Annotated in this window: 73 protein-coding genes and 1 tRNA gene (1 of these 74 cut by a window edge); 58 read left to right on the forward strand and 16 right to left on the reverse strand. The window is 72.7% G+C overall.

The annotated features are described in order from the left end of the window. The 4 genes from ACFWU6_RS01120 to ACFWU6_RS01135 all read left to right on the forward strand — a co-directional run. Positions 1-999, forward strand: a 999-nt coding sequence (locus ACFWU6_RS01120) for a tetratricopeptide repeat protein (protein WP_383977274.1), incomplete at its 5' end; no start/stop codon positions are given. A 3-nt stretch (positions 1,000-1,002) separates the two neighbouring features. Then, on the forward strand, positions 1,003-2,649 hold the full coding sequence (locus tag ACFWU6_RS01125; RefSeq protein WP_383808476.1) for a protein phosphatase 2C domain-containing protein: 1,647 nt from the start codon (positions 1,003-1,005) through the stop codon (positions 2,647-2,649). 33 nt (positions 2,650-2,682) lie between these two features. Further along, the gene (locus ACFWU6_RS01130; RefSeq protein ID WP_383808479.1) at positions 2,683-4,005 is read left to right on the forward strand and encodes a VWA domain-containing protein; all 1,323 of its coding nucleotides are present in this window, start codon (positions 2,683-2,685) and stop codon (positions 4,003-4,005) included. Between the two features lie 47 nt (positions 4,006-4,052). Next, positions 4,053-5,081 (forward strand): FHA domain-containing protein, encoded by a 1,029-nt coding sequence (locus ACFWU6_RS01135; RefSeq protein WP_383977277.1) that lies wholly within the window; start codon positions 4,053-4,055, stop codon positions 5,079-5,081. Here the strand turns inward: ACFWU6_RS01135 and ACFWU6_RS01140 are convergent. Further along, positions 5,078-6,085, reverse strand: a complete 1,008-nt coding sequence (locus tag ACFWU6_RS01140; protein ID WP_383808483.1) for a methyltransferase domain-containing protein — start codon at positions 6,083-6,085, stop codon at positions 5,078-5,080. The two genes, ACFWU6_RS01135 and ACFWU6_RS01140, sit on opposite strands and share 4 nt — an antisense overlap. Before the next feature lie 90 nt (positions 6,086-6,175). Between ACFWU6_RS01140 and ACFWU6_RS01145 the strand changes: the two genes are divergently transcribed. Then, on the forward strand, positions 6,176-6,580 hold the full coding sequence (locus ACFWU6_RS01145; protein ID WP_383808486.1) for a globin: 405 nt from the start codon (positions 6,176-6,178) through the stop codon (positions 6,578-6,580). Between the two features lie 53 nt (positions 6,581-6,633). Here the strand turns inward: ACFWU6_RS01145 and ACFWU6_RS01150 are convergent, their stop codons facing one another. From ACFWU6_RS01150 to ACFWU6_RS01190, 9 genes are all read right to left on the reverse strand, one after another. Then, entirely contained in the window at positions 6,634-7,434 is an 801-nt protein-coding gene (locus tag ACFWU6_RS01150) for a hypothetical protein (RefSeq protein WP_383977280.1), read from the reverse strand. Continuing rightward, the gene (locus ACFWU6_RS01155; protein WP_383808491.1) at positions 7,431-7,895 is read right to left on the reverse strand and encodes an acyl-CoA thioesterase; all 465 of its coding nucleotides are present in this window, start codon (positions 7,893-7,895) and stop codon (positions 7,431-7,433) included. The genes ACFWU6_RS01150 and ACFWU6_RS01155 overlap by 4 nt, the downstream gene beginning before the upstream one ends. A gap of 9 nt (positions 7,896-7,904) precedes the next feature. Then, the gene (gene ettA, locus ACFWU6_RS01160; RefSeq protein ID WP_383808494.1) at positions 7,905-9,569 is read right to left on the reverse strand and encodes an energy-dependent translational throttle protein EttA; all 1,665 of its coding nucleotides are present in this window, start codon (positions 9,567-9,569) and stop codon (positions 7,905-7,907) included. A 304-nt stretch (positions 9,570-9,873) separates the two neighbouring features. Continuing rightward, positions 9,874-11,157 carry an ALF repeat-containing protein gene (locus ACFWU6_RS01165; protein WP_383977284.1) on the reverse strand — a complete coding sequence of 428 codons (1,284 nt, stop codon included), beginning with the start codon at positions 11,155-11,157 and terminating at the stop codon, positions 9,874-9,876. A 106-nt stretch (positions 11,158-11,263) separates the two neighbouring features. Beyond that, the gene (locus tag ACFWU6_RS01170) at positions 11,264-12,742 is read right to left on the reverse strand and encodes a bifunctional phosphatase PAP2/diacylglycerol kinase family protein (RefSeq protein ID WP_383808500.1); all 1,479 of its coding nucleotides are present in this window, start codon (positions 12,740-12,742) and stop codon (positions 11,264-11,266) included. 155 nt (positions 12,743-12,897) lie between these two features. Further along, on the reverse strand, positions 12,898-14,157 hold the full coding sequence (locus ACFWU6_RS01175; protein WP_383977287.1) for a thioester domain-containing protein: 1,260 nt from the start codon (positions 14,155-14,157) through the stop codon (positions 12,898-12,900). 251 nt (positions 14,158-14,408) lie between these two features. Continuing rightward, positions 14,409-14,816, reverse strand: coding sequence for a single-stranded DNA-binding protein (locus ACFWU6_RS01180; RefSeq protein WP_383977290.1), 408 nt, complete (start codon positions 14,814-14,816; stop codon positions 14,409-14,411). A gap of 96 nt (positions 14,817-14,912) precedes the next feature. Continuing rightward, positions 14,913-16,754 (reverse strand): GTPase, encoded by a 1,842-nt coding sequence (locus ACFWU6_RS01185; RefSeq protein ID WP_383977722.1) that lies wholly within the window; start codon positions 16,752-16,754, stop codon positions 14,913-14,915. Between the two features lie 13 nt (positions 16,755-16,767). Then, positions 16,768-18,384: a dynamin family protein gene (locus ACFWU6_RS01190; protein WP_383808508.1), complete on the reverse strand. Its 1,617-nt coding sequence runs from the start codon at positions 18,382-18,384 to the stop codon at positions 16,768-16,770. A gap of 333 nt (positions 18,385-18,717) precedes the next feature. Here ACFWU6_RS01190 and ACFWU6_RS01195 point away from each other — a divergent pair. Next, a tRNA-Arg gene (locus ACFWU6_RS01195) sits at positions 18,718-18,790 on the forward strand. Positions 18,791-18,902: 112 nt separating this feature from the next. Then, the gene (locus ACFWU6_RS01200) at positions 18,903-19,859 is read left to right on the forward strand and encodes a tyrosine-type recombinase/integrase (RefSeq protein ID WP_383977293.1); all 957 of its coding nucleotides are present in this window, start codon (positions 18,903-18,905) and stop codon (positions 19,857-19,859) included. A 20-nt stretch (positions 19,860-19,879) separates the two neighbouring features. Here ACFWU6_RS01200 and ACFWU6_RS01205 read toward each other — a convergent pair whose 3' ends face one another. Together ACFWU6_RS01205 and ACFWU6_RS01210 are read right to left on the reverse strand one after the other, a co-directional pair. Then, positions 19,880-20,011: a hypothetical protein gene (locus tag ACFWU6_RS01205; protein ID WP_383977297.1), complete on the reverse strand. Its 132-nt coding sequence runs from the start codon at positions 20,009-20,011 to the stop codon at positions 19,880-19,882. A gap of 206 nt (positions 20,012-20,217) precedes the next feature. After that, positions 20,218-20,592, reverse strand: a complete 375-nt coding sequence (locus ACFWU6_RS01210) for a hypothetical protein (RefSeq protein WP_383977300.1) — start codon at positions 20,590-20,592, stop codon at positions 20,218-20,220. A 567-nt stretch (positions 20,593-21,159) separates the two neighbouring features. Here ACFWU6_RS01210 and ACFWU6_RS01215 point away from each other — a divergent pair. The 36 genes from ACFWU6_RS01215 to ACFWU6_RS01390 all read left to right on the forward strand — a co-directional run bounded on the left by ACFWU6_RS01215 (position 21,160) and on the right by ACFWU6_RS01390 (position 40,551). Continuing rightward, entirely contained in the window at positions 21,160-21,453 is a 294-nt protein-coding gene (locus ACFWU6_RS01215; protein ID WP_383977303.1) for a hypothetical protein, read from the forward strand. A gap of 83 nt (positions 21,454-21,536) precedes the next feature. Further along, the gene (locus ACFWU6_RS01220) at positions 21,537-21,983 is read left to right on the forward strand and encodes a hypothetical protein (RefSeq protein WP_383977306.1); all 447 of its coding nucleotides are present in this window, start codon (positions 21,537-21,539) and stop codon (positions 21,981-21,983) included. After that, a complete protein-coding gene (locus tag ACFWU6_RS01225) occupies positions 21,980-22,453 on the forward strand; it encodes a hypothetical protein (protein ID WP_383977309.1) in 474 nt (157 codons plus the stop codon). Before ACFWU6_RS01220 ends, ACFWU6_RS01225 begins: the two co-directional genes overlap by 4 nt. Next, positions 22,450-23,301, forward strand: a complete 852-nt coding sequence (locus tag ACFWU6_RS01230) for a hypothetical protein (RefSeq protein ID WP_383977312.1) — start codon at positions 22,450-22,452, stop codon at positions 23,299-23,301. Before ACFWU6_RS01225 ends, ACFWU6_RS01230 begins: the two co-directional genes overlap by 4 nt. Then, positions 23,294-23,506: a hypothetical protein gene (locus tag ACFWU6_RS01235; protein WP_383977315.1), complete on the forward strand. Its 213-nt coding sequence runs from the start codon at positions 23,294-23,296 to the stop codon at positions 23,504-23,506. The genes ACFWU6_RS01230 and ACFWU6_RS01235 overlap by 8 nt, the downstream gene beginning before the upstream one ends. Then, a complete protein-coding gene (locus ACFWU6_RS01240; RefSeq protein WP_383977318.1) occupies positions 23,496-23,858 on the forward strand; it encodes a hypothetical protein in 363 nt (120 codons plus the stop codon). Before ACFWU6_RS01235 ends, ACFWU6_RS01240 begins: the two co-directional genes overlap by 11 nt. Further along, positions 23,855-24,079: a hypothetical protein gene (locus tag ACFWU6_RS01245; protein WP_383977321.1), complete on the forward strand. Its 225-nt coding sequence runs from the start codon at positions 23,855-23,857 to the stop codon at positions 24,077-24,079. The genes ACFWU6_RS01240 and ACFWU6_RS01245 overlap by 4 nt, the downstream gene beginning before the upstream one ends. Then, positions 24,076-24,270, forward strand: coding sequence for a hypothetical protein (locus ACFWU6_RS01250; protein ID WP_383977323.1), 195 nt, complete (start codon positions 24,076-24,078; stop codon positions 24,268-24,270). Before ACFWU6_RS01245 ends, ACFWU6_RS01250 begins: the two co-directional genes overlap by 4 nt. After that, positions 24,267-25,316, forward strand: coding sequence for a YqaJ viral recombinase family protein (locus ACFWU6_RS01255; protein WP_383977326.1), 1,050 nt, complete (start codon positions 24,267-24,269; stop codon positions 25,314-25,316). Before ACFWU6_RS01250 ends, ACFWU6_RS01255 begins: the two co-directional genes overlap by 4 nt. Next, a complete protein-coding gene (locus tag ACFWU6_RS01260; protein WP_383977330.1) occupies positions 25,313-26,092 on the forward strand; it encodes an ERF family protein in 780 nt (259 codons plus the stop codon). The genes ACFWU6_RS01255 and ACFWU6_RS01260 overlap by 4 nt, the downstream gene beginning before the upstream one ends. Then, the gene (locus ACFWU6_RS01265; RefSeq protein ID WP_383977333.1) at positions 26,089-26,793 is read left to right on the forward strand and encodes a 3'-5' exonuclease; all 705 of its coding nucleotides are present in this window, start codon (positions 26,089-26,091) and stop codon (positions 26,791-26,793) included. Before ACFWU6_RS01260 ends, ACFWU6_RS01265 begins: the two co-directional genes overlap by 4 nt. Beyond that, positions 26,793-27,116: a hypothetical protein gene (locus tag ACFWU6_RS01270; RefSeq protein WP_383977336.1), complete on the forward strand. Its 324-nt coding sequence runs from the start codon at positions 26,793-26,795 to the stop codon at positions 27,114-27,116. The genes ACFWU6_RS01265 and ACFWU6_RS01270 overlap by 1 nt, the downstream gene beginning before the upstream one ends. Then, positions 27,113-27,325: a hypothetical protein gene (locus tag ACFWU6_RS01275; protein WP_383977339.1), complete on the forward strand. Its 213-nt coding sequence runs from the start codon at positions 27,113-27,115 to the stop codon at positions 27,323-27,325. The genes ACFWU6_RS01270 and ACFWU6_RS01275 overlap by 4 nt, the downstream gene beginning before the upstream one ends. Further along, positions 27,322-27,924, forward strand: coding sequence for a hypothetical protein (locus tag ACFWU6_RS01280; RefSeq protein ID WP_383977342.1), 603 nt, complete (start codon positions 27,322-27,324; stop codon positions 27,922-27,924). The genes ACFWU6_RS01275 and ACFWU6_RS01280 overlap by 4 nt, the downstream gene beginning before the upstream one ends. A gap of 8 nt (positions 27,925-27,932) precedes the next feature. Beyond that, positions 27,933-28,172, forward strand: a complete 240-nt coding sequence (locus ACFWU6_RS01285) for a WhiB family transcriptional regulator (protein ID WP_383977345.1) — start codon at positions 27,933-27,935, stop codon at positions 28,170-28,172. Beyond that, the gene (locus tag ACFWU6_RS01290; RefSeq protein ID WP_383977348.1) at positions 28,169-28,771 is read left to right on the forward strand and encodes a WhiB family transcriptional regulator; all 603 of its coding nucleotides are present in this window, start codon (positions 28,169-28,171) and stop codon (positions 28,769-28,771) included. The genes ACFWU6_RS01285 and ACFWU6_RS01290 overlap by 4 nt, the downstream gene beginning before the upstream one ends. Next, positions 28,768-29,166, forward strand: coding sequence for a hypothetical protein (locus tag ACFWU6_RS01295; protein WP_383977351.1), 399 nt, complete (start codon positions 28,768-28,770; stop codon positions 29,164-29,166). Before ACFWU6_RS01290 ends, ACFWU6_RS01295 begins: the two co-directional genes overlap by 4 nt. Then, positions 29,163-29,525 (forward strand): hypothetical protein, encoded by a 363-nt coding sequence (locus tag ACFWU6_RS01300; RefSeq protein WP_383977354.1) that lies wholly within the window; start codon positions 29,163-29,165, stop codon positions 29,523-29,525. The genes ACFWU6_RS01295 and ACFWU6_RS01300 overlap by 4 nt, the downstream gene beginning before the upstream one ends. A 2-nt stretch (positions 29,526-29,527) precedes the next feature. Then, entirely contained in the window at positions 29,528-30,364 is an 837-nt protein-coding gene (locus tag ACFWU6_RS01305) for a DUF2303 family protein (protein ID WP_383977356.1), read from the forward strand. After that, positions 30,364-30,663, forward strand: coding sequence for a hypothetical protein (locus ACFWU6_RS01310; RefSeq protein ID WP_383977359.1), 300 nt, complete (start codon positions 30,364-30,366; stop codon positions 30,661-30,663). Before ACFWU6_RS01305 ends, ACFWU6_RS01310 begins: the two co-directional genes overlap by 1 nt. Positions 30,664-30,671: 8 nt before the next feature. Continuing rightward, positions 30,672-31,007 carry a hypothetical protein gene (locus ACFWU6_RS01315; RefSeq protein WP_383977362.1) on the forward strand — a complete coding sequence of 112 codons (336 nt, stop codon included), beginning with the start codon at positions 30,672-30,674 and terminating at the stop codon, positions 31,005-31,007. Continuing rightward, positions 31,004-33,628, forward strand: a complete 2,625-nt coding sequence (locus ACFWU6_RS01320; protein ID WP_383977365.1) for a hypothetical protein — start codon at positions 31,004-31,006, stop codon at positions 33,626-33,628. Before ACFWU6_RS01315 ends, ACFWU6_RS01320 begins: the two co-directional genes overlap by 4 nt. Before the next feature lie 274 nt (positions 33,629-33,902). Next, a complete protein-coding gene (locus ACFWU6_RS01325) occupies positions 33,903-34,259 on the forward strand; it encodes a hypothetical protein (RefSeq protein ID WP_383977368.1) in 357 nt (118 codons plus the stop codon). 47 nt (positions 34,260-34,306) lie between these two features. Then, a complete protein-coding gene (locus ACFWU6_RS01330; protein WP_383977371.1) occupies positions 34,307-35,287 on the forward strand; it encodes a DNA cytosine methyltransferase in 981 nt (326 codons plus the stop codon). Between the two features lie 26 nt (positions 35,288-35,313). Continuing rightward, the gene (locus ACFWU6_RS01335; RefSeq protein WP_383977374.1) at positions 35,314-35,544 is read left to right on the forward strand and encodes a hypothetical protein; all 231 of its coding nucleotides are present in this window, start codon (positions 35,314-35,316) and stop codon (positions 35,542-35,544) included. A 71-nt stretch (positions 35,545-35,615) separates the two neighbouring features. Next, the gene (locus ACFWU6_RS01340) at positions 35,616-36,068 is read left to right on the forward strand and encodes a hypothetical protein (protein WP_383977376.1); all 453 of its coding nucleotides are present in this window, start codon (positions 35,616-35,618) and stop codon (positions 36,066-36,068) included. Then, the gene (locus ACFWU6_RS01345) at positions 36,065-36,514 is read left to right on the forward strand and encodes a hypothetical protein (RefSeq protein ID WP_383977378.1); all 450 of its coding nucleotides are present in this window, start codon (positions 36,065-36,067) and stop codon (positions 36,512-36,514) included. The genes ACFWU6_RS01340 and ACFWU6_RS01345 overlap by 4 nt, the downstream gene beginning before the upstream one ends. Beyond that, positions 36,493-37,038, forward strand: coding sequence for a hypothetical protein (locus tag ACFWU6_RS01350; protein WP_383977381.1), 546 nt, complete (start codon positions 36,493-36,495; stop codon positions 37,036-37,038). Before ACFWU6_RS01345 ends, ACFWU6_RS01350 begins: the two co-directional genes overlap by 22 nt. 666 nt (positions 37,039-37,704) lie before the next feature. Further along, positions 37,705-37,914, forward strand: coding sequence for a hypothetical protein (locus tag ACFWU6_RS01355; RefSeq protein ID WP_383977384.1), 210 nt, complete (start codon positions 37,705-37,707; stop codon positions 37,912-37,914). Beyond that, positions 37,911-38,288: a hypothetical protein gene (locus tag ACFWU6_RS01360; RefSeq protein WP_383977388.1), complete on the forward strand. Its 378-nt coding sequence runs from the start codon at positions 37,911-37,913 to the stop codon at positions 38,286-38,288. Before ACFWU6_RS01355 ends, ACFWU6_RS01360 begins: the two co-directional genes overlap by 4 nt. Beyond that, complete coding sequence (locus ACFWU6_RS01365) at positions 38,285-38,488, forward strand: hypothetical protein (RefSeq protein WP_383977391.1); 204 nt, start codon at positions 38,285-38,287, stop codon at positions 38,486-38,488. Before ACFWU6_RS01360 ends, ACFWU6_RS01365 begins: the two co-directional genes overlap by 4 nt. Then, positions 38,485-38,838 (forward strand): hypothetical protein, encoded by a 354-nt coding sequence (locus ACFWU6_RS01370; RefSeq protein WP_383977394.1) that lies wholly within the window; start codon positions 38,485-38,487, stop codon positions 38,836-38,838. Before ACFWU6_RS01365 ends, ACFWU6_RS01370 begins: the two co-directional genes overlap by 4 nt. Next, positions 38,835-39,197 (forward strand): hypothetical protein, encoded by a 363-nt coding sequence (locus ACFWU6_RS01375; protein WP_383977397.1) that lies wholly within the window; start codon positions 38,835-38,837, stop codon positions 39,195-39,197. The genes ACFWU6_RS01370 and ACFWU6_RS01375 overlap by 4 nt, the downstream gene beginning before the upstream one ends. 91 nt (positions 39,198-39,288) lie before the next feature. Continuing rightward, on the forward strand, positions 39,289-39,507 hold the full coding sequence (locus ACFWU6_RS01380) for a hypothetical protein (protein WP_383977400.1): 219 nt from the start codon (positions 39,289-39,291) through the stop codon (positions 39,505-39,507). Between the two features lie 2 nt (positions 39,508-39,509). Then, positions 39,510-39,740, forward strand: coding sequence for a hypothetical protein (locus ACFWU6_RS01385; protein ID WP_383977403.1), 231 nt, complete (start codon positions 39,510-39,512; stop codon positions 39,738-39,740). Between the two features lie 94 nt (positions 39,741-39,834). Then, the gene (locus tag ACFWU6_RS01390; protein WP_383977406.1) at positions 39,835-40,551 is read left to right on the forward strand and encodes a hypothetical protein; all 717 of its coding nucleotides are present in this window, start codon (positions 39,835-39,837) and stop codon (positions 40,549-40,551) included. A gap of 91 nt (positions 40,552-40,642) precedes the next feature. Here the strand turns inward: ACFWU6_RS01390 and ACFWU6_RS01395 are convergent, their stop codons facing one another. The 4 genes from ACFWU6_RS01395 to ACFWU6_RS01410 all read right to left on the reverse strand — a co-directional run bounded on the left by ACFWU6_RS01395 (position 40,643) and on the right by ACFWU6_RS01410 (position 42,551). After that, complete coding sequence (locus tag ACFWU6_RS01395) at positions 40,643-40,897, reverse strand: hypothetical protein (protein WP_383977409.1); 255 nt, start codon at positions 40,895-40,897, stop codon at positions 40,643-40,645. 722 nt (positions 40,898-41,619) lie between these two features. Beyond that, positions 41,620-41,934, reverse strand: a complete 315-nt coding sequence (locus tag ACFWU6_RS01400) for a hypothetical protein (protein ID WP_383977411.1) — start codon at positions 41,932-41,934, stop codon at positions 41,620-41,622. Positions 41,935-42,041: 107 nt separating this feature from the next. Further along, complete coding sequence (locus tag ACFWU6_RS01405) at positions 42,042-42,254, reverse strand: hypothetical protein (RefSeq protein ID WP_383977414.1); 213 nt, start codon at positions 42,252-42,254, stop codon at positions 42,042-42,044. Positions 42,255-42,257: 3 nt separating this feature from the next. Then, positions 42,258-42,551, reverse strand: a complete 294-nt coding sequence (locus ACFWU6_RS01410; protein ID WP_383977416.1) for a hypothetical protein — start codon at positions 42,549-42,551, stop codon at positions 42,258-42,260. 150 nt (positions 42,552-42,701) lie between these two features. Between ACFWU6_RS01410 and ACFWU6_RS01415 the strand changes: the two genes are divergently transcribed. The 15 genes from ACFWU6_RS01415 to ACFWU6_RS01485 all read left to right on the forward strand — a co-directional run. Next, positions 42,702-43,115: a hypothetical protein gene (locus tag ACFWU6_RS01415; RefSeq protein WP_383977419.1), complete on the forward strand. Its 414-nt coding sequence runs from the start codon at positions 42,702-42,704 to the stop codon at positions 43,113-43,115. 79 nt (positions 43,116-43,194) lie between these two features. After that, a complete protein-coding gene (locus ACFWU6_RS01420) occupies positions 43,195-43,587 on the forward strand; it encodes a hypothetical protein (protein ID WP_383977422.1) in 393 nt (130 codons plus the stop codon). After that, positions 43,584-43,895 carry a hypothetical protein gene (locus ACFWU6_RS01425; RefSeq protein WP_383977425.1) on the forward strand — a complete coding sequence of 104 codons (312 nt, stop codon included), beginning with the start codon at positions 43,584-43,586 and terminating at the stop codon, positions 43,893-43,895. Before ACFWU6_RS01420 ends, ACFWU6_RS01425 begins: the two co-directional genes overlap by 4 nt. After that, entirely contained in the window at positions 43,892-44,122 is a 231-nt protein-coding gene (locus ACFWU6_RS01430; RefSeq protein WP_383977427.1) for a hypothetical protein, read from the forward strand. Before ACFWU6_RS01425 ends, ACFWU6_RS01430 begins: the two co-directional genes overlap by 4 nt. Positions 44,123-44,186: 64 nt before the next feature. Beyond that, complete coding sequence (locus tag ACFWU6_RS01435; RefSeq protein WP_383977430.1) at positions 44,187-45,110, forward strand: DUF2637 domain-containing protein; 924 nt, start codon at positions 44,187-44,189, stop codon at positions 45,108-45,110. Further along, on the forward strand, positions 45,110-45,652 hold the full coding sequence (locus ACFWU6_RS01440; RefSeq protein WP_383977433.1) for a hypothetical protein: 543 nt from the start codon (positions 45,110-45,112) through the stop codon (positions 45,650-45,652). The genes ACFWU6_RS01435 and ACFWU6_RS01440 overlap by 1 nt, the downstream gene beginning before the upstream one ends. Next, the gene (locus ACFWU6_RS01445) at positions 45,649-46,152 is read left to right on the forward strand and encodes a hypothetical protein (protein WP_383977436.1); all 504 of its coding nucleotides are present in this window, start codon (positions 45,649-45,651) and stop codon (positions 46,150-46,152) included. The genes ACFWU6_RS01440 and ACFWU6_RS01445 overlap by 4 nt, the downstream gene beginning before the upstream one ends. Continuing rightward, positions 46,149-46,718, forward strand: a complete 570-nt coding sequence (locus ACFWU6_RS01450) for a hypothetical protein (protein WP_383977439.1) — start codon at positions 46,149-46,151, stop codon at positions 46,716-46,718. Before ACFWU6_RS01445 ends, ACFWU6_RS01450 begins: the two co-directional genes overlap by 4 nt. Before the next feature lie 486 nt (positions 46,719-47,204). After that, positions 47,205-47,636: a hypothetical protein gene (locus ACFWU6_RS01455; protein ID WP_383977442.1), complete on the forward strand. Its 432-nt coding sequence runs from the start codon at positions 47,205-47,207 to the stop codon at positions 47,634-47,636. A gap of 145 nt (positions 47,637-47,781) precedes the next feature. After that, positions 47,782-48,531, forward strand: coding sequence for an SGNH/GDSL hydrolase family protein (locus ACFWU6_RS01460; protein ID WP_383977445.1), 750 nt, complete (start codon positions 47,782-47,784; stop codon positions 48,529-48,531). A 4-nt stretch (positions 48,532-48,535) separates the two neighbouring features. Further along, positions 48,536-49,033, forward strand: coding sequence for a helix-turn-helix domain-containing protein (locus ACFWU6_RS01465; protein WP_383977447.1), 498 nt, complete (start codon positions 48,536-48,538; stop codon positions 49,031-49,033). A 36-nt stretch (positions 49,034-49,069) separates the two neighbouring features. Then, a complete protein-coding gene (locus tag ACFWU6_RS01470) occupies positions 49,070-50,347 on the forward strand; it encodes a PBSX family phage terminase large subunit (RefSeq protein WP_383977450.1) in 1,278 nt (425 codons plus the stop codon). Next, positions 50,344-50,505: a hypothetical protein gene (locus ACFWU6_RS01475; protein WP_383977453.1), complete on the forward strand. Its 162-nt coding sequence runs from the start codon at positions 50,344-50,346 to the stop codon at positions 50,503-50,505. Before ACFWU6_RS01470 ends, ACFWU6_RS01475 begins: the two co-directional genes overlap by 4 nt. Next, positions 50,505-50,699, forward strand: coding sequence for a hypothetical protein (locus tag ACFWU6_RS01480; protein WP_383977456.1), 195 nt, complete (start codon positions 50,505-50,507; stop codon positions 50,697-50,699). The genes ACFWU6_RS01475 and ACFWU6_RS01480 overlap by 1 nt, the downstream gene beginning before the upstream one ends. After that, on the forward strand, positions 50,686-51,970 hold the 5' portion of the coding sequence (locus ACFWU6_RS01485; protein WP_383977459.1) for a capsid protein. It continues 230 nt past the right edge of the window; 1,285 of the gene's 1,515 nt are visible here — the first part of the coding sequence; its start codon is at positions 50,686-50,688; its stop codon lies off the right edge, out of view. Before ACFWU6_RS01480 ends, ACFWU6_RS01485 begins: the two co-directional genes overlap by 14 nt.

The following is a 51,970-nucleotide window of genomic DNA, read 5'->3' on the forward strand; positions in this document are numbered from 1 at the left end:
GGGCCGGCGGGGCCCCGGCACGCGGCTCCGCCGCCGTCCGGTGCCCCGGCGGCGCCGCGGCACCGGACGGCCGGCCTGGCCCCGCTCGACGCACGGGACACGGCGCTGGCCCTGCCCGTGCCGCTGGTGGACCCGGCCGATCCCAACGCCGGTTTCCTGGCCGGTCTGCTGGCCTCCGCGCCGGCGGACCTGCTGGGCGCGCTGGGATCGGCGCCCGCCGAATCGGCCGAGCTGCGGCTGCGTGAGCTGCGGGCCCGCCTCGAACTGGGGGAGCTGCAGGTGGCGGGGGAGACCCTGGCCGAGCTGGAACACCGCCACCCGGACGACTGGCGGGTGGTGTGGGCGCGCGGCATCGCCTCGCTGGCCGCCGGCGACGACGAGACGGCGGCCCTGTCCTTCGACGCGATCTACGACGCCTTCCCGGGCGAGCCCGCGCCGAAGCTCGCCCTGGGGCTGTGCGCGGAGGTCCTCGGACAGCTGGACAATGCCGCCGAGTACTACCGGCTCGTCTGGATCACCGACCCGGGGTTCGTGAGCGCGGCCTTCGGCCTCGCCCGCGTCCAACTGGCCGCGGGTGACCGGGACGGGGCCGTCCGCACGCTGGAGTCCGTGCCGGAGGCGTCCATCCACCACACCGCCGCGCGGGTGGCGGCCGTACGCGCACGTCTGCGCGACCGGTCCCCTCAGGAGCCGCTGCTGGCCGATCTGACGGCCGCCTCGGACCAGGTGGAGGCACTGCGGCGGTTCGGTCTGGACCCGGAGCGGCACGAGCGCCTGGCGACCGAGGTTCTGGGCTCGGCCCTGGACTGGGTACTGTCGGGTGGCCGGGGTTCCGACCCCGGCCGGACCTCGCTGCTCGGCAGTCAACTGGACGAGCGCGGACTGCGCTTCGGCCTGGAGCGCTCGTACCGCGTCCTCGCACGGCTGGCACAGCGGGGCGAGGAGAGGATCGAACTGGTGGAGCGGGCAAACCGTTTCCGTCCCCGGACGTGGGTGTGATTGATGTCGATGCATCGGCTGTCGGGCTGCCCCAGCTGCGCGGAACCGCTGGAGGAGGGTGACCGCTTCTGCGGCGTGTGCGGCTCCGCGGTCGCCGTCCCGCCTCCGGCCTCGGCGGCGGACCACCCGACCGTCCCCCTGCCCCCGGCGGCGGCCGGCGCGGGAGCCCCGCTCCCGGCCGGCGGCGGATACGGCGCGGCCGAGCCCGCGCCCGGCTGGGGCAGTGTGGCGTCGGCGGCCCCGACGCTGGTCGGCGACCCCGTGGGCTGGACCGGCGCCTCCGCGGGCTGGACCGGCGACCCGGCGGAACCGGCACCGGCGGTTCCGGCACCGGCGGCCCCGGTGGCGCCTGCCGCCCCGCCGGCCGCGCCCGCCGCGCGCCACGACCACGCCGACGGCGGCCCCGGCACGTCCGCGGCCGAAGCGCCGTACGCTGCCGTGGGCGAGGGCCCCTACGGCGCACCCTCCGCGCCCGCCGCCCGGTACGACCACCGCGGGACCCCCGGGGGGGGCCGTCCGGAACCGGCCTCGGAGCCCGGGCCGGAGCACCCGTACGCCCCCCGGGGCGCGACCTCCGACCACGAGGGCTCGTACGGCCACCCCCAGGCGGCGGCCCCGGGCGACGACGACCCGTACGGCGGCGCCCCGCAGGACGCCGGCAGCCCGCAGGGCGCGGGCACCCCGCCCGAGGGGACGCCCGCCGGCGGGCGGACCTGTGTGGCCTGCCGGGCCGGGCACGTCGACCCCGACGGCTACTGCGAGCACTGCGGGCACGCCCAGCCCCGGGAGCGGGACCACCAGGAGGAGGAGCTCGGCAGCGTCGCGGCGGTGAGCGACCGCGGGCTGCGCCACCACCGCAACGAGGACTCCTTCGCCGTGGCGGCCACCGCCCTGCCCGACGGGTCCGCCGCCACCGTGGCCGTCGTCTGCGACGGGGTCTCCTCCGCGAGCCGCCCCGACGAGGCGTCGGCGGCCGCGGCGGCCGCCGCCAACGAGGCGCTGCTCGACGCGCTCCCCCGCGGCGCCCACCCCCAGGAGGCCATGCACGACGCCATCCTGGCCGCGGCCGAGGCCGTGAACGCCCTGGCCCCGCCGACCCCCGGTGCCCAGAACGCACCCGCCTGCACCCTGGTCGGCGCCGTCGTGAGCGGCGGCCTGCTGACCATCGGCTGGGTCGGCGACAGCCGCGCGTACTGGGTGCCGGACGACCGCGCGGCCCTGCCCCGGCGCCTCACCGAGGACGACTCCTGGGCGGCCCAGATGGTCGCGGCGGGCCTGATGGGCGAGGCGGAGGCCTACGCCGACGTCCGCGCGCACGCGATCACCGGCTGGCTCGGCGCCGACGCGTACGACCTCGAACCGCACACCACCACCTTCAAGCCGGACCATCCGGGCGTGGTCGTGGTCTGCACCGACGGACTGTGGAACTACGCCGAGTCCGCCCGGGACATGGCCCGGGTACTGCCCGCGGACGCCGCCGTCCGCCCCCTGCACAGCGCACAGGTCCTGGTGGGGCACGCCCTCGACGGTGGTGGGCACGACAACGTCACCGTGGCGATCGTGCCGTTCGCCGCGCAGCCGGAATCCCGGACTCAGCCGGGGACAGGACCCGATTCGGAAGCGGAAGCGGAACCGCGCCCGCAGGCCTGACCCGCCTGCCCGAGCCTTCTAGGAGTCCAACCGATGGCGAACTTCGCCAAGCCGAGCGCCCCGCGCTTCAGCGTGGAGGTGTACCAGAACGAGTTCCTCCCGGAGGGCGGGCGGGACGTCCACGCCATCGTCACGGCCACCTCCACGGGCGGGGCCGCGGCGACCCGCGCGCCGGCCCGGGGAACGGCCGCCGTCGTGATCATGGTCGACTGCTCGGGGTCGATGGAGTACCCGCCCGACAAGATGCGCGGGGCCCGTGAGGCCACGGCCGCCGCCGTGGACACCCTGCGCGACGGCACCTCCTTCGCCGTGATCGCCGGGACGCACGTGGCCAAGGAGGTCTACCCGGGCCAGGGGCGCCTCGCCGTCGCCGGGCCGGAGACCCGCGCCCGGGCCAAGGAGGCCCTGCGGGGCCTGAGCTCCGGCGGCGGCACCGCCATCGGCACCTGGCTGCGCCTCGCCGACGGGCTGCTGCGCGGCTCCGAGGCGGTGATCCGGCACGGCATCCTGCTCACCGACGGGCGCAACGAGCACGAGGAGCCGGCCGTGCTGCGCGCCACCCTCGACGCCTGCGCGGGCCGCTTCACCTGCGACGCCCGCGGCGTGGGCACCGACTGGGAGGTCAAGGAGGTCACCGGGATCGCGGGCGCGCTGCTCGGCTCGGCCGACATCGTGGCCGATCCGGCCCACCTCAGCGAGGACTTCACGCGCATGATGGAGAACGTCATGGGCAAGGAGGTCGCCGACGTCGCGCTGCGCCTGTGGACCCCGGTCGGCGTGGAGATCCAGTACGTGAAGCAGGTCGCTCCGGCCGTCCAGGACCTGACGGACCGCCGCAGCGAGGCGGGCCCGCGGGCCGGCGACTATCCGACCGGTTCCTGGGGCGACGAGTCCCGCGAGTACCACGTGTGCGTGCGCGTCCCGAGCGCCGCCGTCGGCCAGGAGATGCTCGCGGCCCGCGCTTCCCTCGTCCTGCCCGGAGCCGCCGGCGAGCCCCCGGCCGTACTGGCCCAGGGCCTGGTCCGGGCCGTGTGGACGAACGACCTGGCCGCCTCGACCGCCATCAACCCGCAGGTGGCCCACTACACCGGGCAGGCGGAGCTGGCCCAGGTGATCCAGCAGGGCCTGGAGGCCCGCAAGCTGGGCGACTTCGACAGCGCCACGGCGAAGCTCGGCCGGGCCGTGCAGCTGGCCAGCGTGTCCGGAAACGCCGACACCGCGAAGCTTCTGGCGAAGGTGGTGGATGTCGTGGATGCGGTGGCGGGTACTGTGCGGCTGAAGGCGAAGGTGGCCGACGCCGACGAGATGACTCTTGAAACGCGTTCGACGCAGACCGTCCGAGTGAAGAAGACCTGAGAAGACCTGACGTGATGACGCAGGGAGAAGAAGGGGGAAGCGCCGCCATGCCGACCTGCCCGAACGGGCACCAGTCCGCCTCCGACGACTGGTGCGAGGTCTGCGGCCACCGCATGGCTGCCCGGGAGAGCGCCCCCGCCGCGCCCTCCTACGGCTACGGCTACCCCCCCACAGCCGGTGAGCCGACCGCCCAGGCCGAGCTCTGCCCCCAGTGCCGCACCCCGCGCGAGGCCATGGCCCCGTTCTGCGAGGAGTGCCGGTACAACTTCCTGACCCGTACGGCCACGTCGTACGCGCCGCCCCCGGCCCCGGACACGGGCCCGAAGAGCGCCGCCACGAACGCCGGCCAGGGCGGCGGGCCGACGCCGCCGCCCCCCGCGCAGGCTCCCGGGGCGTACTCCCAGGACCACTTCGACTACCAGGGCTCGCGGCCCTCCCGGGTCAACCGCCCGGCCGAGCCGCTCCAGCGCGAGGACGACTGGCTGCTCCCGCCTCCCTCGCCCGAGCAGCAGCAGCAGCAGCAACAACAACAACAACAACAACAACACGAGTACCCGGAGTCTCCCCAGCAGCACCAGTACCAGCAGCAGCCCCCGCCGGAGTATCCGCACGCCTACCCCGCGCAGCAGCACCAGGCGCAGTACCAGCAGCCGTCCTTCCCGCCCCAGGGCGGGACGTGGACCGCGACGGTCGGCCCGGACCGCTCGTACTTCCTGGCGATGATGCAGCGCAGCGGCCCCGAGGCGGCGGGGCTCAACATGCCCGCGTACTCCCCGGAGCAGCACATCCCGCTGTCCGGCGGCCAGATCACCATCGGCCGCCGCCGCGCCTCCACCGGCGAGTCCCCCGACATCGACCTGTCGGTGCCCCCGGAGGACCCGGGCGTCTCCCACCAGCACGCGGTGCTGGTCCAGCAGCCCGACCTCAGCTGGGCGGTGGTGGACCAGAACTCCACCAACGGCACCACCATCAACGGCGGCGAGGAGCCGATCCAGCCCTACGTCCCGATCCCGCTCGCCGACGGCGACCGGGTCCACGTGGGCGCCTGGACGACGATCACCGTCCGCCGCGGTTAGAGGCGTTCCCCGCCGGCCGGCGACTCCCCCAGGGGCCATACGTACGGGCCCCGGGGGTCGTCGAGCCAGGACCACTGGCCGTCGGCGCTCACCGTCACGCCGAAGCGCTCGCGCGCCGGGCGCCCCTCGCGGCGCCACAGGTCCAGGGCCTCGCGGGGGTGCAGTGCGCCCGCGGTCAGCACCAGCATGAACTGGAAGCGCTCGTTGTCCACCAGCTCGTACGAGGCCCCGTACGGCGTTCCGGCCCCTGCGGGCGGCGCCGCCGTGGCCCCGCGCAGCGGGACGAAGTAGGCGGGCGTGTGCAGGAAGTTCCCCTCCGCGAAGTCCGGGCCGCGGACGGTGAGCGCGATCAGCCCGGTGGCCAGCGGGGCGAGGATCCGCGCCCCGGGCCGGCACTGGCCCAGCCAGGCGTACGGGACCAGCGGCAGCGTGCAGGTCACCATGATCCGGTCGAAGGGCGCCCGGGCGGGGCACCCGCGCGCCCCGTCGCCGGTGACCACGTACGGCCGGTAGCCGAGCTGCGCCAGGTGGGCGCGCGCGGACTCGGTGATCTCCTCCTCCAGGTCCACGGTGGTCACGAGGTCCTCGCCCAGCCGGTGGCAGAGCAGGGCCGCGTTGTAGCCGGTGCCCGCGCCGATCTCCAGCACGTTGTGGCCGTCGCGCACCCGCAGGTCCTCCAGCATCCTCGCCATCAGGGAGGGCTGGCTGCTGGACGACAGCAGCTCGCCGTCGCGCAGCCGGGTCGCGAGCGGGGTGTCGGCGTAGACCCCGCGCAGCCAGCGGGCCCGCCGCTCGGGGTCGGGGTCCTCGGACCAGAGGCGTTCGTGGCCCGCGCCCCGGCCGGTCCAGAAGAAGGGGACGAACACGTGCCGGGGCACGGCGGTGAACGCCGCCCGCCAGGCCGGATCGTCCAGCACCCCGGCGGCCTCCAGCTCCCGCACCTGGGCGGCGTGCGCGGTCTCCCGCAGGTCCCGTGCCCCGCTGCGTGCGGTGTGTGCGCCCATGCCTCCACTGTCCTGCGCGGGACGGCCGCGTGCGACCGCTCGTGGCCCGGACCCGGGGACCCCCGTCCGGGCGTCTGAGACGATGGTCGGGTGAATGAGATTCCGCGGGGCACGGTGCAGGAGCAGACCTTTTACGAGCAGGTCGGCGGCGAGGAGACCTTCCGCCGCCTCGTCAAGCGCTTCTACCAGGGGGTGGCGCAGGACCCGCTGCTGCGCCCGATGTACCCCGAGGAGGACCTGGGGCCCGCCGAGGAGCGCTTCACCCTCTTCCTGATGCAGTACTGGGGCGGTCCGACCACCTACAGCCAGCACCGCGGCCACCCGCGCCTGCGGATGCGGCACGCCCCCTTCCAGGTGGACGCGGCGGCGCACGACGCCTGGCTGAAGCACATGCGCGTCGCGCTGGACGAGCTGGGCCTGGCGCCGGAGCACGAGGCGCAGCTGTGGAAGTACCTGACGTACGCGGCAGCCTCGATGATCAACACGGCGGGCTGAGGCCGGGCCGCGCGGCGCGCGGGGGCGGTAGCGGGGCGGTAGGGGCAGCGCCCTCAGACCGGCCGGACCCCCAGGGCGCCGAGGCCTTCGGCGCTGCCGGGACGGCGCAGGGCCACGGAGCCGTACGGGGTACGCAGCCGCAGCCAGTTCCCGGAGGCGAGCAGCGCGAGGGGGGCGGGCGCGGAGCCCGGTCCGGGGACGGATGCGGGCGCGAGGACGGATGCGGGTACCGCGGCGGACGCGGAAGCGGGGGCCGCGGCGGAAGCCTGGGCCGACGCGGCGGCCGGCACCGCGGCGGCGGGCCGTACCGGGCGCAGGAAGCCCAGGGCCTGCGCGGCGTGCACCGCGCGCAGCGGCAGCTCCGTGTCGCCCAGCGTGCGGGACCAGATCTCACGGCCGATGCGGTCGCGCTCGGAGCGGGTCCGGTGCTGCGCGGGCAGGGCCTCGTCCCGGGCCCGGAACTCGGCCACGGCGGCCGTCACGGCCGCCCGTACCGCATCGAGGCCCGGCAGTCCGTCCAGCTGCCGCCAGCCGCCGCGGGGCGGGAGCACCCCGGCCCAGGGCGGCCCGGTGACCGCTGCGGGCACCAGCGCCGAGGCCGAGGCCTCGTCCACGGACTCCAGCAGCTCGCCGGCGGACACGGTCCGGTCCAGCGGAGCGGAGACGGGCGCGGCGAGCCGCACCGTGCGGACGGCGACCACGTCGAAGGACGGCGGCCGTCCGAAGACGGCGAGCGCGCCGCCGCCCGCCTGGAGGCGGACCGCGGCGGCGCGGTCGTAGTGCACCAGCCGGCCCAGGAAGGCGGCGAGGTCCGCCGCCTCCCCGGAATCGGCGAAGCGCAGCTTCTCGCTCATGCCGCGAGGCGCCCTTCGGACCCCTTCGGGGCCTCGGGCCTGTCCAGGTACTCCTCGAGGAAGAGCTTCTCCTCGGCCGTGATGCGGCGGGGCCGCCCCTCGGCGAGGTTGTAGGGCACGACCACGGTCTCGGCCCGTACGTAGACCGTCTCGGGCCGCTCCTCGGTCGCCTCGTCCTTGACCTCGTAGCGGATGGTCAGGGACGCGGCGCCGATCCGGGTCACCCAGGACTCGATGAGCACCGGCTCGTGGCGGTGCACGAGGGGCAGCTTGTAGTCGATCTCGTGACGGGCCACGACGGAACCGCCCGTGAAGGACTCACTGCCCTCCCCGGGCGCCAGGCGGAACATGAAGTCGATGCGCGCCTCCTCCAGGTAGCGGAGGAAGACGACGTTGTTGACGTGCCCGAAGGCGTCCATGTCCGCCCAGCGCAGGGGGCACCGGTAGTGGTGTCTGGCCATGGTCTCGGCCTAGCCTCGGGTCAGCTTCTTGTAGGTGGCGCGGTGCGGGCGGGTCGCGTCCGCACCCAAACGCTCGACCTTGTTCTTCTCGTACGACTCGAAGTTGCCCTCGAACCAGTACCACTTGGAGTCGCCCTCGTACGCCAGGATGTGCGTGGCGACCCGGTCCAGGAACCAGCGGTCGTGGGAGATGACCACGGCCGCACCGGGGAATTCGAGGAGCGCGTTCTCGAGCGAGGACAGGGTCTCGACGTCCAGGTCGTTGGTGGGCTCGTCGAGGAGCAGCAGGTTGCCGCCCTCCTTGAGCGTCAGCGCCAGGTTCAGGCGGTTGCGCTCACCACCGGAGAGGACACCGGCCGGCTTCTGCTGGTCCGGGCCCTTGAAGCCGAAGGCGCTGACGTACGCGCGGGACGGCATCTCGACCTGGCCGACGTTGATGTAGTCCAGCTCGTCCGACACGACGGCCCAGAGGGTCTTCTTGGGGTCGATGTTGGCGCGGCTCTGGTCGACGTACGAGATCTTGACGGTCTCGCCGATCTTGACGGAGCCGGAGTCCGGCGCCTCCAGGCCCTGGATCATCTTGAAGAGCGTGGTCTTGCCGGCGCCGTTCGGGCCGATGATGCCGACGATGCCGTTGCGCGGCAGGGTGAAGGACAGGTCGTCGACCAGGACCTTGTCGCCGAAGGCCTTCGAGAGGTTGTTGACCTCGACCACGATCGAGCCCAGGCGCGGGCCCGGCGGGATCTGGATCTCCTCGAAGTCCAGCTTGCGCATCTTGTCCGCCTCGGCGGCCATCTCCTCGTAGCGCGCGAGGCGGGCCTTGGACTTGGTCTGACGCCCCTTGGCGTTGGACCGCACCCACTCCAGCTCTTCCTTGAGGCGCTTCTGGCGCTTCTCGTCCTTGCGGCCCTCGACCTTGAGACGGGTGGCCTTCTTCTCCAGGTAGGTGGAGTAGTTGCCCTCGTAGGGGTGCGCGCGGCCGCGGTCGAGCTCGAGAATCCACTCGGCGACGTTGTTCAGGAAGTACCGGTCGTGGGTGACGGCCACGACGGCGCCCTTGTACTGCGAGAGGTGCTGCTCCAGCCAGTTCACCGACTCGGCGTCGAGGTGGTTGGTGGGCTCGTCGAGGAGGAGCAGGTCCGGGGCCTCGATCAGCAGCTTGCAGAGCGCGACGCGGCGCTTCTCGCCACCGGAGAGGTTGGTGACGGGCCAGTCGCCGGGCGGGCAGCCCAGGGCGTCCATGGCCTGCTCCAGCTGGGCGTCGAGGTCCCAGGCGTTGGCGTGGTCCAGGTCCTCCTGGAGCTTGCCCATCTCGTCCATGAGCGCGTCGGTGTAGTCGGTCGCCATTTCCTCGGCGACCTCGTTGAAGCGCTTCAGCTTGCCCATGATCTCGGCGGCGCCGTCCTGGACGTTCTCCAGGACGGTCTTCGACTCGTCGAGCTTGGGCTCCTGCATGAGGATGCCGACGGTGAAGCCGGGCGACAGGAAGGCGTCGCCGTTGGACGGCTGCTCCAGGCCCGCCATGATCTTCAGAACGGTGGACTTACCGGCGCCGTTCGGGCCGACCACACCGATCTTCGCGCCGGGCAGGAAGTTCAGGGTGACGTCATCAAGAATCACCTTGTCGCCGTGCGCCTTGCGCGTCTTGCGCATGGTGTAGATGAACTCAGCCAAGAGAAACCGTCCGGCAGATCGATGGTGGGCAGATACACCCCATCTTGCCAGCCGTCCATACCTGCGGGCGAATGGGTAGGTCAGACCGACTGAGCTGGGGCGCTGCCGGGCGACGAGATCCGGGGGGAGTTCGTCCGGAACCGGCCGCACCCCTGCCGCGCCCCTGCCGCGCCGCGTTCCGGCGCGGGTGCGGTGGAGGCGGCGCAGGGGCGGGGGGCGGCCGGGCCGGGGTGCGGGTGGGGCCGGGGTGATCAGAGGACGGCGCCGGGGCGGCGCCCTCCGATCGTGCGCGGGTGCGGGTCCGTCAGGCGCCGGAGCCCTGGCGGCGCAGGCGGGCGGCGAGGAGCAGGCCCGCGCCCGCGACCAGTGCGGCGCCCGAGGCGCCCGCGGCCAGCCCGGCGTGGCCGGCGCCGGTGGCGGCCAGGGGAGTGCCGCCGGCGGCGCCGTTGACGGTGGTGTTCGCCTGGCCGGCCGAGGTGGCGGTACCGGGCTGCTGCGCGCCGGAGCCGGTGCCCGTACCCGTACCGGAGGCAGCGCCGGTACCGGTGCCCGTGCCGGAGCCCGTGCCCGTGCCTGTGCCCGTGCCTGTGCCCGTGCCCGTGCCCGTGCCCTCGGCGGCCTTGTCCTTGGCGCGGGCTTGGTGCTGGCCCGTCGTGAGGAAGTCGACGCGGTCCTGCGGGGAGCCCTTGAGGGCGGCCTTGCCGGCGTTCTTCACCTCGGGGCCGCCGTCATTGATGATCTTCGAGACGCGGACCTGGTTGTCGTCGTCGCGCAGCACGTGCTGCGTGACTTCCAGGAACTGACGCATCTCCGCCGGGGCGGCGCCGCGACGCAGCAGCCCGTCGGCCGCCTCGCCGACAGCCCAGCCCTTCTCGCCCTCGGCGATCCGGGCGAGGTCGACGCGGTCGTCCTCGGCCCGGGCCACGTGCTGTCCCGTCTTGAGGAATGCGACGCGGTCCTGCGGGGAGCCCTTCAGCGCGGCCTTCCCGTCCTCCTTCACGACGGGGCCGCCGATGTGGATGAGCCGGGAGACGCGGACCTGGTTGTCCTCGTCGCGCAGCAGGTGCTGCGTGACCTCCAGGAAGCGGCGCATCTCCGCCGGAGCGGCGGCGCGACGCAGCAGCCCCTCGGCCGCCTCGCCGACGGCCCAGCCCCTCTCGCCCTCGGCGATCCGGGCGAGCTCGACGCGGTCGTCCTGGGCCCGGGCCGCGTGCTGCCCCGTCTCCAGGAAGGCCCGCATCGCTGCCGCGCCGCCGTCCAAGGCCTTGGACCCGCGCTCGCGTACGGCGGAGCCCGGCGCGGCCGCGTGCATCAGGCGGAGGATCGCGATGCGGTCCTCTTCCTCCTGCTTGCCGTCCTTCTTGCCGTCGCCGACGGACTGGTCGGCCGTCTTGCCGGCGGCCCTGTCGGCGGCGGCCGAAGCCCCCGACGCGTCCGCGACGCTCCCCGTGCCCTGGTCAGGAGCCGTGGGGGCCGCGGGAGTGCCCGCCGCCGGGGCCTGGTCGTCGGCGAACGCCGGCGACGCGAGCAGAACGGCCGGAGCAATGGCGGCGGCGGTGACCACCGCGGCGATCCGGGACAACTTCACGTACAGCACCCCTGTTTTTTTCCTGTGCGCAAGATCCGACGATCTTGACGTCCGGGTCACTGTAGGCGGTTCGAACCGGTAACTCGAACGGGTTCAAACCCGCAGGTCACATACGCGGCCGGTACACGGTGAGCGCGTCCGGGAGCTCCTCCAGGACCAGGGCCGGCGGCGCCTCGGCGTACTCGCCGTCGTACGCGAGCGGGGTACCGGGCGGGATGTCCCCGATGCGCAGGCTGCGCAGGCGGGTGGCGGCGTGGACCGGGGAACGCGTCAGGGGCCCCGCCAGGGCGGCCGCCAGAAGACGGGGGCCGGGGCGGCCGCCGCCAAAGACGAGCCGGAGGTCGAGGAGGCCCTCGCCGAGGCTGTCACGGCGGCGCGGGGCGGGCCCGGTGCCGTGGTAGGTGCCGTTGCCGGCGAAGAGCAGCCACACGCTGCGGGGCCGCCCGGCCAGCCGCAGCCGCACGGGCCGCTGGGACCGCAGCACTCGCCAGGCCGCCAGCAGCGCGGCCGGACCGCCGCCGATCCGCGGACCCCAGTGGAGCCGGTGGCCGAGCAGTTCCGGGTACGCGCCGATGCTGAAGTTGTTGAGGAAGTACCCGGAGTCGCCGCCGGGCCCGGGGGTGAAGCGCCCCACCCCGATGTGGACGGCATGGCCGGCCACCAGGGCGCGGCAGGTGTCGTCGGTTCCGGCGAGGCCGAGGTCGAGGGCGAAGTGGTTGAGGGTGCCGCCGGGGAAGACCGCCAACGGGACCCCGGCCCGCAGTGCGGCGGTGGCGGCGGCGTTGATGGTGCCGTCGCCGCCGCAGACCCCGAGGACGGTGGAACGGGAGGCCGCGGCGGCCAGCTCGGCCGCCAGCTCCTCTCCCCCGCACTCGATCACCTCGGCCTCGGGCAGCCGGGCGCGCACCAGGTCGATCCCGGCGGCAGCGGCCGTTCCCGAGGCGGTGTTGACCACCACCGTCAGCCCCCTCCCGTCGGGCAGGGCGGGCGCTCCGGCGGCAGCACGTTCGTCGCCCGGCACGACCCGGGCCTCCTGCGCGTCCCGCGCCAGTCGCCGTACGACGAACCCCGCGGCCACTCCCAGCGCCGCGCCCGCGAGCACGTCGGAGGGGTAGTGGACCCCCGTGTACACCCGGGAGAAGGCCACGGACGCGGCGACCGGGGCCACCACGGCACCCCAGTACGGGGATTCCAGGGCCAGCCCGGCGGTGAAGGCGAAGGCGGATGCCGCGTGCCCGGAGGGGAACGACGTGGTGTGCGGCTGCGTCGCCAGCTGCCGCACCGCGGGCACGCCCTCCAGCCGCGGCCGCGCGCGCCGCACGGACCACTTGCCCACGGTGTTGATCGTGGCGGAGGCCAGCGCCAGCGAGGCCACCCCGCGTACGGCCGCCTTGCGGGCCCCGGCCGATCCGAAGACGGCGATCGCCGCCGCGGTACCGCCCCACAGCACCCCGTGGTTCGCGGCCCGCCCGAGCCTGGGGAGCACCCGGTCGGCCCCGGGCCAGTGCCTGCGGGCCACCATGTCGAACAGCCCGCGGTCCCACCGCGCGACCGCACCCTGCCAGGTCAGTTCCTGATCAGCCATTTCGTGCGCCTACCCGCCCTTACCGGTCCGAAATCAGCCGACCCCGACGAGTCGGACACCCGGCGCGGCATCCAACCCGGACGGCGGAGCGGAGGGCCGGCCGGCGACGGACGGACGCGCCCGCCGGACACCGGACACCGGACGACGCCGCGGGGTCAGTTCTGCTCTTCGCCGTCCAGCGGTCGTTTGCGGAGCAGCAGTACCACCAGGCCGCCCAGGACCACCAGGCCCACCGCCATCGAGGCGATGACCGGGGTGGCGGCAGAGCTGCCGCTGGAGGCCAGCCGCTCCTCGTCCGGGGACTGCGGTGACAGGGCGGAGGACTGGGCACCCAGCGGCCCCGTCCCCGAGGACCCAACCGCTCCAGCCGTCTCTGCCGTCCCAGCCGTCCCCGACGACCCGGCAGCCCCAGCCGTCCCGGCCGACCCGGCGACCCCGCCCGAGGCCGCCCCGGTGGTCGCACCCGCCGCGGTCGCGGCCGTGGCGCCCGCGGCGGCCGGGTCGGCCGCCGCGGCCTGCGGCCAGATCGCCGTGGCCGTGGCCTTCGCCGCGGACTCGCTGGATCCGGCCACGATCTGCGCCTGGGCCGGCACCCCGCTGGTGAAGACCCGCCCCACCGGCACCCTGGTCGCGCCCCGCACGGTGACCGAGGCGATCCCGTCCGGGGTGCCCGCCGGCACGTCGAAGTACAGCCGGCTCCCGTTGGCGGCGGTCTCCACCGGGCGCCCCTCGGCGTCCACCACCCGCACCCCCATCGCGAGGGCCGCCGCGTCGGGGATCACCGACACGGTGAGTGCCCCGGTCCGCACGGTCACCGGGCCGAGTCGGCTGCCCACGGGCCCGTACACGTCCCCCGGGTCCAGCATCAGCGAGGCCGGCGGTTCGGGCAGCTGCCCCGCTTCCCGCTGGAGGTAGTCGGCCAGCAGCTCCGCCGCGGGGTCGGCGGCTTCCACCCGGGCCCCGTCCGCCAGGCGCCAGATCGCCACCTGGGTCCCGGCCGCCGCGCTCTCCGCTGTCAGCGCCCCGGCCCCGGCGGCCTTGGCGAGCCCGGCCAGGTCGTTGCGCTGCGGGTAGGAGTGCTCCAGAATCCAGCGGATCCGGCCGGCCTCGGCCTTGCCGGACAGCGGGCTGCCGCTCCATCCGCTCTCGGTGTACCGGGACTGCGGCTGGGCGTTGCCCTCGACGCCCACCCCGTACGTCTGGAGCATGCCGCCGCCGTCGACCCGCATCTCGTAGAGCCCGGCGGGGATCTGCCGGACCGACCCGTCCCCGGAGTGCAGGACCGCCTGGCCGTACGTCTTCAGCCCGTCCAGGACGGCGCTCGCGCCCTCGGGCGACCGTGGCCCCACCGGACCGGCATCGGCCGCTGCCTGCGCTCCCGGCGTGGCGGCGAGGGCCGCGGCCAGCAGGGCCACCGCCAGCGGGCGGCGCGCGGCAACCCGGACGGCGGCGGGCGCGGAGCCGGCCCGGGAAGCCGCCCTGTCGCCGGTACGTCGTCCGCGTGCGGACGACGGGCCGGCCGGGTCAGGCCCGGCGGCAGGACGTGAGGGATCGGAACCGGAATCGGGAGCGGAGCATGCGGGAACGGCAATCGACACAGTCTTCCCCTTCGGGCCAAAGACCCAGGTGCCCGTGAGTACCGGGGAATCCTATCCGTCTCGAACACTCAGACCACCGCCGCCCTCTGAGTGGCCATCAGGGGCGTGTCCGTCTTGACGACCCGGCGGAACGCCGCCGTCCCGCGGTTCAGGTCGTGCCCGATGGCGGTCGCCTCGATGTCCGCCGAGAACCACCGGTTGCCCTCGCCGTCGGGCGGGTCCTCGCGCACCCGGAGCCTGCCGTGCACGACCAGGGGTTCGCCGACCGACACCGACCCGGCGAGGTTCAGTGCGAGCGTCCGCCGCGCCCGGACCGTGTAGAAGCTGGTGGCCCCGTCGGCCCAGCTCTCCTTGCGCCGGTCGTAGTACCTCGGCGTCACGGCGAAGCGGAACCTCGCCGCCGGACCGTTCGGCGTCTCCTTGTAGTCGATCTGCGTGGCCACGTGCCCCACCAGCGTCACCAGGGTGTCGTTCATCCCGGCCGCCCTCCTCCGCGTCCACCCGCACGGACCGTCCGCACGGGGTACGCACCATGCTGGGGCCGGCCGCCGATTCCCGCCGGGGCCTGTGGATTACTGACGGGTTGTGGACAACCGGCTCCCCCCTGCGGCGACGGTGGCGTACTGTTCGCGCACTTCCCGGTAGCGCAGCAGCTCCGCCGCCACCGGCTCCAGCACGCGGGCCCGCCCGCACCCCGCCGCGGCCTGCCGCAGCCTGCGCTCGGCGTCCTGGCCGTACCGCCGGGCCGGGCCCCGGGCCGCGATCGAGCAGGCCCACTCCACCAGCGGCCCGCCGATGATGCCCGCCACCATCAGCAGCACGGGCGGCATCAGCATCGGCTCCAGCACCCCGACGATCTGCCCGACCAGCCAGAGCCCGCCGTAGATCTGGAGCAGGGTCATGGCCGCCTGGGACAGCACCGCGGCCGGCCACCACGCGGGGCGCGGCGGCTTGACGCTCGGCACGGCGACCGCCGCCCCGAGGGTGACCGCCAGCTCGTCCAGCGCCTCCGGCAGCTGTTCGGCGCCGCGCACCGCCGTCTCCCGTACGGCCTGCGCCCACGGGTCGGGCAGGCCGGTCACGGCCTCGTCGGCGACGACCCGTACCGCCTGTTCCACCCGCTGACGGGCGGTCACCTCGGCCTCGACGGGTGCCTCGGCGGCCACCTGGCCCCGGCCTCCGATCACGGCCAGGGCGGCCAGACCCGCCAGGGTGCGCGGGGCGCGCCGCTCCTCGCACCACCGCCACAGCCGCAGCCACGGGGTCCCGCACGCCTTTCCGGCATTGCGCCGCCAGGCCCGCTCGGCGGCGAGCCCGGCCGCGTACGCCCCGACGGCCTCCGCGAGCCGGTCCTCGAACTCGGCGCGCGCCGCCTCGCCGATCTCGGGCCCGGAGTGCCCGTCGGCGACGTACAGCGGGCGCAGGCGGACGGCCGCCCGGTCGAGGTCGGCGGAGATCCGCCGGGTCGCCGCGCCCTTCTCCTGGGTGAACTGTCCGAGGAGTTCGCGCAGTTCCCCGACGCCCTCGCCGGTCAGTGCGGACAGGCCGAGGACCGTGGCGCCGGGCTCGTCGTGTTCGCCGAGCGCGATGCCGTCCTCGTCGAGGAGCCGGCGCAGGTCGTCCAGGACCAGGTCGGCGGCCTCACCGGGCAGCCGGTCCACCTGGTTCAGCACCACGAAGGTCACCTCCGCGTGCCCGGCCAGCGGCCGCAGGTACCGCTCGTGCAGGACGGCGTCCGCGTACTTCTCCGGGTCCACCACCCACACCACCGCGTCGACCAGTGCCAGCACCCGGTCCACGTGGTCGCGGTGGGCGCCGACCGCCGAGTCCAGGTCGGGCAGGTCGACGAGGACCATGCCCCGCAGCTGTTCCGCTTCCGAGGTCTCGCGGGGCCGGCGCCGCAGCCGTCCGGGGATCTCCAGCCGGTCCAGCAGCCCGGCCGCCCCGTCCGACCAGCTGCACGCGATGGGTGCGGCCGTCGTCGGCCTGCGCAGCCCGGTTTCGGAGATCTGCACCCCCGCGAGTGAGTTGAAGAGCGTGGACTTGCCGCTTCCGGTGGCTCCGGCGATCGCGACGACGGTGTGCTGGGCCGAAAGGCCGCGTCGGGCGGCCGCCTCGTCCAGGACCCGGCCGGCCTCGGCGAGGGTCTTGCCGTCGAGCCGGGTCCGGGACAGGCCGACGAGCTGGCGCAGGGCGTCGAGACGCAGGCGCAGCGCCTGCCCTTCGGGGCTGAGCGGGGGCGCGGGCGCCTTGCCGCCGTCGTTGCCGGCGCCGGAGACGGCGCGTACGAGGGCTTCGTCTCCCTCCTCGCCGGACTCGCCCGGCTCCGCTCCGTTCTCCGGCTTGTCCCCGGGCCGGGGGCGGGATCGGGCGATCAGTCCGTCGTCCCAGCGATCGTCGGTGCGGTCCGTCATGGATGTCACCGCGTCACCTCTCCTTCTGCAGTACGGACAGCGCGGCGATCAGCTCGGCCTGTGGTTCCGGGGTCACCTCGAGGGCCTCCAGCGGGGCGAGCCGGCGGTCGCGTTCGGCGCGCAGCACCTGGTCGAGGTGGTCGCCGACCAGCTCTCCGCCGCGGTCGCGCAGCCGTACGGCGGCCTGTACGCCGATCCGCTCGGCGAGCTTCTCCCCGGCGGGCCGGGCCCGCTTGCCGCCGAGGAGGGCGGCGACGAGGAGGGCGGCGACGGCGTCGGGGTCGGGGGCCGGCTGCCTGTCGAGCCGCGCGACCTCCTCCTCGGCGAGTTCCTCCAGGACGCGCCGCCAGCGCCGTACGGCCATGCCGATGCGCTCTCCCGCCTCCCGGTCGGGGGCGGGCAGCTGCACCGCACCCGCGGCGGGCTCGCGCCGCCAGGCGTCGGCGATGCGCTCGTCGGCCGCGGCGACGGCGCATTGGAGGAGGGCCGTCAGGGACTCGGCGAGCGAGTCGAGCAGTTCGTCGGCGCTGGTGTCGAGCGGGTAGCCGCGCCACCGGGTCAGGGCGTCCCCGGCCAGTACGGCGCCGCGGTCGAGGCGGTTGCGGACCCGCTTGCCCTCCCGTTTGTACGCGTCCTCCACGGCCGTGGTCAGCCGTACGGAGGCGGCGTACTGGGCGGCGACGGCGGAGGCGAGCTCCGGCATCCGCCGCCCGAGCGAGTCCAGCGCGCCGAGCGCGGTCCGCCCCACGGCGTGCTGCCGGGCGGCCGGGTCCTGGGCGTGATGGGCGAGCCAGGCGTACAGCGGGGCGACGGCGCTGGCCGGCAGCAGCCCGCCGCCGCCCGTCGATTCGGGCAGTTCCGGCACCGTGAAGCGGGGTACGTCCCCCAGCCCGGCCCGGGTGAGCAGCGCACCGTACTGCCGGGAGACCTCGGCGAGGACCTGGTGCGGGACCCGGTCGAGGACGGTGACGAGGGTGGCCTTGTACTGCTTGGCGGTGCGCAGCAGGTGCCAGGGGACGGCATCGGCGTACCGCGAGGCGGTCGTGACCATCACCCAGACGTCGGCGGCGCAGATGAGTTCGGCGGCGAGCGTCCGGTTCTCGACGACGAGGGAGTCGATGTCGGGGGCGTCGAGGACCGCGAGACCGCGCGGGAGGGTGGACACGGTCTCGATCCGCATCTCGCGGGTCGCGTGGGTGTCCCCCCGGCCGCGATCGGGGAAGCGGTGCACCCCCACGGGGGCGGAGTCCTCCTCGCCGTGCGGGACCCAGACCCTCATCAGGTCGGGGAGCACCCGCATCCCGGCGAACCAGTGGTGGTCATCCGGATGGCAGACGAGCACCGGTGTGCGCGTGGTCGGACGCAGCACACCGGCTTCGCTGACCTGCCGTCCGACGAGGGAGTTGACGAGGGTGGACTTTCCGGCCCCGGTGGACCCGCCGACGACGGCGAGCAGCGGCGCCTCCGGCGCCTTCAGCCGGGGTACGAGGTAGTCGTCGAGCTGCGCGAGCAGCTCGGCTCTGGTCTGGCGGGCGCGCGGAGCGCCGGGCAGGGGCAGCGGCAGACGCACGGACGCGACCCGGTCGCGCAGGGCGGACAGGGCATCGAGCAGCTGAGGCCGAACATCCAAGGTCACCACATGCGAAGAATGCCCAATTTAAGGCCATTTTTGAAGCTTATACGTCCTCTGCGCGCCGACCGCGACTCCGGCGGGACATCCCGGGACACGGCGGACGAGTGGGGCGCAGGCATAACGAGTGCACAACACCCGGTGCGCCGCGGCGCAAAAGCGATGCGAGAATCGCACCTGCCTGCGATTATCGGGACCGCTTCACCGAACCTCCACATCGTGGCACGCGGGTGAAGCAACCGGGACAAGGCGACCGGAGCCCTATCCTTGACCCGGCACGGACCGCAGTCCCACCCCCACCGGGGGCTCCAGGCCCACCACGGCCACCTTCCGGCCCCCGTAGCTCAGTGGATAGAGCAGGTGCCTTCTAAGCACTTGGCCGCAGGTTCGAGTCCTGCCGGGGGCACTTCCCTAAGCTGACCAGCCAAAACGCTGGTCAGCTTTCTTCTTGGCTGGATGCACATCGCTGCCGCGCCAAGTGCCTTGACTGCCCACCATCGTGGGCGCATCTTGGGTGGATGACAGATCGGTTCAACCTCGCGCCCTTGTCCGCCTCCTGGTTGCGGTCCCTGCGCTCCAGGAATGTCTCCGCCAATACGATCAACGTCTACGCCAAGGCTGCCCGGTTCTTCACTTCCTACCTCCTCGATGAGGAGGCCGGCTACCAGCCCGCCGACGAGGACAGTCGCCTCGCCCCCACCTCGATCGACGAGATCCATCGTGAACACGTCGAGGCCTTCATCTCGGCGACGCTGGCCCGGACCTCCCCGTCCACGGCGCACCAGTATTTCCGCAGCCTCAAGACCTTCTTCAACTGGCTCGTCGAAGAGGAGGAGCTGGACCGATCACCCATGCGGACGATGAAGCCGCCGACCGTGACCGAGAAGGAGGTGCCCGTCATCTCCGAGGCCGAACTCACGAAGCTCTTCAAGGTGTGCAAGGGGACGTCGTACGCAGACCGGCGGGACACCGCGCTCCTGCTGCTGTTCCTCGACACCGGCGTCCGCCTCTCGGAACTAACCGACCGGCGGGTTGCTGATCTGGACCTCGACCTGAACGTCCTTCAGGTGCTCGGCAAGAACGACCGCTTCCGGTCCGTCCCCTTCGGTCGGACATGCGCGACCGCGCTGGACCGATACCTGCGGGCCGCGGCGAAGCACAAGGGCAAGGCTCTGGATGACGACATGTGGCTGTGGTGGGGTGACCGCAACAAGGGGCAGCGGCTGCAGATTTGGGGTGTGGGGACGATGCTGAAGCGTCGCTGCGCCGAGGCAGGTATCGCGCCGCTGCACCCGCACCAGTTCCGGCACACGTTCGCGCACCAATGGAAGGTGGGCGGCGGGAACGAGGACGACCTCATGCGGATCACGGGCTGGCGGTCCCGGCAGATGCTGATGCGGTACGCGGCGTCGGCGGGTAGCGAGCGGGCGCGGGAGGCGCACAAGAGGCTGAGCCCCGGCGACCGGCTTGGGTAGCCGGCCGCCGGATGGGGCGGTCAGTGGAGGACGTTGATGCCGTCTTCGAGGAGCCGCGGGAGGTTGATGCAGAGCATCGCCAGTGCCGCGGCTTCTTCGATCTGGTCGGGGTCGTACGCCATGCGGATCACGCGGCCGTCACGCCACATCATGGGCACTCCCCTGTCGAGGGTTGCGCTCTCTGCCCGCACATCTACCACATGGCCCCCATTCCCGCCGCGCCCGGACATGCCGGTTTCGCAAGAGCGTTCGAAAAGCGCGAGGTCAGGCCACAATACGCTCTGGAACACCATTGGCGCAGTACGTCACCACACTTCGCCAGAGAATTGGCAGACCGTGACCGTTCTGGAACACGCCGTCAGTCATCGGACTCGGCGGCCCAGCGCTCCGCCACGCCCGCGGCGAGAGACTGATCGTCCGCGTCCAGCCGGCGCAGGAGTTTCGCGGCGGTGGACCCGGCGAGTTCGCGCGACTCGTACCCGATGGTCTGGAAGTGGGCGGCGGCGGCCACCACCTCGCGGGGCAGGTCGAATCCGGCGGCGAGGGCGGACACGAGCTGAGGGGTGATGGTGTACCCCTGGCCCGCGATGATCTTCGCAAGCAGGCTCTTGCTTGGCGCCCATCCGGTGTCCGGGTCCACAGCGACGCTGACGAAGGTGCGGGTGCTCCAGCGGCGACCGGTGCCGACGTACTGGCGCACCAGCTCGGTTAGTGCGTCGCGCTGCTCGGGCACCGTGGCTACCTCTCCTTGCCCCATGTCCACACCCCTCATGTGGTTGAGACACGGAAATCCCTGGTCAGGCCGTACAACCATTTCCGCGTCAGCCGCCATTGTCCACGATCGAGGGCGGATTCACTCACGCGAGCCTGAAGAGCGGCCGAAAATTACCGAAGAGAAACCTGCCCACGATCGTGGACAGCGTTCTTGCGGTGTGCTTGACTCTCTCTTGTCCACGAACGTGGGCAGCGCAACGGAGGTCCTTCGTGCCCGACACCAGGCTGCATCTGACCAGCCCCGAACTGCTCCGCCTCCTCATGGAGTGGGCGCCCAACGGGGAAGTCACCGCAGTCGAGTTGGCGGCCACGGTCGGACTGTCGCGGAGCAAGGTGTACGCGCTCCTCTCCGGGGATCGACCGACTATCGACCGCCATATCGCCGCGCACATAGCCGCCCACCTGGGCGTACATGAGGGCGCACTTTTTCAGGCCTCATCGCCCACGCCCATGGGCGTGGGCACTCACAGGAAGGATCGGGATGAACACGAGCGAACGATCGATGCAGCTTCGGTACGCGGCTCACATGAGCTGGGCGAACACGCCAGACCGGGCGAGCCGCACCGCCGCCGCCCGTAAGGCCAGCCACCACACCCGCTTCATCGAGGCGGCCAGGACCAAGCACCCGGACGCCAGCGACGAGCAAATCTCGGCCATCGCCGAATCGCTCCGCAAGGCGCACTACACCGAGCTGGCCCGCCGCAGCGCGGCCGCGCGCCGCCTCAAGCGCGAGACCGCGCAGGCGGAGAAGGCACAGAAGGCCGCCCGGGTCATCGCCGAGTACGAGGCCGGGCCGGCGGACGAGTCCTCCGCCGCCTGAGCAACGAATGCGGGGCCGCACCGGACGGCCATCCGGGACAGCCCCTCGGCACACCCCTCACCACCAACAACGAGAGGTACACCGTGAACCACAAGCCTAACCCCACCGATCTCCCCCACGGCTCCCGCCGCACGATCCGCGTCGCCCTGCCGGTCCGGCCGGCCGCCCCGACGACCGTTGAAGGCGTCCTCCTCGCCGCCGCCCGTGTCATCGCCCGGGTCGGTCTGCACCACGGCGACTACGTCCTCGATGCCCTCGGCCACAACGATCTCGATGTCCCCCTGTGCGTCCGTCCGATGTCTGTGGTCGGTGCGATCCGGGCCGCGGCGACGGGCTCGCCGCAGCGAACGTCGTCGCTCGCTGATCAGGCCGTGAACTTCCTGGCCCTGTCGCTGGACGACGGGCCGGTGTGGCGGGACGTGCTGTCGCTGGAGCGGCACGTCGATGACTGGTCGGACGGTGTGACCGCGGTGGAGGCGGTTGCGCTGCTGGAGCTGGTGGCGACGAGCCCGGCGGAGGTGGCGGCATGAAGCGCACCTACCGCGACGACTGGCGCGTGATCATCGAGATCGCGCCCCGCGCAACGCACATCCCGATCAGCGCCCTCGGCTTCGACGGCCTGGAGGGCCAGCTCACGGGCGAGCCGTTCGAGATGGTGATCGCTCCGCAGCGTCTCGGTGACTTCGGCTGGGTCTCGATGTCCGACCGCCTCGCCAGCAAGGACGTGGACGGGGACTACCGGCGCCGGTGCGAGGAGCTCCTCGTCGAGCTGTTGAAGCGGCCGCACGTCCGGGCGGGGCGGGTGCTGTGCAGCGAGCGTCACACGTGCTCGCACTGCGACCTGCTGTGGGAGGAACTGACCGCCGACGAGGCGGCCGACTTCTCCACCAACGTGGACGAGTCGAGCGTCGAGGGCGAGCCGGTGTGCTGCGGCAAGGCGATCGAGGAGTTCCGCGCCGAGCGCGGCATCCCGATGCCGACGTGGGGCGGTGCGGCATGAACCCGAAGCGCGTAGACGCCGCGGCCAGCGTCATCCTCGGCTCGATGCAGCAGGGCAAGACGCTGCCGTCCAGCTTTGCGTACGACCTGGAGGCGGCGCAGATGCTCCAGTCCCAGGAGTCCGCGGACGAGCTGGTCCGGCTGACAGCCCGCGTGGCCGAGCTGGAAACGTCCGCCCGCGGTTGCGACGGCGAGGGATGCGTCCTTCCCCACAGCTCGTGGTGCATTCGGGCCCGGGAGTTCGCAGCGCAACACAGCGGCTGCACGTGCGGCGAGCCGTGGAAGGACACGCCTCAGCCTCACGCCGGGCACTGCTGGCTGCTGAGCCCGCCCTGCGACGAGCTGGAGTGGCACCGCAAGCGGGTCGCCGAGTTGCTGGCCCGGGTGTCCGAGCTGGAGGCCGCGGCTTTCGGTGACGCACCGGTCAGGTCCTGGGACGCCGTTGACCAGATCGGGCACCTGCGCGATTGCCTGGCTGCGCAGAAGCATCGGGCGGACACCCTGAACTGGATCTCCCAGGAGCAGCGGAAGCGCGCCGACACGGCTGAGGCCCGGGTGGCGGAGCTGGAGGCCGAAGTCCTTGCGGTCGATGACCTGCGGGTCCGCGCGATCGACAAGGGCGACAGCTTGCGGCGCGAACTCGACCGGACGAGTGGCGCGGCTGGGATCGCCGTGCACCGGATCAGCGCGAACGGCTGGCAGTGCGAGGCCGACGCCACGACGGCGATCGGGATTCGCAACGAGGTCGAGGCGATCCGTCGGGCGGCGCCGGCCGACGCCCCGCACGAGGGCCCGGAGCACCACGCCTACCGCCTCGGCCGCGACCTCCCGGAGGTGCCCCGTGGCTGACCGCATCCGGGTGCTCTGCGCCCACGGCTACGTGCTCATGCAGGACTCCTGCCCCGGCTGCGACCACGAGGCGGAGACGCCTCACCAGGGCGACCCGGTCCGTGTCGTCCCGTCGTGGACGAGCACCCCGCACACCCGCTGCCGCCGCTGCACCCTCCGCCCGTCCGACCGCATCCACACGAAGGGCGGCCCCGATGCCCGCTGACCCGAAGCCGATCCCCGGCCCCATCCCGATCTACGTGAAGGCCATCCCCGGCGGCGTCGCCCTCGACATGGCCGCGCTCACCACGTACGTGGTGCAGGACCTGCTGGAACTCCTCCTCTCCACCGACACCCCGGCCTGGCGGGAGCGGCTCGACGAGCTGGCCGAACAGACTCCGACCGAGAAGCGCGAGCAGGAAGCCGCCGGGGTCCTGGCGTACGAGCAGCTCGTGCAGGACATGACCGAGGCCGTGTCGTCCCGGGTCCCGGTGTACGGGCCGGCCGTATCCCGGCTCGCGGCGGAGCTGCTGGCCGCGGGCGGGCGGCACATCCCGCATCAGCGAGGTGCAGCGTGAGCGCCTTCACCCGGACCCGCACCATCCACACCCTGTTCCTCCAGCAGCCGACCCGGCTCCTCGGCACCGGCGAGGTGTGGCAGTACTGCCGCGCCCACGGTGTGGCGACGTGCCGGAAGACCGTCCGTGACGACTTGGAGCGGCTGGCCGCGCAGGGACTGCTGTCCCGGCAGGGCTCGGACAACGGCCGCCGGTACCGCCTGATTGGAGAGGGTCGATGACCGGGCCCGAGCACTACCGCGAGGCCGAACGGCTCTTGTCCGACACCTCGTTCACCACCGCGTCCGGCCGCCCCGTGACCCGCGACGGGCACCCCATGCCCGTAGACGAATGCGCTTTGCTGGTGGCCAGGGCCCAGGTCCACGCCACCCTCGCTCTCGCTCTCGCTGTCGCAGCTGGGGGCGCCCGATGATGAACGCTGCGCAGGCCGGGGTGGTTCTCACCCCGGCCGCCGGCCGCCGGGTCACACCCACCGGCCGCCTCATCCTCTCCGCCGACGCCGACCGCACCGACTGGCTCACCGCCCGCCGCCTCGGACTCGGCTCCTCCGACATCGCCGCCGTCCTCGGCATCAGCAAGTACGGCAACGCCCTCTCCGTCTACCACGACAAGACCGGCGGCCTCCCCCTGGAGAGCGACGACTCCGAACCCGCCCTGTGGGGACGGATCGACGAGGAGGGCATCGCCCGCGAGTGGGCCCGCCGCAACCGGTCCGTTGTCCGCCGCGTCGGCCTCGTCGCGAACGTGGAGCGGCCGTGGCAGATGTGCACCCTCGACCGCCGCGTCCTCGAATGCCCGCTCGCCGACGGCCGGGAAAAATGCGCGGTGGAGATCAAGTGCCGCGACAAGATGAAGGCCGGCCAGTTCCGCAAGGGCGTCGCCGACGACGTCCTCGTGCAGACGCTGTGGCAGGCCGACGTGTGCGGCTTCGACCACATCCACGCGGCCATCCGCCTCGGCGGTAACGAGCTCCGCCAGTTCGTCGTCCGGGTCGCCGACCACGCCGACCTGATCGCCGACCTCCGGACCGCGGGCGCCCTGGCCTGGCAGCAGATCACCGACCGACGGCCGCCCGTCCTCGGGGCCGACGCCGATCCGGACGTCCTCCTCGACCTGTACGAGCGGCTCCACCCGGAGCGCGCCGGGGTCGTGGACATCACCCGGGACGTCGACACGCAGGACGCCGTCGCTGACTACCTCGACGCCCACAACGACTGGGCCGCGGCCGAGCGGCGGAAGAAGGCCGCGAAGGCCCGCATCCTCGCCGGGCTCGGCGGGGCGGAGGCGGCCACGGTCCTGGACCGGGTCCACGTGTCGCTCGACGAACGGTCCAAGGAGTGGGCGGACGTGAAACGGCTCGCCGAGCGGTGGCCGGAGGCGTACGCCGACTGCGTCGAGGACCGCACGTATCGCCAGATCAACATCCCCCGCACGGTTCGTGAGGAGCACAACGCATGACGACTCTCGCTGAGCGGGCGGCGGCCGCCGCCGGCCGCACCACCGAACAGACCGACGACCTGGCCCTGCCGCAGGAGTACGTCGACCAGTTCCCCGCGCCGGACCCGATGGCCGGGTACGAGCCGGGCGACGACGACCCCGAGATGGTGCCCGTCCACCTCGCCTGGCTGCGGGTCCGCAAGGAGATCCGCGCCATCGCCAAGGGCGAGCAGTACAACGGCGGCGGTACCCGCTTCAACTTCCGTGGCGTCGACACCGTGGTGAACACCTTCGGGCCGGTCACGCTCAAGCACGGCATCAACGTCCTGCCCGTCCACGTCGAGGCGTCCTACCGGGACACCACGACGTCCAAGGGCAGCAAGATGCACGAGTGCACCGCCACCGTCACGTGGCAGATCGTCGGCCCCAAAGGTGACCACTTCACCCTGCAGACGCAGGGCGAAGCCCTCGACTCCGCGGACAAGGCGACGGCGAAGGCCCAGTCGGTGGCGCTGCGCGTGCTGCTGCTGACGTCGGGGCTGACGCCGACGCACGACAAGGACCCCGACGCCTCGTACGTCGAGCGCGGCAACGAAGCCCCGGCCCGGTCGGCGGACTCGTACCGCGACGAGATCCTCGACAAGAAGACGAGCCAGGGCCGTCTGCAGCAGATCGGCTACGAGCTCAACAACCTGCGGATGATGAGCACGAAGGTCGTCAACGAGGTCGGCGAGCAGGAGACGCTCGACTCCCTCGGCCGGCGGATCTACGGCGAGCGCGCGGGCGGTGGCGCGTGAGCTGGCACCTCGGCCGCATGGCCGGCTTCGACCTCGAGACCACCGGCATCGACGTCGAGAACGACCGCATCGTCACCGCCTGCGTCGTCCAGTGCGGCGGCGGACAGCCCACCGTCACCGCGTCGTGGATGGCCGACCCGGGGATCGCCATCCCCGAGCAGGCCAGCAACGTCCACGGCATCACCACCGCCCGCGCCCAGGCCGAGGGCAAGCCGGCTGCCGAGGTCGTCGCCGACGTCCTCGCCGCGCTCGGGCAGGTCATCGCCGCCGGGGTCCCGGTCGTCGCGATGAACGCCCGCTACGACCTGACCCTCCTCGACCGGGAGGCCCGCCGGTACGGACTAGCGCCGCTCCCGGCCGGGTTCCCCGTCATCGACCCGTACGTCATCGACAAGCACGTCGACCGGTACCGCAAGGGCGGCCGCAAGCTGACCGACCTGTGCGCGCACTACGGCGTCCCGATCGGCGACGCCCACACCGCGGACGCGGACGCTGTCGCCGCGTGCCGGGTCGCGTGGCGGATCGGGTCGAGCCGGCCGGAGATGGCTGCGCTGCCGCTGGCGACGCTGCACGACCAGCAGCAGGCGTGGGCCGCGGAGCAGGCGGCCGGTCTGCAGGAGTACTTCCGCCGCAAGGACCCGAAGGCGGTTGTCCGCGGCGAGTGGCCGCTCATCCCCCACCAGCAGGACGGAGACCTGTGATGCGACAGTCCCGACGCCGCCAGCGCGAGCAGCAGATCAACGACTACGGCCAACTCCTCAACGAGAACGGGCAGCTGCTCCGCAGCCTCCGCGACATGACCGCCAAGAACGACGAGCTGATCAACCTCGTCGCCACCCTGTCGGCCCGGCCCACGCCCGTCGCCGTGCGCCCCTCGAGCGGCGGCTACGTCCCAGCCGGAGCGCTCGCCGCCTCCGAGGCGGCGCGGACGCTCCTCGCCGACCGCCTCGAACTCCTGCAGGACGCAAACATGAGCCTGGTCTGCACGACCTGCGCGCACCCCCTGACGGCGGTGGCCGCGTGAAGGGCACGCTGGCCGCACTGCGGTCCCTGGTCCCGTCCGGCCGCCACCGCGCCGCCGTCCCGGCCCCCCTGATCGGCCTGTCCATGGACGCCGAGCCCGGCACCTTCGCGCACTGCCCGGCCGAGGACCGACGCCAGTACCACGCCGTGCAGGCAGACGGCCGCCTCCGCTGCTGGACCTGCCGCACGATCACGGAGGTCGGAGCATGACCTCCCCCACCCTCTTCGACCCGGCGCCCGCCGCCCCCGGCCCGGCCCCTCCGGCCGGGACGGGCCCCCGCCCCCTCGTGATCGGGCTGGACCTGTCCCTCACCTCCACCGGCGTGGCGGGTGTCGACTGGGCCGAGGTTCTCCGGTCCAAGCACAAGGGCCACCGGCGGCTGTCATGGCTTCGCATGGAGATCTACGACCGCACCAAGTCCGCCGACCTCGTCGTCGTCGAAGGCCCGTCGTACGGGCACGGCGCCCAGGCCGGGCACCACGAACTCGGCGGCCTGTGGTGGATGATCACCCACGACCTGTGGCGCCGGAACCTCCCCTACGCCGTCTGCCCTCCCAAGGTCCGCGCGGTCTACGCCACCGGCGACGGCAACGCCAACAAGGGCAAGGTCCGGGACGGTGTCCGCACCTGGTTCGGTGTCGACTGCGATGGCGGCGCCAGCGCCCGCTACGACAAGGCCGACGCAGTCACCATGGCCTGCCTCGGCGCGCACTGGCTCGGCTACCCGGTAGCCGAGATGCCCGCCACCCACACCCGAGCGCTCGACAGCGTGGCCTGGCCTGAGACGACCCCGGCGGTGGCCCGGTGATCGCGCCCATGCCCGCCTGGATAGCCGACGGCATCTGTGCTCAGACCGACCCCGAGGAGTTCTTCCCCGACAAGGGCGGCTCCACCACCGCGGCCAAGCAGGTCTGCTTCGCCTGCACCGTCCGCCGGGACTGCCTCAACTACGCCCTCGCCAACAACGAGCCCGCCGGCGTATGGGGCGGCCTCTCCCACCGCGAACGCCAGCGCCTCACCGCCCGTACCGCCACCCCCTTGCGAGGTGCCGCATGACCGCCCCCGCCCGCCCCCTCATCGGCACCGGCCGACAGACCGACTGGCGCGACCGGGCGCTCTGCCGCCAGATCCCCGACGCCGACACCGAGTTCTTCCCCGTCGGCACCACCGCCCCGTTCCGAGCCGTCACCGAACGGACCAAGGAGTTCTGCGGGTTCTGCCCGGTCCGGATGGCGTGCGCCGAGTGGGCGCTCACCCAGAACATGGAGTTCGGGATCTGGGGCGGCCTCGACGAGTTCGAGCGCCGCAGCATCCGCCGCAACCACTCCAAGAAGCTGAACGACCCCGAGGAGCTGCGCGCCTACCTCAAGGGCCGCGAGAAGAAGTCCGCGCAGGACGTCCTCGTCACCGCCTACCTGGACCGCACCGAGCAGGACGACCAAGGCCACGTCCGCTGGCTGTCGGCGAAGACCTCAATCTCCGTCGCCGGCCGGGTCCTCACTCCGGCGCAGCTGGCGTTCGAGATCGGGCACGGACGCCGACCGGAGGGCTTCGTCAAGGTCCGGTGCAGCCGGTTGGGGTGCGTTGCCGCGGAGCACCTGGCCGACGGCCAGATTCGAGCCCTGCTCCGTCACGGCCTCGGGAAGGCGGCGTGACCGGCCGGCCGTGCGACATTCCCGGCGACGGCCACGACGGCGCCGTCCGCCTCTACCCCGGCGGCTGGCACTGCACCACCCACGCCCCCACACCCCGGCCCCGCACCGCCCCGACGACAGCCGTACCCGTCCGGCTGGCGCCCGCCGCGCCCGCCGCGCCGGTCGACCCGGTCGGGCCGGTCATGACCGGCGGCCTGTTCATCGACTGCGGTCGCCGCCTCCCCGACGGCGTCACCTGGGTCCAGCCGCCCCGCGCCCGCTACGAATGCCGGCCCTGCCGGTACGCCTCACCCGAAGTCGCGGGCCTGGCCACGGTCCTGGAATTCCTCGCGACCGCCCGAGCCCACCACCACGCCATCCACCACACCACCAGCCGAGGAGCACAAGCCGCATGACCGACACCACCTCCGAGCGCACCGAGACCGCCGACCTCGCCGCCTGGCTCGCCGGCCACCTCAACGGCCGCACCGCCGAAGAGCTGTCCGCCGAGTTCCACCAGCTCCTCGAAGCGGTCCGCGCCCACGGCAAGAAGGGCCAGCTCACCATCACGATCGTCGTCGAACCCCCGGCGAACGGCGTCGAGTCCGCGCCGATGCCGATCGGTGTCGAGTCCGCGGTCAAGGCCCCGAAGCCGACCCCGGTCAAGTCCCTCTACTTCCTCGACGACGAGGGCAACCCGGTCCGCGAGGACCCCCGCCAGATGCAGATCGACTTCCGCCCCGCCCCCGCCGCCCCCAAGTACAAGGACGCCTGATCATGACGACTCGCTACACCACCGCCCCGGCCGACCAGCTCGACGGCATCCAGTCCGTCATCGACATCGCCCAGCAGGCCACCGACCCCGTCGCCCTGGACCCCGGCTCGTACTACGTCGTCCGCACCCAGGCCGGCATCAGCCACGTCGACCTCACCGGCCCCGAGCACACCGGCATCCCGGCCCGCAAGCACGGCACCACCACCGTCCGTGACACCACCTCCTTCGGCGCCTACTTCGCCAAGCACTCCGACGACGACACCGAGGTGTACGCCGACGCCGACCGGCTCACCGTCACCGCCGTCCTCGACGCCCACACCGCCGACATGCCGCGCTGGTCCGGGCACCGGCTGCTGCTGTCCCTCCGCAAGACCGAAGCGTGGGAGCAGTGGCTCGCCTCCGACGGCAAGCTGATGGGGCAGGAGCAGTTCGCCGAGTTCCTGGAGGACCACCTCCCCGAGCTCCTCGACCCGGCCGCCGCGACCATGCTGGAGATCGCCCAGTCCATCCAGGCGGCCACCAAGGTGGACTTCCAGTCGGGTACCCGGCTGGCCACCGGCGAGCGGCAGTTCAAGTACGTCGAGAACACCACCGCCAAGGCCGGCCAGCGCGGTGACCTGACCATCCCGGAGACGTTCGTCGTCGGCCTCATCCCGTTCGAGGGCAGCGAGGGCTACCGGCTCACCGCCCGCCTGCGGTACCGGATCACGGACCAGCAACTCCGCATCGGCTACAAGCTGGAGCGGCCCGGCGACACCCTTCGGACCGCGTTCGCGGACGTCGTCACCGCGATCGGAGAGCAGATCGAGCAGCCGGTCATGAACGGCAGCCCGGCCTGATGAGCCGGCCTGGCAGCGCAGGCACCGTCGACTCCCGGTGCCCGCGCTGCCGGGCCCCCATCCTTCGCCAGCTCGTCGGGACGATCGCCGCACTCACCATCACCGCCGACCTGACGCCGCTCACCCCGGCCGAGCAGGCCGCGGTACGCGAACCCAACCGGCTGATCTGGTGCCTCCGAGACCGCGAGCACACCGCCCGCCGCCTCACCTGGACCGGCCGCGACCACCCACAGCAGTGCCCGTTCGACCACGTCACAGAGCACCGCTGCCCGCCGGCGGAGCCCACCACCCTGTTCTGAGGAGCCCCGTGGACAAGGTCACCCGCCACCAAGACCCGCACCCGGCGGACGCCCCTGCCCACGCCCAGCCCGGCGCCTGGCCCACCCCCCGCACACCCCTCGGCCCCCCCCTGGCCGCCGCCAACGCCGAGACCGCCCGCATCCAGATCACGCAGGCCAGCATCCGCGGCGACCTCGAATGCCCCCACTGCCACCCCGCCCCCGGCCAGGACCACCTGGAGCTGCAGTCCATCCGCGCTCACCTCGCCGAGCAGCCCTCCGCCCAGACCATCCGCGCCGCCGCACACCAGTGGGTCACCGCCATCACCAACATCGCCGACGACATCATCAAGGGGCGCAAGTGAGCACGGCAGCCCAGACGCCGCACGAGGCAGCGAACATCGACCTCGTCCGCGCCTCCCTCACCTACCACTACCAAGGCGCCCCCGGTCTCCTCAGCGTCTGCTCCGACGCCGACGGATTCGCCGGCCGCCGCTTCACCACCGACGAGGTCGGCATCGCCGCCGCCGTCCGCTACGTCACCGAGCTCGACGCCCGCCTCCCGAAGGGGATCTACACCCAGGTCACCACCCTGCGCGAGCACCCCACCAAAGGGCGCGGCGGCAAGGACCTGGCGCACGCCATGACCTGGCTGTGGGCTGACGGCGACTACGGACACGTAGGCCACAAGCCGGGCCCCGACGAGATGCCGCACCCGATCGACGCCGACCACGTCCGCGAGATCGTCGCCGCCAGCGGCCTCCCCGAACCGTCCGGCTGGGTCGACACCGGCGGCGGCTGCAACCCCGTCTGGACCCTCGCCGAACCCCACGTCATCACCGACGAAGACCGAGCGACCGTCGAGCAGATGACGTCCGCCCTCCAGACCGTCCTCGGCGCCGCCGCCTACAACTACGGCTGCACCTGGGACACCCAGGTCGGCAACCTCGACCGGCTCATGCGGGTCCCCGGCACCGTCAACCGCAAGGGCGGTGGCGCCCGCCCCTCCACCAGCTACCAGGGCACCGGCCAGCCCATCGACCTGGCCGTCATGCGCGAGGCCATCACCCGCCTGGAGCCAGACGCACGCTGCACCCTGGACAAGGCCGCCGCCGAGAAGCGCGCCCGGCAGGACGAGCGCGTCGGCCGCCCCACCGCCGCCCCGGCCCCGGCGCGGCCCACCCACCTGCGCCCCGCGGGCACCGGCATCTTCGACATCCTCGCCGCCACCCTCACCTTCCGCGACATCCTCGAACCCCAGGGATGGACGTACCGCGACACCGCCCCCGACGGCCGGCAGAAGTGGCTGCGCCCCGCCGGCGCCGAAGGTTCCGCGGACAGCGAGTACAGCCTCGTCTGCGACGACCACGTCGCCGTCAACTGGTCCGAACGCTCAGGCCTCCCCGTCGGACAGCAGGCGTCTGGCAGGAAGCTGACCGTGCCCACCCTCTGGGCGCACATCCACTACAACGGCGACGAACGCGAGGCCGCCCTCGACGCACTGCGTGCCGCCTTCGACCAAGACGCCCGCTCCGCCGCCCGCGCCCTGCCCACCGCGGCGCTCACCGAGCTTCGCCGCCGCTGCAACCCGCCCGCCCAGAAGGCCCCGGCCGAAGACATCTGGCAAGTCATCGCGGACCCCGACGAAGCACCCGACCCGGACCCCGAGCCCGAAACCGCGGAGGCCACCACCCGGCGGCCGGGGCTCCTGCCCGAATCGTTCTGGGCCGCCCGCCCCGTGTTCCAGCACATGCGGCAGGCCGCCCACTCCCAAGGCTGCTCCGGCGACCTCGTCCTCTACAGCACCCTCGCCCGCCTCTCCGGAATGCTGTCCCACCACATCCGCGCCGTCACCGGCATCGGCGGCCGCGCCAGCCTCAACGTGTTCGCCGCCATGGTCGGCACCTCCGGCGCCGGCAAGTCCATCTCCGCCGGCTGCGTCCGCGACCTCATGGCCCCGCCCGACGACGACTTCCGCGACGGCCTACCCATCGGCACCGGCGAAGGCATCGCCGAAGCGTTCATGGGCACCATCGACGAGGCGACCGGCGAACTCCACCAGAAGGGCCCCTACAAGGGCGACCCCGTCATGGCGAAGGTCCGCAAGCAGACCCGCCACAACGCGTTCTTCTACGTCGACGAAGGCCAGACCCTCGCCAAGCTCGCCGAACGCTCCGGGTCCATCCTCGGCGAGACCCTCCGCCGCGCCGCGATCGGCGAGGCCCTCGGCCAGACCAACGCCTCCGAGGAACGGACCCGGTACATCGCGCCCGGCTCGTACAGCCTCGGCCTCCTCGCCGGGTTCCAGCCGTCCATCGCCACCGTCCTCCTCGCCGACGCCCACACCGGTACCCCCCAGCGTTTCTACTGGGGTTGGGCCGACGACCCGGCCATCCCCGACGAGCCCCCGCCGTGGCCCGGCCCCATCGAGCCGCACCCCGGCCGCCACCGCCCCGACCGGCCCATCGACATCACCTTCCCCGACCGCATCCGCAAGATGCTGTGGCAGGACCGTGTCGCCCGCGGACGCGGAGAGATCGAGGTCGCCGAACTCGACGGCCACGCCGGCCTGATGAAGGTCAAGCTCGCCGCGATGTTCGCGCTCCTCGACGGCGGCCGGTACGCGGTGACCGAAGAGGACTGGGAGCTCGCCGAGATCGCGTGGGACTCGTCCTGCAAGGTCCGTGACGCGCTCGTCCTGCGCGCCCAGCGTGAGGCCGCGGCCGAACGGCAGCGCACCGAGGACGCGAAGGTCCACGCCGAGCTGCGGTCCCACGTGGCGAAGAAGGACGCCGACCTCACCCTCGAACGCGTCGCGCATCTCGTCCGCCGTCACGCCTCGACGGTCGGAGGCGTCACGTACGGCGGGTTGAAGAAGGCCCTCGCCTCCCGGGACCGGCCGGTCGCCGACAAGGCGGTGTCGCTCGCGGTCGCGCGGGGCTGGGTCTTCGAAGAGGGAGACCGGATCTGCATCAAAACGGACTAATCGAAGGTGGACAAGCCCGTGTCCACGTCCACCTTTTCCCCCGAGGTGGACAGGTGGACATCTGTCCACCACCCCCTGTCTCGGGAAAACGAGCCTCAAAAATATGCGAACTAACTATAAGAAAAAGGACATCTCCTCTTTCACGTGTTACGCGAGACAGGGGGTGGTGGACACGCGTCCACCTTGTCCACCTGTCCACCTCGTTCCACATTCAACTACCGACGCCGACCCCACCACCGGCAGCCACCCCGACGCCACCTGAAAGGCCATCCCAATGAGGCACGAAGACGTCAACAACAAGATGCTCGAACTCACCGCCGCCGCCCACACCGCGATCACCGACTGGTCCGACACCCAAATCCGCGGCTACCTCAAGGAACACCCCGACATCGTCGAGGAGAGCGTCAGGCGCCTCGAACGGATGATCGGCTGCCTCCGCGCCCAGATCACCGCCGAACGCGCCGACAACCTCTGGAACGGCCCGCTCCCCGAAGGCGCCGCCGCCGAGCAGTACGACGAAGGCGCCCAGCAATTCGCCGAGCACCGGTGCAACTGCGGATGGTGCCTCCGCGCAGAACCCCCCGCCCCCCATGACGAGCCCATCGTCTGGACGTTCCCCGCCCCCGCCTGACCGGGCCCCCGGTTCCCGCCCGCCCTCGCGCCCAGGAAGGCCCCCCGATGACCAGCCCCGCCCTCCGCTTCACCGACCTCTTCGCCGGCCCCGGCGGCCTCGGACACGGAGCCCACCTCACCGGCGCCCCAAGCGTCGGCATCGAGTACGACGCGAACGCCGTCGCCACCCGCCTCGCTGCCGGACTGGCCACCGTCCACGGCGACGTCCGCGCCTACGGGCCGGCCGACTTCCCCGAGGCCAACGCGCTCGCCGGCGGACCGCCCTGCCAGACGTTCACCGTCGCCGGCCCCGGCACCGGCCGTGCCCAACTCGACCGGATCGTCCACGCCGTCAAGCAGGCCGGAGCCGACGGCCGTGTCCACGCCCCGGCCGGAGCCGACGAGCGCACCGCCCTCGTCCTCGAACCCCTCCGCTGGACCCTCGAAGCCCACGCCGCCGGCCGCCCGTACAAGGCGATCGTCCTGGAGCAGGTCCCCGCCGTCCTGCCCATCTGGGCCGCCTACGCCGCGGTACTGGAGAGCCTCGGCTACGGGACGGCCACCGGCATCCTGCGCACCGAGCAGTACGGCCTGCCCCAGACCCGGCGCCGCGCCGTCCTCATCGCCCGCCACGGCCAGCCCGTCGCCCTGCCCGCGCCGACGCACCGCCCGTACCGGCGCGGCATCCCCCGCAGCGACGGCGACCCGAGCCTCCTGCACTGGGTGTCCATGGCCGACGCCCTCCCCGACCGCGGCCCGTTCACCGCGATCTCCAACTACGGCACCGGCGGCGACCCGAAGAACCGCGGCCGCCGCGACTGCGACGAGCCCGCGTTCACCGTCACCGGCAAAATCAGCCGGCTTCGCCTCGTCGACCCCGACGGGCGGGACCTGCCGCGGCTGTCGCACTCGGAGGCCGGTGTCCTCCAGGGCTTCCCCGCCGACTGGCCGTGGGCCGGCCTCGACATCGGTCAGCAGATCGGCAACGCCTGCCCCGTCCCGCTCGCCGCCGCACTCACTGCAGCAGTCGCTCGCCCCGCCGCCTGACAACCCCGCGCCCAGGAAGGCCCCCGATGACCCAGCCCGTCGGCACCCCCGTTACCCACATCAGCCAGCAGTGGGCCAACAGCCGGACCACCCCCGACGGCACCGCCCGAATCCTCGAAGCCCGCGGCCCCTACCCCGACGGCAGCTACGAGTACCGGGTTGCCGCCGCCCGCGACTTCAGCCGCCAGCCCGGACCCGACAACCCCATGGACCGCGAGACCTGGTGGTCGTCGCTCGCCGCCCGCCCCGCCGCCTGATCGGCGGCAGCCGCCCGACATCCGAGCCGGCCACCGCGACCACCGCCCGACACAACACGAGGACCAGCCTCATGCCGACCGTGCCGACACCCCACGACCACGCCCTCCCCGCCGAAACCCTCGACGAGAAGGAAGCCCGGCTCAGCCCGCTCGCCCCGCTCCGGGGCCTCATCGCCCGCACCTTCGCCACAACCCCGGTCCACCTCGGCCCCGGCGGCACCGAGGCCCTGGTCGACGAACTCACCCTCGCCGTCGCCATCTACACCGCCCGCGAAGTCCTCCCGTCCGGACTCCTCGACGCCGACAACGCGGTGAACAGCCAGTGGGAGGTGCAGATACGGCGCAACGGCGTCGAGCAGTGGGAGCGGTGGAGCCGGGCCTACGACGACCTCGGCCAAGCGCGCGAGGAACTGGCCTACCAGGAAAGCCGTAGGACGTCCCACTTCCGGCTGGTGCGGGTGACGACGATCCGCACCGTCGAGGCCGCCACGGCCCAGGGCTGCGACGACCCGCACACCCCGTGACCACGCAGACGGCCGCCCCGGCTCGACTCCGGGGCGGCCACCCCCAGCACACCACAGACCAGGAGCAGCACATGCCGATCCGCCCCGAGAACCGTGGCCGCTACCCCATCAACTGGCCCGACATCAGCCGCAGCATCCGCATCGACCGCGCCCGTCTTCGCTGCGAATGCGACGGCCGCTGCGGCACCAGCCACGGCGGCCGTTGCGCCGCCCGCAACGCCCGCCCCAACCCGATGACCGGCTCGCTCGTCGTCCTCACCGTCGCTCACCTCGATCACAACCCGGCGAACTGCGACCCCGCCAACCTCATGGCTGCCTGCCAGGCATGCCACTTGCGCTACGACCGCGAGCACCACGCCCAGACCCGCGCCGCCACCCGACGAGCCGCCATCACCGCCGCCGGCCAACTCACCCTGGAGGACCCGTGCCCGAGCGCGTCTACCTGAACCGCCGCCCCGGCGAGGAACGCATCCACATCGAGATCACCTACGGCGAGATCCGCGAACTCCTCACCCGACCCGCCGGCGAGGCCGCACGCCAGCTGTGGCAGATCCTCGCCACCGCCGACCGCGACTTCAACGCGCAGGCCCCGGCGCCCGAGCTGACCGACGCCGACCGGGAGTACGCGGCCGACGTGGAGGAGACCGCCGCCGAGCACGCCCGCGGCGAGCACGACCACTGCGGCCCGACGTGCGAGACCCGGTTCCCCGGCGACCAGCTCCGCAACTTCATCCTCGCCAAGGGCTACCCGGGCACCGCCGGCATGCTCGACGAACTCCTCCGCCGCGCCTCGACGGCCGCGCCCACGCCGGGCCCGGTCCCCGCGTTCAGCGTCGCTGAGCGCCAGTTCCTCACCTTCGCACTCGACCAGGCCGCCGAGGAGATGAGCCTCCGCGACGGGTTCACCGACGAGGACCAGGCCGCCCTGGACCGCTTCCGCCGCATGGCCGCCGAGGAGCAGCAGCTGTGACCGGCCGCCCGTACCGCATCCTCATCACCGGCTCCCGGGATGCCCAGGACCCACGCCCCGTCAACACCGCCCTGGAGCAGCGCCTCGCCCGACTCCAGCCGGGCCAGCGCCTCGTCATCGTCCATGGCGCTTGCCAAGACCGCCGCGGACGACTTCGGGGAGTGGATGGCCACGCCGATGCGTGGGCCCGCCGGGCACAGCGCGCCGGTCACCCTGTCGACATCGAGCAGCACCCAGCTGAAGATCACGGCTCGTGGCCCTCGTGCGGTCCGCGCCGCAACGCCCACATGGTCCAGCTAGGTGCGGACGAAGCGCTCGCGTTCATCGGACCGTGCACGAAGGCCACCTGCAAGAAGCCGCGACCGCACGGCTCCCACGGGGCGACCGGCTGCGCGTCACTAGCCGAGGACGCCGGGATTCCGGTCCACCGCTGGGGCCCACGGTGAACGGCTGGGTGTGGGCCGCTGCCGGCCTCACCACGTGGCTCGCCCTCGGCACGCTCGCAGGCCTCGCTGTGGGACGTCTCGCACGCCACGGCGAGCAACAGGCCAGGACGGATCGCGCAGCCCGCCAGAGGCGCCGTCAGACCCCGGCATGGGCCCGGCCCGTACGAGCCCGCCTACGCCGTATCCGCGTCCGCACACGACCCGCGAGGAGACACCGCCGATGACCACCGCCAACGACATCGCCGCCCTGCGAGCCCGCGCCCTCGAACGCGCCTACGCCCTCACCGACCTGTGGACCGGCGACCCCACCCCCATCACCCGAGCCGACGCCGCCGCGATCTACGCCGACGCCCTCGAACTCGACGGCTGGGAGCAGTCCGACCCCGAGCCCGCGCCCCTCCGCCTCGTCACCGACGGGAGCAGCCGATGACGCCCGCCGAGGAGTTGCACGCCGCAGCCGCGAACCTGCGCGCCCTGGCCACCGCAGCCAGTGCCGGACCCTGGACGGCCGAGCCCGTCGTCTACGGGCCGCCCGAAGACGGCTGGGGCGAGCCGAGCAACTGGGAGATCAGCAGCAGCGACCGGACCGTCGTCGCCCACCAGCAGTACGAAGGCGGCGGCATCGATCACGCGCCCAACGCGGCCTGGATTGCCGCCGTGCACCCCGGCGTCGGCCCCGCGCTCGCCGAGCTTCTGGACGACCACGCCGCCCGCCTCGACGCCACCACCCACCCCGGCTGGCAGAACTCCATAGCCGGACCCGCCCTCGCCGTGGCCCGCACGCTCCTCCAGAGGCAGCCGTGACCAAGAAGCCCGCCAAGACGCAGCCGATCACCGTCGAGGAGCAGGTCGCCCGCCACATCGCCGCCGCCGACTGGGTCGAGGACCCCGCCGACGACGCATGGTGGCGCAGCCGGACACCCGAGTACCGCGACAACTACCTCAGCTACGCCCGGCAGATCATCGCCCTCGTCCGTACCGCCGACACCGGGAGCCGACCGTGACCGCGCCGATCGACTGGGGCGACGAGCCCCCCACGCCACAGCCCGTCGGCCCGCACGCCTGGGCCGAGCACTACAACAAGCAGCGGGAGCAGGCGCCCGCCGGCCGGAAGCTCCTCGACCAGCTCAGCGACCGCGAGCTCGTAGCCCTGTACGAACGCGCCGAGCAGGCCGAGGCCGCCATCGAACGGGCCCGCACGCTGCACCGCTCCACCACCGCCTACGGACGACCCCAACCCATCTGCTCCGAGTGCTCCAGCGCCGACGAACTCGGCAGCACCGACAACGCGCCGGTCGACCACCCCTGTCGAACGCTCGCCGCCCTCGACGGACCGAAGGAGCCCACCCCGTGAGCCACCGCGACCCCGCCAACCTCGCCGCCCGCAACCTCATCGCCGCGCGCCTCACCGAACGCCACGGCCTCGACCCCCTCGACGCCCACACCGCCGTCAGCAGCCTCTACTACGGCCTGCCCACCGAGCACCAGCAGCTCATCCAGCAGGAGACCGACGCCGTACTCCGCGAGCGGGCGAGCGAACTCCAGGCCCGGATCGTCGAGGCCTTCGCGCCCCTCGTCACCGCGTTCCAGGCCCTCGGCGAGGCCACGGCCCGCGCCCGCGAGCAGCACCAGGCGCTGTTCGCCCGCAGCCCGCGGCCCCGGCCGGCGTGGCAGTCCCCGTACGGCCCGCCCTGGAAAGGACACCGCTCATGAGCCAGACCAGCGTCATCGTCATCTGCGTCACCGCCGTCCTGATCGCCCTGATCTGGGCCTCCACCAAGCACCAGCCGAAGGGGAAGTGACCATGGGCTGGGGATCTGGATACCGCGTCTTCAACAACGTCGCCGACGGACTCATCGAAGCCGGGGCCAGCGACGAGGTGAAGGAGAAGACCCTCACCAAGCTCATCGCCGACCTCCAGGCCGAGGACTGGGACACCGAACTCGACAGCCTCCAGAGCTACCGTCACGACCCGGCGATCGTCCGCGCGTTCGCCGCCCACGACATCCACTGGGAGGACTGACCATGGCCATGAGCACTGACCGAATAACCGCCGTCGCTAACTGGCTCATGACCAACGGCATCGACCCGGCCGACGTGCCGATCGACTCGAACATCGTCGTCAACGAGCACACGATCACCCTCGACGTTTACGCCCGCCCGACCACCGACGCCGGGCGCAGCGCGCCAGGGCCCGTCATCGAGCGGCGTTCCGTTCCCTGCGTCAGCCAGCCGCCGGAGCGCTGGCCCGCCTGAGCATGCGCGAGGGGCGCGCCCACAGACCTCCCCAGGCCGGACGCGCCCCCAGGTGCTGATCACGATAACCCCAGACCAGCACCCGGAGCACCCCATGTCGACCACCGCCACCGCCGTCACCCTCCGCACCATCGTCACCCTCTGGCCCAGCCTGACCGACGCCCTCGAAACCCCCACCGCCGGCGCCGGGTTCGGCCTCGGCCTCCGCGGCTACCTCCAAGCCCTCGACCAGCACGAAGCCGCCGAGCAGGCCGCGCTCCGCACCCTCGACCGGGCCGCCGAACGCTCCCCCGAGCAGATCGGCGCCTCCGCCGCCCCCCTCTCGCTCCGGATCGCCGACACGATGCGCACCGTCGAGGTCGCCCTCCATCACCTCGGCACCGACATCGCCGCGACGAACCAGCGCGCGGTGATCACCCCCGCCCCCCGGGACTGGACGGTCGACGACCGGGCCCGCCGCAACCGCATCGCCCGCGAGGACGCACAGGACCGGGCACGCTGGCACTTCACCCCCCACCACACGGCCACGTACAGCGCCCTGTGGCTGATGGCCCGCGTCCAGGGCGGTCGCTGGCCCGGGACACCGCTCACCACCGCGCAGCACGCCCGCGTCCGCAGCGTCGCCGAGGGCGCCCTGGAGCGCATCGAGCGGGCCCTCGACCTCGCGTACGTCCGTCGGGAGCTGGCCATCGACCGGCCCTGCCAGTGTGGCGGCCGCATCGAGGTGTACGGCGGCGCCGGCACCGACCCGGTCGCGCAGTGCGGCGGCTGCGGCGCGTTCTGGACGGAGGCCGGCGTGATCGCGGCCTGAGCACGGCTGTGCCCCGCCCCGGAGCAGCAGGGGGCGGGGCACCTGAAGACCGCGGGGCTGGAGCGCCGTCGGTCGGCGTCCTGCTCGATGGTCACGGCAGGTCGGCGGGCGGCGGCCCGGGCTCCGGCTCGTACACGTGCGGGTCGTCTGCCTGCCACTCGATCAGCTCGGAGCCCCCGAGAACCAGCTCGTCCGGGTCCGGCACCTCGATGCGCCGCAGGAACTCGATCACGTCCGCGTCGGACCCGGCCACCCCGAGGATCGTGTCCACCCCGCGGACACGGATCGTGACCCGCCGGCCCCCGCTCGGGGAGATCCGGTGCACGACGATCGGCGCATGCTCCATCACCCCAGCCTGCGGGAAGCCGGCTAGTCCAGCACGCCGAGCGCGGTGTCCGGCTGACAGTACGGGCACGCCTCAACCCCTCGGCCAGCGCCCTCCGTGTCGCGTCCCGGCCGTAGGGCCGGATCGACCCGCGCCCGGTGACCCACGCCACAGCAGGCGCGGGCGGCAGGAACGGAACCCAACCGCAGCCAGCGGCACGCTAACCCCATGGACCCAATCACCCGCACCACACGCATCTGCACCCGGCCCGCCACCCTCCTCCGCACCCACCACCTCCGCGACCAGCTACAGACCGCAGTGCACTCTTGCACCCGCCACCGCGCCGACACCCAGCGAGACTGGCCCGGCCGCTTCCACTCCACCCCGCCAGTCCAGACGTGCGGCCACGCCACCGACCACCGCCCCTACCCGCAGGCCCTCGCCCACCACATTGAGCTATGGCTCCGACCGGCCTACGCGGTCGCACTGCCCGACACCCCAGACACCGCAGACTGGCCAGCCGTCTTGCAGGAGTGCCTGAACGCAGCCCGGCACGCTAGCCAGCCGCGCGTCGCGGCGGCCCTGATCGACGCCGTCCATCACGCCGGGCGCATGCACCGCGATCCCATCGCGGCCGGGGCGGTACTCCTTGCCGTCGCCGCTGCGGAACGCGCCATTGCCGGACGGTAGAGGACAGCACGGAGCCCCCGATCCGCTGGACCGGGGGCTCCGGCGTGCGCAGCTCAGACTGCGCCCAGCGGCCCCGCCGCCGCCGCGTAGGCAGCGGCATACGCGGCCATCCCTGCATGCTCCAGGCACACGTACTGGTCGCGACGCTGGTCGACCGTCACCACCTCCCCCCTCGCGACTTCGTCGTGGAGGTCACGGGGAGTCACCGCGTCTGGGCTGATGTCCACGCCCACCACCTGATACTCGGCTCTGAAGTGCAGCACGGCCGGCGAAGTGCAGCCCGATGTACAGGTGCGAGGTTCGACGTCAGGGCCGAGGAGGTCAGGGTCGACGAGGCGCACACGCGCCCAGGGGAGGCTGTCGGTCATGGGTGGCACCGTATGGGGGTGCGGCGGAGCACGGTAGGGCGCCCGGGTGTACCCCGGGTAGCACGGAGCCCCCGATCCGCCGGGACCGGGGGCTCAGACGCGCGCGGCTACTCGATCACCTCGACCGGCGCGGCCTCGTCACCCACCTCCAGGCGGGCCCGCTCACGGAAGCCGTCGCGCAGGGCTTCGACGGCCCATAGCTGCCGGTCGACCGGCAGGTGCGCCCACTGGAGCCCGCCGTCCGGGGTGGCCCGGGTCGCACACAGCGTGACGGTGCCATAGCCGACATCCGCCGGGGTGTGCGGGTGTACCAGTGCCATGGCTCAGCCCTTCTCTACCTTCGGTCGCTTGGTGCCGCGCTTACCCTGTGCGATCTGCTGCGCCCGGGTCGGGTGCACGCCGCCGAGGGCCTCCTCGGCGATCTGCGCCCACGTCTTGCCCTGCTCCTTGAGCTTGAGGACCCGGCGCTGACGGAGTTCCCGGAGCTGCGAGTGGTAGTCCGGCCAGGCGTCGAGCACGGCCGTGGCCGCGCGTGCCGCTTCGGCGTCGTCTTCTATGGCCTCCAGGGCCTTGATCGCTTCCACCAGGCGCTGCACCTCCTTGGGTTGATCCGTCATCCGTACTCCCTTCCCTTCGGGAGCGGCTTGCACAACAGGATAGACCCTAGGGTCTTGCGCCGTACAGACCCTAGGGTCTACATTGGTTGTGCGAGGCCACCCACCGTGATCTCCAACTGCCCGAGCGTATCCGTGACGTCGGAGGACACCATGAGCAAGGTCTACAAGCGCACCGAGAACGGCGTCACCACCCTCGTCTCCCTCAAGGAGGGGTCGGCGGAGATGACCCACGCCCAGACGGACGGCAAGCGCCACGTCCGGGAGATGTCCGCCGGCAGCACCGGAGCGCGGATCACCTACCGCGACGGCCGCAGGGTCCTGCTCCTCAAGGTGGACGCCCCGCAGGAAGAGAGCGCGCCGGCCGCCGAGCCCGAGCACTGCGTCTCCGTCCGCGGCGGCGCCATCCACACCAACCGCCCCACCGAGGACGAGGCGTGGCCGCTGTGCCGCACCGGCGGCCAGGACTCCACCGGCACCCACTACACGGTCACCCGGGGCGAACTCACCTGCCGGAACTGCCTCGCCCAGGAGTCGTACCGGACGCTCGCCAGCGCCACCCGCTAGCACGGCGGCCCCGGCCGGAGTTCGCACCTCCAGCCGGGGCCCAGACCAGCCCACAACTCTCACGAAGGAGCGGTCCGCCATGGACCTTACCCGCCGCAACCAGGCCCGACGCCAGCTCGACCACGCCCTCACCGCGCTCGCCGCCACCACCCCCGGCCGCCGCCGCTACATCGCCGCCGAAGCCGAGCGGTACCTCGCCCAGGTCGAACGCCGCCGGCGGCCCTACGGCTACCGGCGCGACTACCGCGACGACATGATCAACCGCCGCGACGCCTTCGAGATGCGCGGCGGCGCCACCGTCGCCGCGATGCTCGGCCTCGCCGTCCGCCCGTCCGACCCGCAGTTCCCCTCGACCGCGCGCGCCATCATCACCGCCGTCGGCGCCCCCGTTGACCAGCTGATCGAAACCGCCCGCACCACGGGCGCCCCCGCCGCCGTCGCGCTCGTGCACCTCCTCGGCGGTGCCCGGTGAGCGCTCAGCAGCAGGCCGAGGAAGGCCTCCGCCGCGCCGTCGCGCAGACCCGCGGTGACGCGCACGCCATCCTCGAAGCCGTGGCCGACCGCTACCGGAAGGTCCGCCACGCCGGGCCGATGACCCGGGGCAGCCGCGAGGCCCGCATCTGCACCGTGTCCACCGAGCTGTTCGGCTACGGGCCGCGCGCCGAGGCCGCCGAGCGGGAGGCGCTGCGCCTGGCCCCGCCCGTCGACCCCAAGCTCCCGCTGACCCGCGGCGAGTACGCGGTGAAACTCCACACGGTCCTGTCGGGGAGGTCCCTGTGATCGAGGACGCCGACGCCACCGCTGCCGAGCTCCTGGCCCTCGCCGCCATCGACCGGAGCAGCGGCAGGACCGCCCGCCGCAACGGCGAAGTCTTCGACGACACCACCGACTACCGCGACGACGTCCTCCGCGACCGCTGCGACTGCGGCGGGAAGTGGTCCGACGACCCGACCAACCCGGACTGGCACACGTCCGAGTGCACCGGCCTCGCCGCGATCGGCTACTGACCCACCCCGCCCCGGCCGGGCCCGCCCTCGCGCGCCCGGCCCCCGCACGCCCTGGAGCAGCTCCGTGAATACGCCCGCCCGCGGCCTCGGCCGAGGCACCCGCATCGCGTGGTACGCCGTCCTCGCCATGATGCTCGTCGCCGCCGCCTGGTCCATCAGCGGCAAGCTCACCGCCTGGGGCATGGACTGGCGCCTCGCCCTCGGCCTCTCCCTCATGTTCGACCTCGCCGGACTCATCTGTGCCGCCTACGCCCGCCGCGCCATCGAACGCGGCACCCCCGCCGGCCTGCCCCGCCTCGCGATCTTCGCGTTCGTCTCCGTCTCCGGAGCGATCAACTGGTCCCACGGCCGGCAGGTTGGCGGCCTCGTCGCCGCGTACGGCCTCGCCTCGATCAGCTTCGCCGTCGAGCTGCTCTTCGAACTCCACCGCCGGGACGTCCGAGACGAGCAACGCGCCGAACGCGGCCTCGTCGCCGAACGGATGCCGCACATCCCCCTCCTCGGCTGGATCATGTACCCGGGCCGGGCCTGGGCGACGCTGCGCGGCGCGGTCGGCGCCCGCCTCGATGTCCTCGACCCCGTCCAGACGGACAGGCGACCTGTCCGCAAGGACACGCCCGGACGGTCCCCCGCGACTGTCCGGTCCGCTGTCCGCGCTGTCCTGTCCATCACCCCCGACGCATCCGTCCATGACGTCCTGGACCACCTGGACACGGTCGGCGTGAACGCAGACGAGGACACTGTCCGCGCCATCATGGACGGACAGCAGGACACGAAGGACAGCAGGTCAGACGGCCGTGTCCGCCCGATCGCCCCACACGGGCAGTCCGTGACGGACACCATTCGGACAGCCCTGTCTTCCGGGATCGAAGACAAGGACGCTGTCGTGTCCTATGTCCGCAAGATCCACGGGGATGATGTCCCGCGCCCCACGATCATCAGGACACGCACCCGCGTGCTCGCAGAGTACGAGCGGCGGGGCGCCTGATGACCGAGGTCCGGATCACCCGCCTCATCCCGCCCGGCGCCCCGCTCCCGGCTCGGCCGCCGGAGCCCGGCGAAGCCCCGCCCTGGCGCGCAGCTCCGCCGCCCCCGGCCCCGCCGCCCCCACCGCCGGCCGAGCCCGTCTGGTACTCGGCACCCCAGCCACCGCCCGGCCCGATCGATGTCCGCGTCACGTTCGCGCCCTACGCCCCCGAGCCCGAACCGCCGTACGACTGGTCATGGCTCTGGCACTGGGCCCGCCCGCTCTCATCGTTCACGGCCGCGCTCATCGCCGTCGCCCCGATCCTCCCCGACGGGCTCGGGCTCGGGACCGGCTGGGCCGCAGCCCTCACCGACTGCCGCACCGAAGCCGGACTCGCCCCCGCCTACATCCTCGCCAGCCTCAGCATCGCCGGGCCCTTCGCCATCGACCTCGCCCGCCCCCGCCTCTGGACCCGCACAGCCCTCGCCGTCGGCCTGATCGGCACCTTCGGCATGGTCCACCCCTACGACATCGTCACCGCGGTGACCGGAGTCCACCCATGAACATCGGCCTCACCCTCGCCGGCCTCGGCATCAGCCTCGTGATCCTCTACGCCAACGCCCGCACCTGGTGGAAAGCAGGCAAGGACCCCAAGACGCTCGGCCCGTTCGGCGCCGGCTTCACCCTCGGAGCCCTCGCCACCGTCTGCACCGGCGGCCTCCTCGGGTTCCTCGCCGGCTGCACCGTCCAGGCCACCAACGGCACCGGCGCCCGGGTCGTCCCCGGCTCCACCGGCACCCCCAGCCAGCCCCTCGCGCAGGGCTCCCTCGGCCAACTCACCCCCGAGGGCGGCCTCGTCGTCTTCCTCCTCGCCGCAGGCGTCACCCTCGCCTGGAGGGCCGCGGGCAAGGACGTCAAGAAGCGCATGGCAGGCGGCCTGCTGTGCGGGGCCTGCCTGTGCGCCACCGCCGGATTCGCCTCGCTCCTCGACGGCCTGCCGCAGGCCGCGAACGGCATCGGCATGGCCATCCGCCTCGCCGCCGAAGGGCAGGGAGTCCTGTGACGGCGCTGCGGGCGGCCGCCGACCGGCTGTGGCGCGGCTCCGCGCTGCTCGGTCAGCAGCGCGTCGCCGGGCTCGCCGACTGGGTGCGTGCCAGTGGCGGCCCCGCGGGACTTGCAGGCCGCCTCCTGCTCGTCCTCGGCGCCGGCCTGCTCGTGTGGCGGGCCGCCCGGCTGTGGCCGGCCCTGCTGTGGCTCGCCGTCCCCGCGTGGTGCGTGGCCGCCTGGCGGGCCGTCCCACCCGTCCCCGACGAGCCCCTCGGCGAGGACATCGACGGGCCCCCGGCCACGCCCCCAGGGGATGCGATCCGGGCCCTGCTCTGGCAGCTCATCGGGGACGCTCCCGGGGTCCACCTCAACACCGTCCTCGCCCACCTCCAAGAGCACGGCCACCACCCCACGTGGAAGGTCGCCGATCTGCGCCAGCATCTGGAGCGTCACGGCATCCCCGTCGACCTCAAGTTGAAGCTCGCCGGGACCCCCACCCGCGGGGTCCGCAGGGACGCGCTCGGCACCCCTCCTCCGGCCGCCGCCCAGGCCCCGTCTCCCGCCGCGTCTCCCGCCGTCTGACCTGCGCGTCTCCCACCGCGTCTACCGCGATCTCCCGCCCGGTCTCCCGGGCGTCTCCCCCCGATTGGAGCCCACCGTGGCACTCCGCAAGACGATGCCCATCTCCGAACTCCGCGACCTCAACCAGCAGTCGAAGCAGGCCGCACCGAAGCCGCCGACCCCGCCTCAGCCCGAGCCGGGCAACTGAATTCGGCCACGCAGAGGGGGTGTCATACCAGCCACTTCCGGCGTAGCGTGACTCTCGCAGCGCCTGCCTCCCCGGCGGCACCAGCTCCTCCAGGTGTTGGCGCCGCCCGAGCCCCGCCGTGACCACCCCCACGGCGGGGCTCTCTGCTGCCCGCTTGCCGAAACGGAACGTCTCGTCTACAGTCGCCAGCAGATCCGGCGTGCCCGAACGCAGAAGCCCCGCCACCGCGCGGGGCTTTCGCACGTCACAGGTACGTCACATCCGCCACACAGCCCCGGCCGCGCCGACACCATGGCGCGATGCGAACACACCACATGATCACCACCCTTGCCGCCGCCGGCCTGCTCGCCCTCACCGGCTGCACCCCGGGCACCAGCAGCGAACCGAAGCCCGCCGACAAGCCGACCACTGGCGCCCCGACTCCCGCAGCACCGGCGAGCAGCGCCCCCGCCACCCAGTCGACGACCGTGACACCCGCCGCCTCGAAGCCGGCCGCCCCCGCGAAGACCGTCCCCAACTTTGTCGGCCAAGTCCTCCAGACCGCCCAGGACGGGGCGCAGGCCGAGGGGTTCTTCCTGCTGGCCTCGCACGACTCGCTCGGTCAGAGCCGCATGCAGGTCCTTGACCGCAACTGGAAGGTCTGCACGCAGACCCCCGCGGCCGGCACGAAGGCCAGCACTGACACCAAGATCGATTTCGGTACCGTCAAGATCGAAGAAGCCTGCCCCTGACAGACCCCCGCCGCCGGCCGGCTCCCGCGCCCTGATGCGGTAGAGCCCCGGCGGCGGGCCCCAGACCACTCACGCGGAGTGGGCGCAGGGTGCAGCCGCCCGGGACGAGGGCCCCGGGCGGCAACCCGCAGAGAGCGAGCCCCCCGTGTACATCCTCCGGTCCCTGCTCGCCGCCCTCGCACTCACCGCAGCCACCTGCCTCCCCACAACCATCGCGGCGCCCGCGGCCGCCGCGACCCCGCCCGTCATCCGCGTCATGCCCCTCGGCGACAGCATCACCGCCGGCCTCGGCTCCACCACCGGCGCCGGCTACCGGCTCCCCCTCTGGCAGCGCGCCGCCGCACAGACCCGGTACCGCATCGACTACGTCGGCGGCCAGAACGCGGGCGCCGTCCCCGACGCCGACCACGAGGGTCACCGCGGCTGGCACATCAGCCAGATCCGCGCCGAGATCGACGGCTTGCTCACCACCGCGCAGCCGACGTACGTCCTCTTGCACATCGGCATCAACGACCTTGCGTGGGGGGCCAACCCGCAGACCGCGGCCGACGCGCTCACCGACCTGATCGACCGAATCCAGGCCCGGCAGCCCGGCGTGACCATCCTGCTCCTCGGGCTCATCCCCACCACGCAGGGACTCCAGCAGCCCGTCGCCGCCTACAACCAGCGCGCGGCCGGGATCGCCCGGCCCCGCCTGCACTACCTCGGCGCCCCCGCGCTCACCATCGGCGAGATGGCCGACAGCCTGCATCCGAACGACGTCGGCTACGCGCGCCTCGCCGACACCCTGTACACCGAGCTGACCCGGCGCGAGATCGCCCGCCAGCGAGCCACCGGCACCCAGCCGACCGCCCCCACCGGCTGGACCCCCACCGCCCCAGCACCCCGGAGGTGACCGGATGTACAACAACCAGACCACCAACCCGGTCACCCCCGACGAGATCGAAGAGATCCGCCGACTCCACGCCGAAGGCCACAGCCGAAACGAGATCGCCCGCCGGATCGGCCGCGGCGGCCGCGTCGTCTCCGTCCACTGCGCGCGCATGGGATTGACGTTCGACCGCGCCGGCACCGAAGCAGCCACCGCCGCGCGCATCGCCGACCTCGCCGAGAAGCGCAGCATCCTCGCCGACGCGCTCGTAGACGACGCCCTGCGGCTCTCCGCCCAGGTATGGGAGCCGACCGTCGTCTACAACATCGGGGGCAAGGACAACACCTACACGTCCGAGCCGGTCCCGGAGCCGCCGCCAGCCGACAAGCGCGCGCTGATGGCCGCTGCTACAGCCGCAGCCGCGCAGTCGCTGCGCCTGGTGCCGCCGGAGACCGAGACCGAGGGCATGGCCGCCGTCGACCAGTGGCTGAGGGGGATGATGGGCGGCACCCCGGCGCCCGAGTAGCCGACCGGGAGGGGCCCTGCCGTGTACAAGGCCCTCGTGGGGAAGCAGCTCCGTTCCACCCAGCTCGCGACCGCCCGCGGGAACCTGTGGGAGGGCGCGGTCCGTTCGTCGAAGACGATCTCCTCGATCATGGCGTGGCTGCGGTACGTCCGCACCGGCCCGGCCGGGCCGCTCCTCATGGTCGGCAAGACCGAGCGGACCCTGAAGCGCAACATCATCGACCCGATGATCGAGATGCTCGGCCCGAAGCGCTGCGTGTACAAGGCGGGCGCGGGCGAGCTGGTCCTCCTCGGCCGGACGATCTACACCGCCGGGGCGAACGACGAGCGGGCCGCCGAAAAAATCAAGGGGCTCACGCTCGCGGGCGCGTACCTCGATGAGGTGACCACGTTCCCCGAGACGTTCTTCTCGATGCTCGGCACACGCCTGTCCATCGAGGGCGCGCAGTGGTTCGGCACGACCAACCCCGAGGGGCCGAACCACTGGCTGAAGAAGAAGTTCCTGGACCGGGCCCGGATGCACGTGCGCCGCGACGGCACAATCTCCGAGTCGCAGGCCGCCGATGCGATCGACCTGCACCGCTTCAGCTTCAGCCTCGACGACAACCCCTACCTGCCCGCCAAGTACGTCGCCGACCTCAAGGTCGAGTACCAGGGGCTGTTCTACAAGCGCTACGTGCTTGGCGAGTGGTGCCTGGCCGAGGGCGTCGTCTACGACATGTGGGACGAGGCCCGGCACATTGTCGACATCGTCCCGGCCATCGACCGGTGGATGTGCGTCGGGCTGGACTACGGCACCATCAACCCGTTCTCCGCGCTGCTCGTCGGCGTCGGAAGCGACAGCCGGCTGTACGTGGCGAGCGAGTACCGGCACGACTCCCGGACGGCCCGCCGGCAGCTGACCGACGCCGCATACAGCCAGGGCGTACGGGACTGGCTCGCTACGCACGAGCACGGCGGCGCGCGCGGGGTGACCCCTCAGTGGGTGTTCGTCGACCCGTCCGCGGCCTCGTTCATGACGCAGCTGTGGGCCGATGGCGTCCCCGGCGTCGCGAAGGCGCAGAACGACGTCAAGGACGGCATCCGCTCGGTGTCGGTGGCCCTCGGCTCCAACGTGCTGTCCGTGCACCGCTCGTGCAAGGGCCTCCTGTCGGAGATCGGCTCGTACGCCTGGGACCCGAAGGCCGCCGAGAAGGGCGAGGACAAGCCGCTGAAAGTCGACGACCACTCGGTCGACGCCCTGCGGTACGCGCTGCACTCGACGTCGCACGAATGGCGGGGCCTGCTCCGCCCGACCCTGGAGGTGGCAGCGTGAGCCGACCGAACGCCGAGCAGGCCCTCGACAACGCCGCCCGCCTCCTCGAAGCCGCCGAGCTGGAGATGACGAACCTGCCGCTCATGGAGCGCTACGACGAACTCGCCTCGTCCTGGCTCCAGTACGCCGGCCTCGTCGTCGAAGTGGACCGCACCTGATGGCCCTCATCGCCCGGTTCCCCGTCTTTCTCCGCGTCGGCGACGCCCCCGAGGCCGAGATCGCCACCATTGACTTCCCCATCAACGGCAACGGGCAGGTCACCGTCAACCGGAAGGCCATCGCGAACATGCTCCGCGCCGCCGCCGACGCCTTCGAAAGCCCTTCCGAGGAGGTGCCCGATGCCGCTGCCTGACCGGGGCGCACCGTGGCCCCCGATCGACCCGGCCGTCCGAAGCGACATCGCAGACTGGTCCGCCTGGTACTCCGCGAACCCCGACCGCCTTTCGTACCGCTACCTCAACCGGCACCGCGACGGACGCAGCTTCGGGCAGCCCCTCAACAGGCCGTCGCAGTACCGCGGCGGCCTCGTCGGCACCGTCGCCCGCTGGTTCTGGGGCGAGCCGACCCCGCTCGGCGAGAAGCGCACCAAGCTCCACATGCCGCTCGCCCGAGACCTCGCGCGGACGTCCAGCGACCTTCTGTTCTCCGAGCCGCCCAAGCTCATCACGAAGGACACGGCAACCCGCGACCGCCTCGAAGACCTCATGGAGACCGGACTCCGCCGCACCCTGCTCGCCCAGGCCGAGGTCACCGCCGCACTCGGCGGCGCCTACCTGCGTGCCGTCTGGGACCGCGACGTCAGCGAACGGCCGTGGATCTCCATGGTCCGAGCCGACGGCGCCGCACCCACCTTCCTTCACGAGCGGCTCCGCGGAGTCACGTTCTGGACCGTCCTCGCCGTCGACGGACAGAAGGTGATCCGGCACCTGGAACGGCACGAGCCCGGCGTCATCCTCCACGGCGTTTACGAAGGCACCGAGGACAACCTCGGCAAACCGATCGACCTCGGCGCCTTCGACGAGACGAAGCGCCTGGTGCCGGTGCAGAACCTGCCGATCGGGACGCGACTCGCCACCTCGTACATCCCCAACACCATGACCGCCCCCGACTGGCATGACCTCCCCGGCGCCGCCGGCCTCGGCACCAGCGACTACCAGGGGTCAGAAACGCTGCTCTCCGCGATCGACGAGACGTACACGAGCTGGATGCGCGACGTGCGCCTCGCCCGCTCCCGAATCATGGTCCCGGCCGGCTACCTCCAGTCGATGGGCCCCGGCCGCGGCGTAGCGTTCGAGGATCGCGAGGTCTTCGCCGAGATGAACATCCCGCCCACCAGCGATCACCAGATCACCGAGAACCAGTTCAAGATCCGGCACGTCGAACACCGCGAGACCCTCGCCGACCTGTTCGGGCGGGTCATCCACACTGCCGGGTACAGCAGCGGCACCCTCGGCGAAGACGGCGGCGGCCCGGCCGTCACCGCGACGGAGATCAAGGCCCGCAACGCCCGCTCGATGTCCACGCGGGCCCGGAAGTCGGAGCTGGAGGGCGTCGGCATCGCCGACCAGACGGAGGTCATCCTCATGCTGGAAGCCTCCGACCTGTTCCCCGGCCTGTCCTCGG

Origin of the sequence: Streptomyces sp. NPDC058674, assembly GCF_042716505.1 — a bacterium.
Classification (GTDB): Bacteria; Actinomycetota; Actinomycetes; order Streptomycetales; family Streptomycetaceae; genus Streptomyces.

What these genes read in the sequence shown, in the direction of transcription:
- ACFWU6_RS01200 (WP_383977293.1), top strand. Translation starts at nt 18,903, where the DNA reads ATGACAGATCGGTTCAACCTCGCGCCCTTGTCCGCCTCCTGGTTGCGG.
- ACFWU6_RS01170 (WP_383808500.1), bottom strand. Translation starts at nt 12,742, where the DNA reads ATGGCTGATCAGGAACTGACCTGGCAGGGTGCGGTCGCGCGGTGGGAC.
- ACFWU6_RS01270 (WP_383977336.1), top strand. Translation starts at nt 26,793, where the DNA reads ATGCGACAGTCCCGACGCCGCCAGCGCGAGCAGCAGATCAACGACTAC.
- ACFWU6_RS01125 (WP_383808476.1), top strand. Translation starts at nt 1,003, where the DNA reads ATGTCGATGCATCGGCTGTCGGGCTGCCCCAGCTGCGCGGAACCGCTG.
- ACFWU6_RS01355 (WP_383977384.1), top strand. Translation starts at nt 37,705, where the DNA reads ATGACCACCGCCAACGACATCGCCGCCCTGCGAGCCCGCGCCCTCGAA.
- ACFWU6_RS01300 (WP_383977354.1), top strand. Translation starts at nt 29,163, where the DNA reads ATGACCGACACCACCTCCGAGCGCACCGAGACCGCCGACCTCGCCGCC.
- ACFWU6_RS01380 (WP_383977400.1), top strand. Translation starts at nt 39,289, where the DNA reads ATGGGCTGGGGATCTGGATACCGCGTCTTCAACAACGTCGCCGACGGA.
- ACFWU6_RS01305 (WP_383977356.1), top strand. Translation starts at nt 29,528, where the DNA reads ATGACGACTCGCTACACCACCGCCCCGGCCGACCAGCTCGACGGCATC.
- ACFWU6_RS01440 (WP_383977433.1), top strand. Translation starts at nt 45,110, where the DNA reads ATGACCGAGGTCCGGATCACCCGCCTCATCCCGCCCGGCGCCCCGCTC.
- ACFWU6_RS01405 (WP_383977414.1), bottom strand. Translation starts at nt 42,254, where the DNA reads ATGGCACTGGTACACCCGCACACCCCGGCGGATGTCGGCTATGGCACC.
- ACFWU6_RS01285 (WP_383977345.1), top strand. Translation starts at nt 27,933, where the DNA reads ATGCCCGCCTGGATAGCCGACGGCATCTGTGCTCAGACCGACCCCGAG.
- ACFWU6_RS01415 (WP_383977419.1), top strand. Translation starts at nt 42,702, where the DNA reads ATGAGCAAGGTCTACAAGCGCACCGAGAACGGCGTCACCACCCTCGTC.
- ACFWU6_RS01455 (WP_383977442.1), top strand. Translation starts at nt 47,205, where the DNA reads ATGCGAACACACCACATGATCACCACCCTTGCCGCCGCCGGCCTGCTC.
- ACFWU6_RS01410 (WP_383977416.1), bottom strand. Translation starts at nt 42,551, where the DNA reads ATGACGGATCAACCCAAGGAGGTGCAGCGCCTGGTGGAAGCGATCAAG.
- ACFWU6_RS01225 (WP_383977309.1), top strand. Translation starts at nt 21,980, where the DNA reads ATGAAGCGCACCTACCGCGACGACTGGCGCGTGATCATCGAGATCGCG.
- ACFWU6_RS01215 (WP_383977303.1), top strand. Translation starts at nt 21,160, where the DNA reads ATGAGCTGGGCGAACACGCCAGACCGGGCGAGCCGCACCGCCGCCGCC.
- ACFWU6_RS01205 (WP_383977297.1), bottom strand. Translation starts at nt 20,011, where the DNA reads ATGATGTGGCGTGACGGCCGCGTGATCCGCATGGCGTACGACCCCGAC.
- ACFWU6_RS01230 (WP_383977312.1), top strand. Translation starts at nt 22,450, where the DNA reads ATGAACCCGAAGCGCGTAGACGCCGCGGCCAGCGTCATCCTCGGCTCG.
- ACFWU6_RS01135 (WP_383977277.1), top strand. Translation starts at nt 4,053, where the DNA reads ATGCCGACCTGCCCGAACGGGCACCAGTCCGCCTCCGACGACTGGTGC.
- ACFWU6_RS01480 (WP_383977456.1), top strand. Translation starts at nt 50,505, where the DNA reads ATGGCCCTCATCGCCCGGTTCCCCGTCTTTCTCCGCGTCGGCGACGCC.
- ACFWU6_RS01140 (WP_383808483.1), bottom strand. Translation starts at nt 6,085, where the DNA reads ATGGGCGCACACACCGCACGCAGCGGGGCACGGGACCTGCGGGAGACC.
- ACFWU6_RS01360 (WP_383977388.1), top strand. Translation starts at nt 37,911, where the DNA reads ATGACGCCCGCCGAGGAGTTGCACGCCGCAGCCGCGAACCTGCGCGCC.
- ACFWU6_RS01385 (WP_383977403.1), top strand. Translation starts at nt 39,510, where the DNA reads ATGGCCATGAGCACTGACCGAATAACCGCCGTCGCTAACTGGCTCATG.
- ACFWU6_RS01420 (WP_383977422.1), top strand. Translation starts at nt 43,195, where the DNA reads ATGGACCTTACCCGCCGCAACCAGGCCCGACGCCAGCTCGACCACGCC.
- ACFWU6_RS01250 (WP_383977323.1), top strand. Translation starts at nt 24,076, where the DNA reads ATGACCGGGCCCGAGCACTACCGCGAGGCCGAACGGCTCTTGTCCGAC.
- ACFWU6_RS01325 (WP_383977368.1), top strand. Translation starts at nt 33,903, where the DNA reads ATGAGGCACGAAGACGTCAACAACAAGATGCTCGAACTCACCGCCGCC.
- ACFWU6_RS01185 (WP_383977722.1), bottom strand. Translation starts at nt 16,754, where the DNA reads ATGACGGACCGCACCGACGATCGCTGGGACGACGGACTGATCGCCCGA.
- ACFWU6_RS01400 (WP_383977411.1), bottom strand. Translation starts at nt 41,934, where the DNA reads ATGACCGACAGCCTCCCCTGGGCGCGTGTGCGCCTCGTCGACCCTGAC.
- ACFWU6_RS01445 (WP_383977436.1), top strand. Translation starts at nt 45,649, where the DNA reads ATGAACATCGGCCTCACCCTCGCCGGCCTCGGCATCAGCCTCGTGATC.
- ACFWU6_RS01335 (WP_383977374.1), top strand. Translation starts at nt 35,314, where the DNA reads ATGACCCAGCCCGTCGGCACCCCCGTTACCCACATCAGCCAGCAGTGG.
- ACFWU6_RS01290 (WP_383977348.1), top strand. Translation starts at nt 28,169, where the DNA reads ATGACCGCCCCCGCCCGCCCCCTCATCGGCACCGGCCGACAGACCGAC.
- ACFWU6_RS01240 (WP_383977318.1), top strand. Translation starts at nt 23,496, where the DNA reads ATGCCCGCTGACCCGAAGCCGATCCCCGGCCCCATCCCGATCTACGTG.
- ACFWU6_RS01340 (WP_383977376.1), top strand. Translation starts at nt 35,616, where the DNA reads ATGCCGACCGTGCCGACACCCCACGACCACGCCCTCCCCGCCGAAACC.
- ACFWU6_RS01280 (WP_383977342.1), top strand. Translation starts at nt 27,322, where the DNA reads ATGACCTCCCCCACCCTCTTCGACCCGGCGCCCGCCGCCCCCGGCCCG.
- ACFWU6_RS01465 (WP_383977447.1), top strand. Translation starts at nt 48,536, where the DNA reads ATGTACAACAACCAGACCACCAACCCGGTCACCCCCGACGAGATCGAA.
- ACFWU6_RS01180 (WP_383977290.1), bottom strand. Translation starts at nt 14,816, where the DNA reads ATGAACGACACCCTGGTGACGCTGGTGGGGCACGTGGCCACGCAGATC.
- ACFWU6_RS01310 (WP_383977359.1), top strand. Translation starts at nt 30,364, where the DNA reads ATGAGCCGGCCTGGCAGCGCAGGCACCGTCGACTCCCGGTGCCCGCGC.
- ACFWU6_RS01260 (WP_383977330.1), top strand. Translation starts at nt 25,313, where the DNA reads ATGACGACTCTCGCTGAGCGGGCGGCGGCCGCCGCCGGCCGCACCACC.
- ACFWU6_RS01395 (WP_383977409.1), bottom strand. Translation starts at nt 40,897, where the DNA reads ATGGAGCATGCGCCGATCGTCGTGCACCGGATCTCCCCGAGCGGGGGC.
- ACFWU6_RS01330 (WP_383977371.1), top strand. Translation starts at nt 34,307, where the DNA reads ATGACCAGCCCCGCCCTCCGCTTCACCGACCTCTTCGCCGGCCCCGGC.
- ACFWU6_RS01150 (WP_383977280.1), bottom strand. Translation starts at nt 7,434, where the DNA reads ATGAGCGAGAAGCTGCGCTTCGCCGATTCCGGGGAGGCGGCGGACCTC.
- ACFWU6_RS01155 (WP_383808491.1), bottom strand. Translation starts at nt 7,895, where the DNA reads ATGGCCAGACACCACTACCGGTGCCCCCTGCGCTGGGCGGACATGGAC.
- ACFWU6_RS01255 (WP_383977326.1), top strand. Translation starts at nt 24,267, where the DNA reads ATGATGAACGCTGCGCAGGCCGGGGTGGTTCTCACCCCGGCCGCCGGC.
- ACFWU6_RS01390 (WP_383977406.1), top strand. Translation starts at nt 39,835, where the DNA reads ATGTCGACCACCGCCACCGCCGTCACCCTCCGCACCATCGTCACCCTC.
- ACFWU6_RS01130 (WP_383808479.1), top strand. Translation starts at nt 2,683, where the DNA reads ATGGCGAACTTCGCCAAGCCGAGCGCCCCGCGCTTCAGCGTGGAGGTG.